The following is a 56563-nucleotide window of genomic DNA, read 5'->3' as shown; positions in this document are numbered from 1 at the left end:
TAAAAGCATTGCTATAAATGATGGCTATGTTGTACTTTCTAAGCGTAGTTTAAGGCTATATGAATCAAGAGTACTAAACTAGTTGATTACGGCTTTAATATTTAAAGGCCCTACGCACTTTTTTGTGTTGATCTGCGTCAAAGTAAGAATAACGGAATACCGCTACTATTTCCTTACTCACTGATGGAGTTTATTTGTGTCAGGCATTTATAAATGGTTTAAATTAGTACTAATAGCTGCGCTGCTTTCACAGCATGGCTTTGCTATGACGAACCCAATTATATGTGATGGTCACGACACATCAGAATCTCATATATCCTCAAATGATTCCTTATCAAACGTAGAACATACTAATTTAAATAATCACACACTTCATTCAGAAAAAGAACCAAGATGCACAGCACTGCGAAGGAAATGATCAATCGATATGCGCGTGCTGCATAGGTGCTTACTGTGCAACTTCTTTAACCCAATTTTTTGCTCCTGCGCAATCCGTTTTTTCGAAAAATAGCATTTTGGCTTTTTATAAACATACACAATAGCACTGATATTTGTGGCGTCACCGTCCGAGCGTGTGGGAAAATTTCAAACGATGCGAATGAAATAGTCCTAAGTGTGATTGGCCAAAATGAGTCAATGATGACGACTATTATAGCAGCTGAAACAACACGACAGATGTGCGTTTTCCATCTGGCTCCAGGTGTTTTTCACAGTGAGCAGGTTATCATTCTTTATCCAATAATTGAGGAACTGAAAAATGAGTTTCCCAATTTGGTAGTGAGGCTCTAGGCTTGGTTTTTTCCGAAGGTATTAATCAACTTATTCCGAACTGTTAGATCAATCGTTGATACACACAAGTAAAGCCTATACCAGCAACTGTATTAAGATTAATGATGAAATGTCCAGTTTTATGAAGAAGGTGTTGGAAAGTGCAAACATGACAAATGAGGGGAAGTGGCCGATACATCAGCTTCAGAAAGTGACCACCTGTTTAGAGTCCAGGACGAAGTTTGATTGATTATTTGTGGAATGATACAACAAATACGGTTAAGTTGTCATCTGAGCTAACCGTTAGTTTAGCTCCGTTCATGTGAAGCAATGAACGAGCGATAGTCAATCCTAAACCAACGCCTTGACCATGATTTTTTCGTGAAGGGTCTGCTCTAAAAAAGCGATCAAAAAGTCTCTGAAGATGGTCATCAGAGATTTTCGGGCCTGGATTTGAAACGGTAATTTTTGTATGTTCATCGTTGGTAGATACTGCTACCTTAACAATCGCGTTTTCGAAGGAATATCGAATTGCGTTTGACAATAGATTACTCATAGCTTGTCGAAACATGAACCTATCGCAATCAATTGTGGCATCGGCCCCTCGGATGCGAATTTGAATTTGTCTTTCTTCTGCCAGTAGTTCAAAATACTCAACTAATTCTTGAAGCTCTGCCCGGCAATTTAGTCGCTCTAACTGTGGCTTGACGAGTCCATGTTCCGTTTTGGCTAGAAGTAACATGTCACTGACCATCTTGGTCATACGTTCGTATTCTTCCAAATTAGAATATAAAATTTCAACATATTCACTTTCAGTGCGCGGTTGATTCAGAATAACCTGCGTTTGAGTTGTCAGATTTGTGACCGGTGTTCTCAATTCATGCGCAATGTCCGCAGAAAAATATGAAAGTTGCTCAAAGCCAGCTTCGAGTCGTTCAATCATAGCATTAAACGACCCCACTAATCCTGCGAGCTCGACCGGTACCTCTAAAGGATTTAGTCGGATATCGAGCTTGTCAGCAGTAATAGAACCTATTTTTCTACTCAGTTTTCGTAGCGGCGAGTGGCCTCGATACACAGCAAAACGTGCCACTATTATCGTGATCAAACCAGACACGAAAATAATGCCCCATAACGTCTTTTCAAAGTCTTCCATGTAATTCATGTGAAATTCCATGTTGGAGGCTACCACAACACGGTATGTAGACTTATTCTGACCAGTGCTGACGGTCACGAGAGCTTCAGTTGCTCGCAACATATGGGATCCATCAAAAAAAAGTGTCAACATATCAGGCGTTATGAGATCGTTGTCAAACAATTGACCGGGGTATTTGTGCAAGTCAACGCCTTTACTCGAAAATACGGATTCTCCATCTTCATTTTGCACAAGGTAATAGACTCCATGATGACCAGACACTGCTTCAACGAGGATACTCGAAGGTGCCACCTTTTCAGTGTATGCTTCGCTAAGCTTTCGTTTTACAGCATGGAATACCTCATTTAATTCATCAGCATCCTGTTCAGCAAAATGCGTTGCAATTGATTGTTGAACGATTAAGCTGATTATTGTAAGGCACACAAATACGGTAATGCCAACAAGTATAGTGACTCTAAACGCAAGAGAGTTTGGCCGTTTTAGTTTATTCGTTACTATCATCTACACTCATTTTATAGCCCATCCCCCTGACAGTTTGAATTAGCTTTACAGGAAAGTCATCATCAATTTTTGCACGCAATCTTCGGATAGCGACATCAATGACATTCGTGTCACTGTCAAAATTCATGTCCCATACCTGAGAGGCGATCAAAGAACGGGGCAATACTTCACCTTGACGTCTGACCATTAGTTCAAGCAATGTAAACTCTTTAGTCGTCAGATTGATTACTTTGCCACCGCGCTTCGCAACGCGAGAAGGGATATCAAGCTCCAAATCTGCAATGTGTAACGTGTTGTTAGGGACAGAAGTCCCTCTCCTGATCAAGGTGCGCACTCTTGCGAGGAGTTCCGCGAAAGCAAACGGTTTAACCAAATAATCGTCTGCGCCTAACTCAAGTCCTTTGACTCTGTCATTAACGTGATCGCGAGCGGTTAAAAAAAGAACGGGTGTAAATTTACCAGTCTCTCTCAATGAAGACAGGATTTTCCAACCTTCTATGTCGGGCAGCATTACATCGAGTACGATTAATTCATAATCACCAATCATCGATTTGTGGTGACCATCCAGGCCAGTCCTTACTAATTCTACAACAAAGCCGGATTCAATTAGCCCTTGTTTGATGTAATCGCCCGTTTTTACTTCGTCTTCGACTACAAGTATTTTCATGGTATGTGATTAACCTGCTGCATAGCTTTAATTCAATGGAGTAAGCCTGTTGAATACACCGCAATCGTAAAATGCTGTTAGTATACTAATAATAAAACGTATGCCAGCAACCAACAGAGTATTCAATATACTAATGAGCGCACCACATCGTAGCTCGAAGTCGCAAATATTCAACTAAAAATACACTTTCGCTATCAATATCGCTCATGATTACAAAATTGTAATGTCAAGGTAATCTGTCTGTCAGGGCCATTTGATATTCTCATTGCCGTAGCTAATCCGTGAAAACGCGTTTCATTAAAGGAGTCAGGTTTAAGTGAAACTTTCATTCGTCAAATACCTCGTTGTTATCGCTTTGTTGAGCGTGCAAGTAAGCGGGTCTTTCGCGAGTGTAGCTACGCCATGTGCAAGCGATATGGTGCATGAAATAGATAACAGAATCGGTCATCACATGGCCCACTCAACACATGATGTATCAGAGAATTGTTGCAATCAAGATTGCTGTTGTCCCATGGCTGCCTTTCAGCTCGGCATGTTGGCTGGGGCGAATCTCGAAACATCAAAACTGTTGAACACCCCAGTCCTAACCAGACAAGCAAGGCTGCATAAAGTCTTTATCGCTATACATTTACGCCCCCCAAAATACTCTCTCGTGTAATCAGGTTAGTCGATGTAAAGACTAACAGTTACTGCACGTGATGTTTCCATCGTGAAGCGTGCGAAATTCAATATATGTGAGAGTTGTTTATGAAAAAAAATATACCGTTTTGGGCTCTGGTTTCTGTAGTCCTCTTTTTAACGGCGTGCAGTGATGTCCTGCAAGCAAATAATGATGCAAAGTCTGCAACACAGGCCCCGAAAATTACATTGGATGTCTACAAAAGTAGAACATGTAGATGTTGTCAAAAATGGGTACGACATATTGAAGAACATGGTTTTGAAACAGATGTGACAAATGTCGCGCTAATGTCCAGAGTTAAAGATAAACATGGCATCGAACCCCAGTATCGCTCCTGCCATACTGCTCTTTCTCAGGACGGGTTTGTATTTGAGGGGCACATACCCGCAAAATACATCCAACAATTTTTAGAAAACCCTCCTGAAGGGGTTTTAGGGTTGAGCGTTCCAGCCATGCCAATTGGATCGCCGGGCATGGAAGTTGACGAACGATTCCAACCTTACCTTGTATTGCAACTCAATGTAGATGGTTCAGTTACGACCTTTGCTGAAGTCAACACCTATGAGGAGCAATTCTAATGAACCGGTTTTGTCTTTTTGTTTCTATTTGGGGAGCGTTCTCGTTCTCGATGGTCTCTCCCGCTATCGCGAATGAAAAATTAACGCTCAAACGTGCAGTAGAAATAGCGGTAGAAAATGATCCATGGCTCGTTAGCAGTGCACATCGTGAACGTGCCACATTGTCCAGTAGTGTCGTCGCCTCGAGCCTACCAGACCCCGTTGTCAACATCGGTTTAGCAAATGTACCCACTGATGGTTTTGCGTTTGATCAAGAGCCCATGACTCAGCTAAAAGTAGGTGTGTCACAGATGTTTCCTCGTGGTGATTCGTTAGCCATAAGGTCTCGTCAATTGCGGGAGCAAGCAGCAGAGCATCCCCTGATGAGAGCCGACCGAGTGGCCAAAGCACGCGTTCAAGTATCAAACTTATGGTTAGAAATATATCGGGCGCAGCAAAGTGTAAAGCTAATTGATGAAGATAAAGCGTTATTTGAACAGCTCAGCGATATCGCAAAGGCAAATTATTCAACTGCCTTTGGACGCGTAAATCAGCAAGATATCGTTCGTGCAAAGTTGGAATTAACAAGGTTGGAAGACCGACTTACTAAACTACGAGCATTAGAAGAAAGAGCCACAGGGAAGCTTCTAGAGTGGCTAGTTAGAGATCAAAATTATCCAAGTCAATCGGGATTTGATGCCTTTTCTCGATTAACGTTGCCGCATGCCCTACCTGAGATCAAAAACATGGGGCAGAATATGAGAACAATACTTGAGCGCAGAGATCAACAATCGCTTGCAATGGTTCTCAATCAACACCCTTTGATCCTCTCGATAGAGCAAAGAATTCGCGCCAGCCAAACCGGTATTGACCTTGCCAAAGAAAAATACAAGCCACAATGGGGGGTTAACGCTAGTTACGCCTACAGAGACGACACGCCCGACGGTACAAGTCGAGCAGATTTTTTATCGATGGGTGTAAGTTTCGATGTACCTCTTTTTACAGAAAACCGCCAAGACCAAGAGGTTTCGGCTGCCGTAAGCCTATCTGAAGCCATTAAAACCGACAAGCGCTTAGTCCTCAGAGAAATGATGTCATACATCCAGTCTTTATATGCGGAAAATGAGCGATTAATGGAGCGACAAGCGCTGTACGAACTCGAATTGTTAGAGCAAATGCAAGAGCAAGCTGAGGCATCGCTCAATGCTTATACCAACGACGAAGGAGACTTTGCTGAGGTAGTGCGTGCTCGTATTGCGGATCTTAATGCCAGAATTGACGCACTGGATATCAGTGTGGATTTGGTCAAAACAAAAATTCAACTCAACTATTACTTTGATACCAACGCAGGTATTCCTTTGTCTCAAATCGGAGAACAACAATGAGCACAATTAAAGCACTCGTCATAGGCGGGGTAGCAGGCGGTATTATGACTGCGTTGGCATTCACGTTTCTGATACCATCTTCATCATCCACCGCGAATAATGAGCAAAACGAAGAGAAGCAACCGTTGTATTGGGTAGCGCCGATGGACCCAAATTACCGCAGAGACGAACCAGGAAAGTCTCCGATGGGCATGGATCTCATTCCTGTCTACGAAGAAAGTTCAAGTGGTGATGCGGGCTCAGGAACAATTACTATAGCGCCAAATGTGGAGAACAACCTTGGTGTTCGAACTGCGAAAGTGCAGCGCCGCGCGCTGCATGTCCCTATTAGAACTGTCGGGTACGTTCAATACAACGAAGAAACATTAATCCATGTGCATCCTCGCGTTGAAGGCTGGATAGAAACACTGCATGTAAAAGCATCAGGAGAATATGTTAAAAAAGGGGAACCACTTTACTCTCTATACTCGCCTGAGTTAGTGAATGCACAAGAAGAATTGCTGCTTGCTATGCGCAGAAACAACAAAGATCTGATCGTAGCTGCTCGTTCTCGCTTAAATGCATTGCAAGTGCCTGAAGACGTCGTGGAGACGTTAACAAAAACAAAAAATGTTCAGCAAACCGTTACCTTTTCCGCACCCCAAACCGGATTCGTAGATAATTTAAACATTCGAGAAGGTTTTTTTATAAAACCTGGCGTTACAGTCATGTCGATTGGTGCATTGGATGAGGTTTGGGTTGATGCAGAGGTATTTGAGCGACAAACCGCCCAAATAGTGGAAGGGCTGCCTGTTACTATGAAATTAGATTTCCTCCCCGGAAAGACGTGGAAAGGCGTTGTAGACTACGTCTACCCAACCCTTGAACAGAGTACCCGCACACTGCGTGTGCGTCTTCGCTTTGCTAATCAAGATTATACGTTAAAGCCGAACATGTTCGCTCAAGTGACTATCCACTCTGATATGGATTCGACCAACTTGATCGTGCCAACCGAAGCGGTTATTCGAACAGGCAATCAAAATCGCGTTGTATTGGCATTGGGAGATGGAAAATTTAAATCAGTTGCAATCAAAATTGGGCGAGTGGTTGACGAGTTTACAGAAGTACTTGAAGGACTGATCGATGGTGACAGCATTGTCACCTCCGCTCAATTTATGCTTGATTCAGAGAGCAGTATTAGCTCTGACTTTAAGCGAATGGAACCCCCTGAAGAAAGTCCAACATCGGTCTTCACAGAGGTGATGATCACAGACGTGATGCCTTCTCACAACATGATAACTGCAAAACATGGTCCAATTCCAGAATGGGATTGGCCGCCGATGACCATGGATTTTGTGGTAGCGGAGCATATCAATTTAGCAACGGTCAAAGGTGGTTCATCGGCACATATCGAGATCAGTAAGCAAACTGATGGTCAATATGTGGTGACAACCGTGCACATTATCGATTCAGCACAAAGTACACAGGCGACTATGTCTGAAAGCGTTTGGACTGAAGTCAAGATTAATTCTGTAATGGATGGGCATCGAATGATAAATGTCGATCATCCCGCTATAAAAGAGTGGGATTGGCCCGCGATGACGATGGATTTTAACGTGGCAGATAACATTACCTTGTCTGATTTGGCCTCTGGAACGCTTGCGCATATTGAAATTTCAAAATCCTCAAGTGGCGAATATCTTGTTTCTACCATTCATGTTGTTGAAGAGGCAAGTAGTGAAACAAGTACCGCTGTCGACGCTGTGTGGACTCAAGCAACGGTCAATGCAGTGATGAGTGCTAGCAACCAGTTAAGCCTTGAACATGACCCTATTGAGGCGTGGGATTGGCCTGCAATGACAATGGATTTTAACGTCGCTAATGAGGTTGATTTATCTGACATTACCGCTGGTATGCGACTGCACATCGAAATTACCAAAACCCAAGACGGTGCGTACGTTATTACCACAGTACATATACAAGCATCTGATAAAGGAACGATGGATAACAGCCAACATGAAGGAGCGCACGAATGATAGAAGCAGTCATACGTTGGTCGGTCTCAAACCGCTTCTTTGTTTTACTCGCAACCATCATCATAGTCGGTGGCGGTTTAGTTACAATGAAAAATACGCCAGTAGATGCGATCCCAGATTTATCCGATGTCCAAGTGATAATCAAAACGAGTTATCCTGGTCAAGCGCCACAAGTTGTAGAAGATCAGGTAACGTACCCGCTAACGACCGCCATGCTTTCCGTACCGGGTGCACAAACGGTTCGAGGTTATTCGTTTTTCGGTGACTCCTACGTTTATATCATTTTTGATGATGATACCGACTTATATTGGGCAAGAAGCAGGGTGCTTGAATATTTATCGCAAGTTGCCCCCAATCTACCTGAAAACGCCAGGCCGCAATTAGGTCCAGATGCCACAGGCGTTGGTTGGGTTTATCTGTATGCATTGGTCGACAGAACCGGCCAACACGATATTTCTCAATTACGCAGTTTGCAAGACTGGTTCTTGAAATTTGAGCTCCAAACTGTGCCTGGCGTGTCCGAAGTCTCGGCGCTAGGGGGTATGGTGAAACAGTATCAAGTGAAAGTAGATCCTGAAAAACTCCGCGCTTACGGTATACCGCTTTCTCATATTCAGATGGCAATAAAGCGAGGGAATCAAGAAGTTGGGGCCTCTGTAGTGGAGCTTGCAGAAGCTGAGTACATGGTTCGTGCTACGGGGTATATTTCTGATAAGAAGGATATCGAAACTATTCCTCTTGGCGTCAATGACAATGGCACACCGCTTTTAATAAGGGATATTGCCACTGTAGATATCGGTCCACAAATGCGCCGCGGTATAGCAGAGCTAAACGGCGAAGGGGAAACAGTCGGCGGTATTGTCGTGATGCGTTTTGGCGAGAATGCTCAAAAAACGATAGATGGCGTCAAAGCAAAACTAGAGGACTTAAAAAAAGGACTACCTGATGGCGTTGAGGTGGTCACTGTTTATGACCGTTCCGCATTAATTGAAAGGGCCGTTGATAACCTAGCTTCAAAACTATTAGAAGAGTTTATCGTAGTCGCTTTGGTATGTGTCGCCTTTCTTTTTCATGTTCGGTCGTCACTCGTCGCTATCATCAGTATTCCTGTTGGGATCATTACCGCGCTAATCGTTATGTATATGCAAGGTATCAATGCCAATATCATGTCGTTGGGCGGCATTGCTATTGCCATTGGCGCCATGAGTGATGGTGCGATCGTTATGATTGAAAATATGCACAAACACATGGAAAAGACGCCTCTTACCAAGGAAAATCGCTGGCAGGTTGTTATCGATTCTGCGGTCGAAGTTGGACCTGCGTTATTTTTCAGTTTGTTGATCATTACGGTTAGTTTTGTACCTGTTTTTACGCTTGAGGCCCAGGAAGGGAGGATGTTTTCCCCTCTTGCTTATACGAAAACATATGCAATGGCTGCATCAGCGGCACTTGCGATTACACTGGTCCCAGTCTTAATGGGGTATTTTGTACGTGGAAAGGTTTTGCCTGAACACAAAAACCCAGTCAACAAGTTTTTAACGTTTTTATACATACCGACGCTCAAGACAGTTTTGCGCTTTCCAAAGTCAACGATGGTCGCAGCATTGATTGTCTTGGCTATCGGGCTTTGGCCAATTGATAAAATTGGTAGTGAATTTATTCCCCCGCTTGACGAAGGCGATTTGATGTATATGCCAACCACCTATGCCGGCATATCAATCGGGAAGGCACGAGAGCTTCTTCAACAGACCAACAAATTAATAAAAACCGTGCCAGAAGTAGAAACGGTATTTGGCAAAGTAGGGCGGGCGGATACGGCGACGGACCCCGCGCCACTGACCATGATTGAGACATTCATTCAATTGAAACCCAAAGAACAATGGCGAGAAGGGATGACCACGCAGGACCTTATTAAAGAGTTTGATGCAGTGGTCAATTTACCGGGCTTAACCAACGCATGGGTGATGCCAATAAAAACCCGAATTGACATGCTTGCCACAGGAATTAAAACCCCTGTTGGGATTAAAATTGGTGGTCCCGATCTAATGGAAATTCAAAAAATCGGCCAACAAATTGAGTCAATATTAACTGACGTCGATGGCACGGCTTCAGTGTATTCTGAACGCGTCGCTGGCGGTCGCTACTTGAAAGTCGACATTGATCGCGAAAAAGCCGCCCGATATGGGCTCAATATCGCTGATGTTCAGCAAATTGTCTCTAGTGCAATTGGCGGTGTTAACGTAACACAGAGTGTAGAAGGGCTGGAGCGCTATCCAGTAAATATTCGTTATCCGCAGTCATACCGAAGCTCTCCAGAGTCGCTTTCTTTGTTACCTGTAGTGACACCACAAGGAAAACGTATAGCCTTAGCTGATGTTGCTGACGTCTACATCGAAGACGGACCACCGGGTATCAAGAGTGAAAACGCGCGGCTCAATGGATGGGTGTATGTTGATATCGATGGTGTAGACATAGGCACGTATGTGGCTACCGCGCAGCAAGTTGTTGCTGAACAACTCGTTTTACCCGCCGGCTATTCAATTAATTGGTCTGGCCAATACGAGTATATGTTAAGGGCAAAGGAGAAGCTCACTTACGTTGTGCCTTTGACGCTCGCTATAATCGTTATTCTATTGTACCTCAACTTCCGAAACTTCATTGAAGTGGCGATTATTATGGGGACGTTGCCATTGTCGATGGTTGGCAGCATATGGCTTATGTACATCGAAGGCTTTAATTTCTCCGTGGCCGTAGGCGTAGGTTTCATTGCCTTGGCCGGTGTCGCTGTAGAAATAGGAGTCATTATGCTTGTATATCTCAATCATGAATATCAGGCACTGATGGATAGATGCAAAGAAGGGGGTACCTTACCGAGCGCCGAGATGTTGACCGAGGCAGTACTGCACGGTGCAGGATTGCGTGTTCGTCCCGTCATGATGACAACGGCCACTATCATCTTTGGATTGCTGCCGGTTTTATATGGCTCTGGTACGGGGTCCGAAGTCATGAGTCGGATTGCCGCGCCGATGGTGGGAGGAATGGTTAGTGCGATTATTCTGACACTACTCATACTGCCTGCCATTTATTTAATATGGCGCAAACAACAGCTTAAATACTTGGCTGTCGTTGCGTAATGAAAGGACCTGTTCGCCGTTCACATCGTTGGCTTATGCTGCTAGTCGGCGGGCAGGTGTTGTTTTGGTCGTTAAGCGGCCTTTACATGGTCTGGTTTGATATCTACTACATTCAGGGTGAACATTTTTTTACCTGGGCCCAGCGCGATGATGAAAGACGTCACAGGCTTGCTGATCGACAATACCATTGACCCAAATGCCATCAATATTGAAGCATTTGTGTCATCTATAACCCATCAAGTCTAAGGAGACTTCAAATGAAACTAATCTTTTCAATGCTCATGGTAGCCTTAAGTTTTTCTACTTTTGCTCACACAACACTTAAGACATCTACACCTAAGGATAATGCGATGTTGATGTCATCTCCACCTGAACTATCATTGGTTTTTACCAAGCCTGTAAGGTTGGCTAGAGTAACGTTGCAATCAAAAAGTGGGGAAACCATTCCGTTTGAGTTTAAGCCAAGTACGGAACTCGCTAGTGCCTTTAGTTACGAATTACCCGGATTACCAGTAGATACATACACTGTCAATTGGATGTTGCTAGGTCAGGACGGTCACAAAATGGAAGGGGCTTTTAGTTTTATGGTGCATGCTTCAATGATGAAACATAACGATAAAAAGCACGACAGCACGCACGGCAACCATTAGAGGACGCTATGGACATTTGGCAGTTGGGGTTGTTGATTTCAAAGTTTGGTGTTTATCTCGGCGTATCAGCGCTGCTTGGTGGTGGTTGGATTTTGTGCATTACCAATACTGATACTGACACCAAATTTACTCTACCCGCAAGCTTACAAACAACGGTAACAAGGCACATGCGTTTGTTTGCGGTCATTGGCATCATTTTTAGTGCTTTTGACTTTTTGTTTCAGGTTGGGCAGCTCGCTCAATCTGGATACGCTGGTATGTTTGACCCCGTTATGCGAGAGATGGTCGCGCATTCAACGCTCGGAGATGTTGCAAAAAGTCGACTAGTGCTGTTCGCAAGTGCGCTACTATATTTAACCTATTTAGGTCATTCAATTAGAAAAAATGCTTTTATTTCAAATCACTCTCTTGGAATTTTCATTGTTATTGCGTTGGCAGGATTTGGGTATACATTTACATTAACTGGGCATACTCAACAGTTACAACCTAGTTTCAAGTTTATCCTGGCTGCTCATGCCGTTATTGCGCTCGCGTGGGTGGGTTCACTCTGGCCTCTTTCAAGGACGTGCGTAGCGCTTTCTAACCCCAATTTGCACCTCGTCATGACAAAATTTGGGAAATCGGCTGTATACCCCATTGGGGGGTTAATTATTGCTGGTTTACTACTGGCTTGGCAACTTGTGCGTTCTGTTAGCAGTTTGCTTGACACAAACTACGGCTTTGTATTGCTTGTTAAGCTGTTGTTTGTTGGTGCCATCTTTCTGATCGCGTTGTTACACAAACTGCGATTGGCTCCTCAGCTTTTAACCGGCATAACCAGTCCTCGAACGCTTCAAAAATCAATCCAAATCGAACTTTGTATAGGGATATCTATTTTAATGGTGACGGTGGTGTTAAGTACCGCCGTAGGCCCCAATTATTGAAGAAACACAAAATGAAAAAAATCTACTTGTTGTCAATCATACTCTTTCCTTTGCTATTAACTAACAGTGTTAATGCTCATGATAAATCGCATAACGACACCAGCAATAGTCCTATGTTCTCAGGGCTAGACTCCGACGCAGGAATAATAGCAAAACAATTCCACAAAGCACTCTCCGACGCTAATGCAGAGACAGTCATGAGCTTACTTGCCGATAATGTCCTTATTTTGGAAGGTGGCAGAATTGAGCGCAGTGCCGACGAATATCGTGCACATCATTTGCAAGCAGACATGCAATTTTCATCTGCCGTAACCACGAAGACGATTGAGCATCATGTTCGTGTGCATGGTAATACAGCTGTCTCCATTTCAAGAAGTCACACTTCTGGAAACTATAAAGGTCGAGATATTGATAGGACAGGCAATGAAACGCTCTTTTTAACGCTGATCAATGGACAGTGGAAAATCAGTCATATTCATTGGTCTCACTAACTCCCCACCAAACTAAAATAAAAAGGTCACAATAATGAAACTTTTCTATGCAAGCTGCGTTGTTATTTTTTTGGCCACATCACCATACATTTATGCGTCTGAGCAAACGAACGACGAAACAGAGATACTAGAAATGATCCAAGATATTGAAAAGGGGTGGGAGTCTGGTAACGGTATGCCGTTCTATCAACACTATCTTGGCCAGGTAGGTGCGCGTTACATTGAGTCAGGCGGTCAGAATAAAGGTTTAGAGGATTTGGTCAAAAATCATGTAGAGCCGGAAAAAGAGGTATTGAAACGATTGACCATTGATATTCTAGATATCGAAACAAACGTTGAAGGAGACTTCGCTTGGGCAATTACGACAGTAAATGTTTCAGGAGAAGTGCGCAAAACCGGCGCAGTTTTTGATAAAAAAGGATTTCAAACCTATTTGTTTCGCCGAACTGATGAAGGATGGAAGGTCATTCATTCGCATTCATCCACCCGTGATAACAAGCCACATAAGCACCATTAACAACGTTGAATTCCGTGCAAAATCGCAATATCACATTGGATGCAATACGAACGTTAGCCATTGTATTGATGGTTGTATTCCATTTTGCTTACGATCTTCGTTTTTTTGGTTGGGTTGATTGGAATGTCCCCAATGGAAAAGGGTGGAGGGAGTTTCGGTATGTAATATTGACGCTCTTCTTTGTGAGTGTAGGCGCGTCGCTCGTGCTCGGGAATTTTCGAAAATTTAATCTAAAAATGTTTTTACTGCGGCTGTTTTCCATAGCGTTCTGGGCCGCGGTAATATCGCTTTTTACGTATTATTTTTTTAATGCAAACTGGATATTCTTTGGCGTATTGCATTTTATTGTAGTAGCAAGTGTTTTGTGTGTTCCGTTGATTCGAAAACCCATATTGTCGCTGTTGTTGGGTTTTGTTGCGGTCACGTTGTTTAACAGTGGCCTCGTATCCAGTAAATGGCCATTTAATCTGATCAGTTTGTCACTACCTCATTCTCCAAACGATTACGTTGCGATTTTTCCATGGATAGGTGTGGTATTGTTTGGTATTGCGATAGGGCACGTTTTGAAAAGCGGATTTGATCCTGTTGCAAAATGGAATATTCCGAATAAGTTGACTCTTCTCGGACGGCATAGTTTAGTGGTTTACATATTGCATCAACCTATCTTTTTTGCGCTGTTTGGTACTATCTATTGGTTGAGCTCATCGGTGTAACTATACACCTTCTTTTACTTTGCCATTAATCACCTTCAGTAACTAATATCCGCTATGCTGCTGCAGACATAAGATTACGATGAGATGTGCACATTTTTTTTGGGGGGGGGAGAGTCAAGGCAGCAGAGCAATGCTTAATACACGCATATGCGCTTGCGCGCAAATGCATGTGTCGATATAATCTTGTTATCAACGCTAATGTGTTTACAGCAACGCAAGACTAATTCGGAGAAGATTGTGCTTTTAGTGCCAACAAACCCAGACTACCGTTAATACTCGAACAGTTTTGGCCGTTCTTCTTTGAAGTTGGTGTATTTTGACCACAAAGAGCTACATTCATTTGAATCTATTACGTCAGTTATTTGTCTTACAGTAGCCATATCGTTTTCTACTAGCAATGCAGACACTTGTGATAACATTTCGTCTTTAGCGGGTTTTTCTTCAGATATTTCGTGAAGTTTCAAACATCCCCTGATAAAAACCAAGCTGTCTACCATGCAGATTACGCGAAAAATGAAACGCGGTAACCGCTCTGGTGTTTTGTATTCGCTTCGTTCTTCGTTTAACCAAAAGAGTACATTCTGCTCAAAAGCAACAAGGTTTTCATTGATCCGTTGTGTTGCATCGACATTCAATATACCAAACCGCGACATTTCAGCCTCATAAAACGCAAGATCTAGTAATGCTTCGTAATACAGCATTTTAGCATCTTCTAGCTTGTTTTTGACTTTTTCAAACCGTGAAATTGCGTGCTCTTGAATTGAAATCACTTCTCTTAATATGCTTGGATCACACCGAACCGTTGCTGTTTCATCAATTGAAATAAGCGTTAAGTCGTTAAAAAACCGATCGTAACCATCTTCCACTAAGAACCGGCGAAGATATATGGAGACCGCTAGATTTTTAAATATCAGCCCATTTTGTGTTTCTGTTTCTCCCATTAGATTTTCAAATGCTGTTTCTGCATGTTGAACCTTGTCTAAATTTAATTGCTCAAGACGCCTTACTTCTTCCTTATGATCTTGAGTGAGGCGAACAATATCGTTTTCGTGCCTCTCAGTCAGTGAATTAATTTGCCGCTGCGTGTTCATTTGTAGTTCGATCAGTTCACGATCCGTTGCTTCTCTCAAGGCAACTAAGTCGCTCTCAGCTTCATCTTTAACTGCCTTCGTTCGCGAACTTTGAACATGGTTCATCCAAGCAATTGCCGCTGAAATCATGGCGACCAACAGCGAAATAAGTGCCAGCGCCATTGTTGCAAGGTTTCGACTGGTTTCATTTGTGAAATCTCTAGACGCGAGTAGTGTTTCAGATTTAGTTGATTTGTGCAGTTGATTTAAATGAGGTTGCAATTGCATTCGAATGTCTTGCATGTTGAGAACCTGCAACGACTGCTTTACCTGCTCTAACTCTTGAGCACTCAACTCACGTAACTCTGCGTCAGAAGCCTCTGAAATTTTCTAATACGCGTCATCAATTTGTACTTTAAGACCAGTTAATCCTCTGTAAAAATCGCCATGCTCACGATCATTTGGATGTGCGAGCGATGATGACATCACAAGAAACAAACATATCCATCTTTTCATAAATTATTTCCTTGTTACAAGTAACCACAATGCCAATTCAATATGGGTAGAACATACGTTCACAATATCGAAATCGTCACAGCAATGACTAAAAAACTTTTAGTCAGGGCGCAGAAGAGAGCTCATAAACAGACCAGTAGGATCGTATTGTTGTTTTAATAATTTCAAACGAGCTGTGTGTTGGCCGTAGTAAAGAGCAAGTGGCGACCCATTCCCCATGTCATAATTTTGGTAAGAATGACCATTAAAAAACGGTAATAGCAAATCGAAAGATTTATTCACCCAATCGATAACTTCAGTATCGTCACATTCAGCTTGAGTGATCCCTGTGATACTACAGACGAAAGAAGCGTTGCGGTGAATAAATGCCGAATCGTCAGCGTTTACATCCTGAATAGCGCCACAAAGCGGGTCTAGCATAAATCCACCTGAATTTACCGGACAAGCTCGGTAACACGATAAAAGTGTTTCAATGAATTCGTCTGATAGCTCGCCTTCAATTATGCCATTTCGCCAATACAAACTCAGATCACTATCGTAGTCATTGGATTGGCATTCAACGTATTGCGACCGCCTACTTAACAATGTGGCACCGTCTTGCCATTTGGCTACAGAATCCAAACCGTGCACCCAGTCCTCACTAAACCCCATTATCGAAATTCGTGCTTTATCGTGCATCGATCGCGAGAGATATGCATATAGAAAAACCGATCTGTTATCACTGAGCACTGTTTTGCTATATTGCCTAAGAATAGATCGTGCGTGACATAATGGCCACTCGAGTATTCGGCCATCAATATTTTGGGGGGCATCATTTAATTTAAACGTGACATCGGTCACAACGCCAAATTGACCATGGCCACACCCTTTTAATGCCCAAAACAAATCCGGATGTTGGGATTCGGTCACTTGTCTTACTTTACCGTCAGCAGTTATCAATCCAAACGCGAGCACATTGTCGCAACTCAAACCAAGCTTTCTGGACAAAAAACCGATCCCCCCTCCCAATGTTGCGCCGACAACACCAACATCGGGACAGGTACCCAAAGGAACTACTTTGTTGTGTTGCGCTAGAAAATGGTCCAATTCACTATTTTTGACGCCTGCGCCGACGTTTACTGAGCTCTTATCAACATTCAGTACAGTTGTTTTAAACATCGACATATCAATTACAATTGCATTGTTAAGGACCGACATGCCACTTACACCATGCCCTTGACCCTTAATTGTAATAGATAAGCGCAACTGCTTTGCACATCTGACAATGTGTATAATATCGGTCTTTGTTTTAGGTTGAATAATTACTAACGGAAAACGCGAAACACCTTGATTGAATACTTTCCTGTTTTCTTCATATTCTGCACTACCCGGTGACCAGAATGCGCCGTCAACAAGACTTGCCAGTTCTACCAAACTTGTTTCAGTAGCCCGCGTGATTGAATCTGTTTTTGTCTTTTTTGCAGGTGAAACTTCAACAATACTCTCAAGTAGATTCCAACTTCGACTACCAAAAGTGTTTGGCGTGATATCGCTCAGCAATTGTCGCAGATATTGTGCAACTAATCGGGGAGGTAAAAGCTTGTTTGCTGAATACATACTGCGCATTAACTCCGATGCAGGCAACGCGTGATTTGAAGCTTGCCTTATCGTTTCCTGCATTTTGGTGTCGACGTTTCCAGGAGCCACAGTTGTAAAAACAGCAATATCGTTATCGACTTCAAGTTGAAAACACTGGCACAGCATATTTAATGATGCTTTGCTCACACAATAAGCTGAGGCGCCAGCAACGGGTTGTACTGGCAAATCACTGGTTAAAAACATCACGCGGCTATGACTAAATTTTTTTAAGCATATCTGCGTTAAAAGGCGAGGTACTTCGACATTTATCCATTGGGTTGCCTCCCACTCATCAGGGGCGACGTTGCTAATATCTCCAAATGGCATGACAACACCTGCGCAATGGATCAGGTAGCTAAAGTGAGTATGCTGATTGACAACGTTTTGAAGGCTTTTAATACAATCCCTATTAGTGAAATCGATACACTCGATTCTGACCCTATCCCCATAAGACCTTTTAAGCTGTTGTAAAGTTTCTGGATTTCTACAAAGTGCTACGATCTGGATAAAAGGGTAGGAGAGTAGAAGCTCTTTTGTAAGCGCAAGTCCTATACCAGAGCTAGCGCCTGATATTAGTGCTGTCTGTTGATACAACATCTTAAAAGCCTATTTCGTAGAAGAGTGAAAGCTCACTTATATGTTTGATAGCTTCAGCATAAGTAAAGTCCTTGAATGGATAAATAAAGTTAATGATTTGATTACAGAAATGTAATCAAACCGTAATCGATTCGTTGTGATGCTTTGATCTGAATCAACTACAGTTGAAATGAAATCACTACGATTAAATACATAAACATTTTATTAAGGTGCCTACGACGAACAAGGACAACTAGATATCACAGCCAATGGGTTTGATATCAACTTTATTAGTACTCACGCCATCATCAGAGGCGAGTATATTAAAACTGAAACGGACTCATTTGTTGAGCGAGATCATGAGCAAACTATTGACTCATTTTCACGCAATGGATGGTTTTTACAAGGTACTTTCTTCGTTGGGCATGCTTTTCAATCCCTAGGTAGTACTGAATTGGTCCTTGAATATGCTGAAACCAATAAAATTGAAGAAGCGGAGCGCTGGATGGTAGGTGTCAACTATTGGTTGGACCCTCGTTCAGTTATTAAGGTGGGCTATGAAGATACAGACGTAGTTGAAGGCCCTGATGATACACGGTTTGCTGTGCAATTCAGCTATGGATTCTAGGGGATATCATGAACAAGAAATTAATTATATGTGCACTAATCACATTTATTTCGTTACCGAACTTGGCAGACGATGAAACCACACTTTCTGGCGCAGAGTTAATTAATAACAACTGTGCGCGTTGTCATAACAGTAGGCCTGTGCGTGAGTTTTCTATCAGTGAGTGGAGAGTGATCATGCCACACATGCGCGAAAAAGCGCATTTAACCGGCAGCGAAGTATAAGCCATTCTTGAATTCATGGAAATAGCTTCTAGTCCTGCTCAACCGGTAGAGGTGACTCTGGCTAAATCATTAACAGTCAATCCACGTGACGTACTCACTCGATATGGTTGTCAGGGGTGTCATCAAGTGCAAGGCGCAGGCGGAACACTCGGTCCATCGCTGGATAATGTTATTAGCGAAAACGGCAGGGCATTCTTTTTGCGCAAAGTTAAGGAGCCTCAATTTAATAACTCGTCGTCCGCAATGCCGCAAATGCCGATTACAGATGATGAGCTTGAAGCTTTAGCTGAGTTTTTATCGTCCATATAGCCTATTGACCTGAGTCTAAGACATTAGATTAAGGTGACAAGACGTAAACTTTAAACCTAAAACGCTCAACTGAGCATAATCAAAGGAAACAATCTTATGAAAAAGCTTACTTCACTATTACTGGCCAGTGCTTTAGTCGTTGCGCCAATAGCGACTTCTTTTGCATATCAACAGACTGACAAATCTGATATGCCGATGATGGATGGTCAGATGATGCAAAAGATGCAGACGCATATGGAAGAAATGCGCGCAGTATTGGATGCCGTTAAGAGTGAATCGGATCCGGAGAAGCGCGAAGCCATGTTGCATGAGCATGCCCAAAAGATGCAAGACATGATGGGCATGATGGAAGGAAGCGACTCGATGGGGATGAAAGCGGGAAAAGGAATGAAACACAAACACACTGATATGTCCACCGAAGACAAAATGAAAATGATGGAACAGCGTATGTCGATGATGGAAGACATGATGAGCCAAATGATGGGGCACACCGCTGAAAAGTCTAAACCAATACATAAACACAAATAGAGCTAATCACCACGTTACGAGGCAGGAGGTGACCTGCTGTCTCGCTTATTTCAATAATCACAGGAATTTTACATGAATAAATTAATTAAGTTTTTTTCAATTGTAGTCTTGTCAGTTGGACTCCTCGGAGGATGCGCAAGCCAGGTTTATCACGACTACATCATGAGTGGGCAAGTTGTTACAGTCGATGATAAGCAAGCAGTGGTATGTGTATCTGATACGGATGGTTTGAAGGAACATCAAGTTTTTAATGTCTATAGAACTGTCTACGACCCTACAGCAATCTCAGAAGGTGAAAACAGCTATTCACGAGAGTTCGTTGGGAAAATTCGTCTTGGAAAAACTAAGGATAAGCACTTCGCGGAAGCTATTGTGCTGGATGGCGAAATTACGCGTTATGACATGGTCGAGTTTGACCGTGGTTTTTGATTAATATTTTAATTAGGAGTATGCCGTTGTGAATAATAGAGTTTATCACCAACCCTACCGTATAGCGGTTATTGTGACGCTGGTATTAGTGAGTGTCTTATTCACAACCGCGTGCTCAGCAGTACCACAAAGTACTGAGCCAGACAAAAAAAACAATTCATCAGAAACTAAAGAAACTCAGCCTGAGTTAAACGTTGATGACTTCGCTAAAATCCAAACCGCTTTGCGCTCGTTAGACAATTCATTAGCGACCCAGCCAAAAAGCAATGAGAGTGTAAATCCGAGTGATACCAGTGTTTCACTCAATACATCATCAATGCCACTTTCAGCAACAAACACAATGAAAATGGGAAAGAGTAAGAATAAAGGCATGATGCCAATGCGCGGGAAATCGTGCATGGGAATGATGTGCAAAATGATGATGAAAAACAGCTCAATGATGGGTACACCACCTGAACAAAATAAAACACAGATATCTGGTTCTCCATTAAATGAAAGCTTACCCGGTGTCAGTGGAGCGCTGCATTTATACCACGTTGGAGAGCAAGCTTTTTTCTTAAACCACAAAGAGACACTCGAATTGACCGATGGTCAGTACCAAACGCTTCTCACGATCCGAACTGAATGGGAGTCTACTCAACAAAGCTTTACGCTGCAGCGAAGTGCGTTAGAAGCATCGTTGTGGGAATTGACCGCTCAGGGGCTACCTCAATACGACAATATCAAAGACACCATTGCTGAAATAGAAGCCACAAACAGCGCCTTGCGGTTGCAGTTTATTACATCGGTAGGGAAAGCGGTATCAGTATTAACGCCCTCTCAGATCGCTAAGATAAATAGCCTGTGGATGGCCGAACAAACAGGTGAGTTATGAGCATGTGGTGGCCACACACATCATTTTTTCTGCGTTACGCCGTCATTTTGAACGTTATGCTGTTATTCGCAACGACGAGCAGTTACGCACAGCAACAGCCAGAGGATAGTGAGCATGCGAGCCACCATCCTGAAGCTACCAATGATCCCACTGTCAACGCTAATACGGATGTTTTGCCGACTGCTACACAAGGTAAAGGACCGCTGGGCAATGCTGACGCCATGATGGGATCCGGTATGGCAAAAGGCATGGATAAAATGATGGAGAAAATGGGTGCACCCAAACCTAAAGATCTCTATCCCACGCTAATGCGCATGCATTCAGCTACACCCGAACAAAGAGAGACTGTTCTGATTAAAGCAACCGCAAGAATGCAACAAGGAAGTGAGCAACTTGCTACAGGTTTTGATTGGCTTGCCCGCGCAGCTGCCACTGATGACTATTCCCAAATGCAAATGGCTGTTGAAACAGTTAAAGAGGGTATAGCCCATTTTGACAGTGGTCTTGCTGCGAAACGTGCCATACAAGACGGGCAAGAACCACGAAGAGTGGCATTAACCTGGTTCAAGTCACAAATGAATTTGCTTCCCAGTGCGCCGGAAAAAGGTACTTCAACCCTATTTGGTATGACACCGTTTCACAGCGCAGTGATGCTCGTTTTACTCATATTTACAATTGTTATGGTGTATGTGTATGGATTTAAGATGCGCAGAGCTGCCGCGCTGCTCGAAGAGCTTAAGTCTACTGACACCGCAAGCACATCTGCGCCAACGACAAAAGTTTCCTCTGTTGTCGAATCTAATCCGGCTGCCCAGCAGCATGCTTCGGCACCTGCGCAAAGTAGCGAGCCAGCATTGTCATCCACTGCCTCATCGCGCAAGGGCACGTTTAGTGGCGGTATGGTAGTAACCGCGATTTTTAATGAAACCCATGATGTTAAAACGTTACGTCTAGCCAGCCCAGATGGACAAACCATTCCATTTGATTTCGAACCAGGTCAATTTGTCACGTTCACACTGAACATCGATGGTTTTGAAAAGCCAGTTAAGCGCTCATACACCATTGCATCATCGCCCACTGAACAGTATTACTTTGAAGTTACGATAAAGCGAGAGGAGTTCGGTGTGGTTTCTCGTTATATGCATGACGCGGTTGAGGTAGGAAATACGCTTTCAATTAAAGCCCCCGGCGGTAAATTTTATTTCAATGGTCATGGTTCAAACAGCGTGGTGTTGATTTCTGGGGGAGTGGGGATCACACCGATGATGAGCGCTGTCCGCTACTTGACGACGACGTGCTGGGACGGTGATATTTATTTTCTGTTTTGTACGCGAACGTCCAACGACTTTATTTTTGAACAGGAATTAAAATATCTGCAAGCACGTCATCCTCGGTTAAAAGTACTGGTCAGTACGACTCAAGCAGAGGGTACATCCTGGATGGGGCCCCAAGGCCGCTTTTCATCCGCAATGATAAACGAATTTGTGCCAGATATTGCCTCAAAAACTGCGCATATTTGTGGGCCTCCTGCAATGATGGATGCTACGAAAAAAATGCTAGCCGAATTGGGTATGCCTAACACGCATATTAAAACCGAAGCGTTTGGGGCTGCTAAACCAGAGCCCGCTCCCGTTAAACCTCAATTAGCCACTAACACCAACGCAGGCGACAACAGACAAGTACGGTTTAGTCTTTCAGACGTCGAAGCCCACGCGGGTCCGGATGAGACCGTATTAGACGTCGCTGATGGACTCGATGTAGATATAGAGAATTCATGCAGAGCGGGTTCGTGCGGGAGTTGTAAGGTGAAACTGCTACGTGGTGACGTCGATATGGAGGTTGATGATGGGCTGGAGCCTGAAGATAAGCTCAGTGGGTATATTCTGGCGTGCCAAGCTATCCCTAAATCTGATGTGGAGGTTGAGGCTTAATGAATTCTCAAGAGCGCACAATTGTAAGCAGCTTGGTTGTCCTAATGATCCTGCTATGGCTCGGTTTTTTATGGCATAGAGACCCAGCATTCCCAGGCAGTTTTATTGGATTTGGCGTGGGTTTAAGCGCTTCGGTATTAATGCTTATCCCATTGGTATACATGACCATTAAGCGTAACAAATCACTTAAGAAAGTCGTGACGAAGCACATCGCTATGCCAACGCTCCTGCGTATACATATCTATGCTGGTGTGCTGGGGCCTATTCTAGCGCTGATCCATAGTGCCCATCGTTTTGATAGTGCTACCGGAGTTTCGCTTGTTATCTTTATGATGGTCGTTGTGATCAGTGGGTTTGTGGGTCGATATGTACTCGGTCTTATTTCATCGAATGTGAAAGAGAAAAAGCGCCAAGTAAATGAACTCCACGTTGCGCTTTCTAACGCAAAACAGGCGTTGAAAGACGCAGTCTGTGATGACAGATATTCGACGTTTGCCCAAACATCCGCACGACATATTCCTTACATCACGTTAAATGTGCCTACTTCAGCACAAAGTAAATTGTTCAAACAAGAAAGCCAGGTTCTTTCTATCATTGATACAATTTCCGATGTTGAGTACAGCATTCTCATTCATGACACCGCGAAGGTGTGGTTTGCTCGTTGGTTAAAATTTCACATCGTGATTTCAATGACACTTTATGTAGTCCTGTTTTTTCACATTTTCAGTGAAGTTTACTTTGGACTGCGCTGGTTATGATGAAATGGATAATAATCGTTCTTGGCTTAGTTGCTGCTGGCTTTGGCGTCAGTCATTTCATTCATATGCCTGAAGATAGCGCACAAATTCCATGGGAAAAAATGGTTGAACCCGGTTCACTCAATAAAGCACATGCCTTTCTCGCGGATGACTGTTTGAGTTGTCACACACCGGTGAAGGGCGTTGAGCGTGACAAATGTGTGGCGTGTCATGCAAATGATACGCATATCGTTGCGCGTCAACCCACTGCATTTCATACCGACATCAAAGAATGTGCAAGTTGCCATGTAGAGCACAAAGGTGAATCGGCCAACATTTCGCTCATGAGCCATATAGCGTTAGTCGACATTGGTTTCAATATGCTCCCCAACCCAAATGTCCCGTTTGACGAGGGCGCTGCCACCATGGCGTTTTTGGAGAACATACTAGCGAATAAACAAACTCCTGAGCCCTTGTTTGTGCACCCTGAGGTCAGTGATAAAGAAGCCTTATTAAATTGTACGCAATGTCACAGCAACGATGATCGCCATTTAGGTCTATTTGGAGAGGATTGCGTGCAGTGTCACAGCACAGACAAATGGTCATTGCCAAAGTTTATTCACCCGTCGAGTCAATCACGTGATTGCAATCAATGTCATGAAGCGCCGCCCAGTCACTATATGCAGCATTTTAAAATGATTTCCGCCAAAGTGGCAGGCGAGCCTAAAGCTAAAGTTGAGGAATGCTATGCCTGCCATCAATCTACGTCCTGGAACGATATTAAGCGTGCCGGGTGGTATAAACACCATTAAGGGGTACAAACTGTGATCACAAATTCCATTGCGCTCGCAACCTCGGTGCTGATCGCAATAGTATTGTGTCTGCCTCGCTTACGACAATCTTTCCAATGGCGAGCAACAGTCACACCGTTGGCTTCCATTATTGGTAGTGGCTTTTTGATCATTGCACCACTGCTGCATTCGGTAATGGGGAAATGGGCACTGCTTGGAATAGTGTTGTTGTCCATTCTGGCATATGCGCTGGGGTCGGTTATTCGCTTCAATATACGCCACGCAGAACCTGAGCTAGCTAGCAATCAACAAAGCAGTATTATGACGCTTGAAAAAGCAAGTCAATGGGCGCTTGGTGCGGCATATGCCATTTCCGTGGCGTTTTATATTAGTTTGTTTGCAGCGTTTGTTTTTGATCGTTTATCTATCTCTGATACGACGTACATCAAACTGTTTACCAGTGGGTTGCTTGTCATCATTATGGTGGTCGCTTGGCTTCGAGGTGCTAGGGGGCTAGAGACCATTGAGCTATTCGCCGTGACAATAAAGTTGGCTATTATAGTAGGTGTGCTCGCAGCGCTGGCAACCTACGACATACAAGTACAAAGTGCTTGGTTTCAACATGAAGCGATACAGGCATTGAGCCATTTTGAAACTGTTAGCATGCTCGCAGGGATGCTCATGGTAACGCAAGGGTTCGAGACAACCCGTTTTATGGGGAATAACTATACGCCAGAACAGCGCATTAAAGCGAGTCGTTATGCTCAGTGGATCGCTATTTTTCTCTATGTTGTTTTTATCGGTCTAACGTGTCCTATTTTCCTGGATTTTCCGATCACGGAATTAAACGAAACAACGATTAGCTACACCCTAGGGCAAGCAATATGGGTATTGCCGATTTTATTACTGGTTGCCGCCACGGCAAGTCAGTTAAGTGCAGCATTAGCCGATACTATCGGTGGCGGAGGCCTCTTAAAAGAGCTTTTCCATTTACCTATCTCCCCCCAATTTTACTACGTTTTAGTTATCGCCATCGCAGGTATATTAGTTTGGTCATCTAACGTATTTGAAATTATTAATCTCGCTTCAAAAGGGTTTGCACTTTATTACCTGATCCAAACAATAATCGTGATCAAACTCGTGATGCGTCAAAGCACAGGTCAACGCATTAGGTCAACAAAATTACTTGGTCTATCGGTGATCGTTCTCTGTTTATTCTTTGTGATTGGCTGGTCAATTCCAGCACCTCATAGCTAATAAGGAAAATACCGATGCTATCACTAGAAACTACACCAACAATTGACCAAATTAAAAATGCGGCTAAGCGCTACGCTATCATTGGTGTTGGAAATCTACTGCAGCGAGATGATGGCGTCGGTGTGCACGCGGTTCGTGCTCTGCAACCCCTGCTAAAGTCTTATTCAAATGTATCTTGCATTGACGCTGGGACACTGAGCTATGAACTTTTGGAGTGGGTCGCGAGTTCCGATCATACGATAGTCATCGACGCGGCCTACATGCGCTGTTCGCCTGGTACGGTGAGAGTGTTTGAGGACGAGGCAATTGCGGATCAGTTTAAGCAAGCGACGACCCATTCCGTTCACCAGATCACGGTGCGTGTGTCCTGCTTGCTCGCGAGGACTATGGTTTGCAAGGTCAGCTAAAGTCTGATTGTGGAAGCGTTGTTCCTCTTATTGATCCAATCAAGCATTTGGAAGGTGTTCGTTTTGTGCGTGACCCAACTCGTGGAGGGTTGTCAGTATTACTCCATGACGTTGCTAATGAAACAGGCTTCGATATCGAGTTAATTGAAAATAATATTCCGGTGCGACCTGAAGTGGCAAGCGTGTGTGAAATATTAGGCTTTGATCCGTTTGTTTTAGCGTGTGAGGGACGCATTGTTGCTGTTGTTGCCCCTGACATAAGCGGTAAGGTGCTAGAACACTGGCGGAGCATTCGAAACGGGGAGCAGGCCGAACACATTGGTGTAATAGTAAAAAACACCGAATCAAAAGGGCGCGTGACCATTGTTACGCCAATGGGAGGAAGACGTTTCATGAATGAACTCGAAGATGAGCCGCTTCCAAGGATCTGCTGAAAGAATAGGTGTTGACCTGTGAGCAACACATAGGTTTACCCTAGTAACGTGAGAGTAGAACATAGGATTAAAGGCGTGCTTAACCGCATATCTATGTTGATAAAAGAGGAGCGTTAAAATGCGCGTTAAACAAATTGCAGATGCACTAGAGATTAGCGCGGACAGCGTACGGTATTACACGCGCATTGGTTTTTTGGTGCCAAGTAAATCGCACAATGGTTACAAGTATTACAGGCCCGCTGATGTGACACGACTACGGTTTATTTTAAGCGCGCGTTCATTAGGTTTCTCTATCAATGATATTAAGGAAATTCTGTTCACGTCATCACAAACCAACGCGCCATGCCCGACGGTTCGGCGCCTTATTGAACAAAGGTTGAAAGAAACTGAACAGCGGTATCAGGACATGCATGAGCTAAGACTGCGCATGCGAAAAGCAATCTCAGAATGGGAAAATACACCGGATCAGCATCCAACGGCCGATACGATTTGCCATTTGATTGAAGGTTTCACATCACTTAAATCATAACATTATTTAGAGAGGGAGTGGCTCATGAATTCAAAAACGGACGATGCGAAAATTCATTCGTGTTGTGGCGGTGACAAAAAAGTATCAACCGCTAGTAAGGCGGTCGAGAGTGAAACACATACTGAGCAAGTCTCTGCGTCTTCGGGTGAGCTACAACTCAATATCCAAGGTGCAAGTTGCGCCAGTTGTGTGACTAAAATTGAAGCGGCCTTAAAACAGGTCTCGGGTGTCACCAATGCTGAGATGAATTTTGCTGAACGCTCGGTGTTGGTGATGGGCAGTTCATCCTCCCACGCATTGATTAAGGCGGTAGAGCAAGCTGGGTATAACGCAACATTAGCGAATACGGATTCAGATGAGGCTGCCATTGAAGAAAAGGAACAGGCGGACTGGGCATATTATAAAAAACTAATGCGAGACATGGTCATTGCATTATCTCTGGGTGTGCCACTGATGCTTTATGGCTTGGTGACGGGGGAAATGAGCGTCAACACGACCACTGAGCGGATCGTGTGGTTGATTGTAGGGATCATGACATTGGGTGTTATGGTGTTTTCTGGTCGGCATTTTTATGTAGGTGCTTGGAACTCCTTTAAAAATCACGCCGCGAACATGGATACTTTGATTGCATTGGGGACAGGAACAGCCTGGTTGTACTCTATGGTCGTTGTGTTTTTCCCCGGATATGTGCCTGAAATGGCGCGGCATGTCTATTTTGAAGCAACAGCCATGATAATTGGTCTCATTAATTTAGGCTTAGCGCTTGAGATAAAAGCACGCGGTAAAACGTCCGAGGCAATTAAACGACTGATTGGTTTACAAGCCAAAACAGCTCGCGTCATTCGTGATGGGCATGATATAGATATTCCGATTGAAGATGTTCTGCTAAATGATCTTATCCGGGTTCGCCCTGGGGAGCGCATCTCTGTTGATGGCTTAGTTGTCGAGGGCCAGACAAGTATTGATGAATCAATGCTAACGGGTGAACCCATGCCCATAGAAAAACGAAAAGACGATGAGGTCGTTGCCGGCACGATAAACAAATCAGGCTCTATCGTCTTTCGAGCAGAGCGCGTGGGAAAAGATACCGCGCTTGCTCAAATTATTAACATGGTAAAACGCGCACAAAATTCTAAACCGCCTATTGGTCGATTAGCTGATATGATTTCCGCCTATTTTGTACCGGTCGTCATGATCATTGCCGTGATCAGTGCGCTGGCCTGGCTGAATTATGGCCCATCTCCTGAAGTAGCTTTTGCAATCGTTTCTGCGACCACAGTACTGATTATTGCCTGCCCTTGCGCCTTGGGTTTGGCCACACCGATGTCGGTGATGGTCGGTGTGGGAAAGGCGGCTGAAGCGGGGGTTCTTATCCGAAACGGCGAAGCGCTGCAATCTGCATCAAAAATAACCACTATGGTTCTAGATAAAACAGGCACTATTACTGAGGGGGCCCCTAAAGTAACAGATGTCGTTATAGTTTCAGATCATAGTCACAACGATGTGCTTTCTTTGGCGGCTAGCCTTGAGTCTGGTTCTGAGCATCCACTTGCCATGGCGATCGTTGAATCTGCAAAGGAGCAAGGTGTGCAGATCCATTCCGTTACTGATTTTCAGTCCATTGCGGGGAAGGGGGTTGAAGCCATGCTAAATTCTCAACGCCTGCTATTTGGAAATGAAAAATTGATGATAGACCAAGGGATCGAGCTTCATCATTACATCGACAAAGCGCAGAGGTTAGCAGCGGATGCAAAGACCCCTATGTATTTTGCTATTGATTCTACATTAGTTGCCGTAATTGCCGTCGCTGACCCAATAAAATCTGACTCAATAGATGCGATAAAGCGGCTACAGCATAACGGGATACGAGTTGTGATGTTAACCGGGGATAATCGACTGACCGCAAAAGCCGTCGCCCGAAAAGCGGGGATTGCAGATTACGTTGCCGAAGTGATGCCGGAAGATAAGGCAAACAAAATACTTGAGCTTCAACGTGAAGGCGAAATTGTGGGTATGACCGGTGATGGCATAAATGACGCACCGGCCCTTGCTCATGCCAACGTCGGCTTTGCGATTGGGACTGGGACTGATGTAGCGATAGAAAGTGCGGATATAACGTTGATGCGCGGCTCCCTACATGGGTTAGCGGATGCAATTGCCGTGAGCAAAGCAACACTGCGTAACATCAAGCAAAACCTCTTTGGCGCATTTATTTATAATGTCGCCGGAATACCATTTGCGGCAGGCGTCTTTTATCCATTCTTAGGGATACTGCTTAACCCAGTCATTGCTGGTGCAGCGATGGCATTCTCATCACTAACGGTGGTGACCAATGCTAACCGATTACGTCTATTTAAAGCGAAAGAGCACTAGGAGTACACAATGATGATATGGATTAATTTAGCAGGGCTTATCCTGATTGGGCTTATTGTTTGGTGGTTTTGGCTTTACAAAGCACAATCAACCCAGATAAAAGACGGCAGTATCAAAGTCCTTGTAAAAGACGGCGTGTATCAGCCTGCCAATATCACGGTGCCGGCGCATCAGTCCGTTAAGCTTATGTTCGTCAGAGAAGATGCAACGCCCTGTGCAGAAACGTTATTGATCCCGGAGTTGGATATCAATGAAACATTAGCGCTTAACAAGCGAGTGACGGTCACTATTCCTGCTTCCAGTGCCGGCGTTTACCCATTTCATTGTCAGATGCAAATGTATCGTGGCACGTTGGTGATCAAGTGATTAAACGCTTTTTATTAACGTAAAAGATACCAAAGCGAGGTGTATTATGAGTAAACAAAAAGTCCCCTTTTGGCGCACCCCCAGTGGTTGGTCTGCCATAGGCCTTATTACCGCCGCGAGCTACTTCTTGCTGGTTGAGCATGGTGAGCATGTGTTTCCGTATTTACCTTACTTGATCTTGTTGTTGTGCCTTGTCATGCACATTTTTATGCACGGCAGTCATGGCAAAGGACATGAAACACATGAGCACACCGAAAAAACATTTAAAGAACAAACCGAGGACAATGAGCAATATCGAAAAGGCTATATCGAAGGGTTAGAGCAGGCCCGTAAAGGAAAACATAAAACGGAGAATAATAATGCACGGTGATTCTGATTATGGGCTCTGGGCACTAGTCATTATAAACTCAGCCATTTTTATCTTTTTTGCGTTTAGTTTTATCAAGCCGAAGTCGAAAACAGATTGGCGAAGCCTAGGTGTATTTTCCGCTTTTATCGTGGCCTTATTTACCGAAATGTATGGTTTCCCCCTGACAATATATTTTTTGTCAGGGTGGTTAGCGGAAAGTTATCCAGGGGTAGACTTTTTAGCGCATGAAAATGGTCACTTGTGGCATACTTTGCTAGGGCTATCCGGCGATGCTCACTGGGATATTTTACACATCTTAAGTAATGTCATCATCATTTTAGGTTTCTTTTTACTATCCGCTTCTTGGAGTGTCCTACACCACGCGCAAAAATCGCATAGTTTAGCCACTACTGGATGGTACGCTCGCTGCCGGCATCCTCAATATGTTGCATTTATACTGATCATGTTTGGCTTTTTGTTGCAATGGCCAACACTGCCAACCTTACTTATGTTTCCAATTCTTATTGTCGTTTATGCTCGACTCGCCACGCGAGAAGAGCAGCAAGCTGAATCCGAGTTTGGTGATAGCTACAGACACTATAAACAAACGACGCCAGGTTGGTTTCCCCGTATGGGTATTTCAAACGTTTCAAGCACTAATTAAGGATTACAAAATGAACAAAGTACTACTGTCATTACTGTTTGTTGGAGGGCTGTTACCCGCGACATTTGCTGCTGCTCAAACGTCGATGAGTGCGGATGATATGCTTCGAAGTAATGAGCTTGTCATGGATGCACTAATGCAACGCATACAACGGATCAACGACGTCTCTGATAGGCAAACTCTCATCGTTGAGCATATGAAAATGATGGAAATTTATTTAACGAATATTGAGAAGAGACTCCAAAGTGAAACAGACCTGCAACACAAAGCACATCTGGAAGAAACGTACACAAATGGCCTTCAACGAAGTCTCGTTCTTATCGACAGCGGTTTAGCAGGGGGCGACTTTGTAGTCATGGGAAATTCGGTAGACGAACTTTTGTTTTATCTTGAACAAAGAATGTCAATTTTACAATCGTTAATGAAGCAGCAGCTCGGTGCCAATAGTGTTTTAAATAATTAAAGAAATGACGAACATAAACAAGTTAACAATCGATTTATAGGAGGAAAAGATGAGCGATCTAGATCACAGAGTCGGTGTATCAGAGGCGAATTTAGTCGTACGGCATTTAAAGTTGGTTGGTATTACCGAAGATAACATAGAAGCAATTATTGCTGGCATTGATGGGACCTTTGGAATCGATGCAGTTTCATTTGAGGACGCCAAAAGTACCCTGCATATAGGCTACGATGCAACCCACTGCAATTTAGATGGCATTGAGACAATCATTCGTGACAACGGGGCAGACATTTCGGACGACTTTTGGACAAAAATGAAAGAAGGCTATTACCAATTCGTTGACGAAAACATTCGTGAAAATGCAAAACACAAACCCTGGAGTTGCCACCGTGTTCCTCCTGGGCAAACCCATAAAAAGTAATTGGTTCAATAGCAACGATCAGACTTACGTTACGCCTGATCGTACAGCCATAACAAACAAAAACAGGACAACACAGTGGTACATAGTAAAAACGAAGCGGACAGAATTAAGTTACTTAACTTGGGAATAATTGAAAGAAACCCAGCTGAGCATGAAATCCATCAAGCGGTACAAGAATTCACAGGTTCCGTTATGCCTAACGCAAAATATTCACTGGAAAAAGCATTAAAAGCGTTTTCTTCAAGCAAAGACGAATAGAAGCGTGGCAAGTTTTAGCCGCTGGAAGGGGCAATTTTTCTATTACCGGCACATGGGTAAATAAAGTGTTAGTGAGTACTTCAATAGGGGCTTTGGTAGCTGTTTTAATAATAGGATTGGCGAAGTTAAATAAATTCGATAAAGACCGAAGTTTTTATCCAACGCTCACTGTTGTGATCGCGAGTTACTATCCATTGTTTGGAGTGTTAGAAAGTCGATTTATATGGCATGAGTTGTGTGATTCATAGACATCATTTCACTTTTCTCAATTGCAGGTCGCGTTGATAATTTGATAGCTGAATGCGCTCGTCCTCAGTTATATAATCCTCGTGAACCTCTTCTCAAAGTGGGGCTTGTTCAAGTCTTTCACAGACAATATCCATTGGCGTTTTTCCCTTTAACTAACCATGTGCCCGTTGCCAGTTGTAGTAATGCTGCCATTCGGGCAATGTTTCGTTTTTTAGTTCGTCTAGATTCAAGTTTACTGTTGAATAAAACTCTTCTTTGTCGGTTCTTTGCGACCTTTCAACCTTACCATTCAGGTGAGGAGAACCAGGCTTGTTAGGACGAAATTTGATGCCATAATCCATCAGCTTTCGCTGAACTTTCTCTGCGAAGAATTCTGTACCACGGTCGGTTTGTATTCGCTGTATTGGAAATGGCATTTCCTCGATTACCTTATCGATAAAAATAAGGGTGTTTGCTGCCGACCTCCGGTTAAACACATCCAGTACGCGATATCTAGAGCAGTCATCAATAGCAGTATATTGGTAAATTCCAGGAGCGATTTTGCATGTATCCATCTGCACTCGATCACCTGGAATAGGTCTTTGGTAACGGATGAAGTCTTTTTTCTTCCGTTGAAATACTATTGGTTTAACGTCATGTCTGGTCAGCACCTTATGTATGGAAGCAAGCGATAATTGAACACTATGCTCGCGAAGAAGTTCATTTTGGATTCTCCGCGCACCAAGCTTCCTGTCTTTTCTCAGGCTTAGAATCCATTCCTCTATCTGATGGTTTATTTTAGTATTTGGCGAGGTATGAGGGCGTTTAGAAACGTCCTGAAGACCGTCTAGACCATTTTCTTTGTATCGTTTTAACCATTTACGAAGAGTGGGTCTGGATATACCACACCTGCGGCAAACCAGACCTGCATTTTTAGTTTCTTCGTAAAGCTCAATCCACTTGAGTCGCTGTCTAATTTCTTTGTTCTTAGAGTCGTATTATGTTGAAACGATCTCTATGAATCACACACATAAACGTCCTTGTTGTCTTAAATATTCTGACTACTGTTTTCGAAGACCGTAATTAAAGATTCATCCAAATAGGGACCGATCTCGCTAAAATCGTAAATGCTATTTATGTTCTTATTGCTAATGATCCTTTTGCATTTTAATTTAGTTAAAAATGAATCACTACTAGCAACGGTGAGAATATCTTGTTCAAGATCTCCAGCTAGTTTTTCAACCAATTTAGATTCTAACCTTCGCGAAATACTCTCAAAAGAAGGCAAATTTTCTTCGTTAGTGTTATCGACCCAATCTTTGATCCTCGTTAGATGATTCTCTATTACCTCGAAAGTTTTTTCAATTTTTATGTTTTTCTGCAATCGGTAAGCAAGTATTGGGTCATGTTTTGAAAGCTCTAAAATAGCGCTGTCAAACTGAGAGGAGAAATCTACTCGCAGTTCTTCCTTCATATCAATGATTAACGAATTAAATGCTTTCTCAAGGGCAATTCGTAGCTCTGCTTCGAATGCTGATTTATCTTTAGGCGAGAATGCTTGGTCATTCAATTTCTCTAAATACAGCTTCAAGTAACCGTCAATCGCGCGATCTGTATTAATTACTGAATTGATAAATACATTGCGTAACTCAAGGAGTAAATAAATTATTGTTCGATTACTTTCTTTTTTTTCTCTCTGAATTTTCCATATATATGTTGCTAAGGCTACTAAAATAGTTGCACTAGCGGTAATAAAGGATCCCAAAATCTTAAGTTCTATCATGTAACTCTCGTGCGATAAACTCATCAACTAAAGATGCTAACAAATGCAAAATTAGTTTTTGTTTATGAAGTAGATTAATAAGTATCAGCAATTTTGTAATACTGTGAAGATAGCGTTTTGCGCAGACTCTCTAAATTCACGACCAATTCTTGGTGTGTATGAAGGGTGGGGGGCTGATATTACAGTTGTTTTAAAATCGCCTTTTTGCAGGCTACCTACTGAAAACTTGAACGTTACTTTACCTCTCACTTCGTGATGCTGTATGTCTGTTAAGTTTGAAGAGTGTAGTAGCCAATTCTTTGATGATGGGCTATTAGAGCTCTTGGGAACAAGAACAACCTTTGGCTTGAAGTACTCTATTATCTGATTGTTCAGCTCGTAAGAAAACTGAATAGCTCTCTCTAAAAGCGCTTTATCGTATTTAGCCAACTGAGAAGTGAAGCTTTTAAAATCCTTACTTCCCCACAGCACTATGTTAGCCATGAGCGTTTTGTGTTCGCCAAACCGCTTATTGAATATTTCTGAGTAGAATTGCCACTTGTTGTTTGGCTTGTTAATAGGATCCCACAACGGGGCATTCACACCATCGCTATTTCTGTACGCTTCGCTGAAGTTGTCGTTCATGGCTTGTTGCACAAACCCCTCGTAGTGAGAAGGGGAGGAAGGAGTCAAAATAGCGTCGAGAGATTCAGGAACATTAGGATTTGAGCCTAACCAAATCACATCGACTGATTCGGTATTGAGCTTACTTAATACTTTTTCTGTCTCGATTTCTCCAAAGATAGAGCCTCTAAACGGTATCGAATAAGAGCCTGTACCTCTCTTGAGCGCTTTATTTTCTTGGTTTTCTACAAAATCAGAAATACTATTGTTTATTACTCCAAATATATTCAACGTCATGTCCCTATGATTTGCTAGCGTATTCTTGAGTGAGCGACTTTTTAAATTTTAGGTATGCTTTTTATGAACTAAAGATGCGGTAATGCTTATCTTGCTTCCAAGTGCATTGACTCGGTATAAGGTTAAATTTATCACATATCAAAGTTTGAAGCTCCCTGCTTTTTATCACGTTTCTGTCTGCATAAATGTTAAAGAATGTTGAGTCTCCAGAGTAGATTACTCTACCCCTGCTGATTTCTTGATATTCAACAGCAATGAGCTCAGGAAAACACGGAAGGTATATTCTATGCTCTTCCCACTCTACTAAATGGCTAAAGTCACTGTCATAGAGTGAAAGGCTATCAGGCTCTGCACTATTCAAAGGCATTGCTTTAGCAAGTACAGTCGACTTGTAGACCCAAAAAATACCAATATGAGGCAGCTTAGTTTTCATCTTGTATATCTCCAACATGTTGACGTCACCCAACTGTCTTGACAGAGATTTACAACCCTTTAATTATTTTAAATTTGCTGCTGACGTGAGCGCTATTCGCTTGCATGACATATCGTAATCAAAAGCGGAAAGCTAACTTCTTATCTTTACTCGAATAGGTAACGTTAATGTGCATTAACATGAACTATTTAACATGAAAGTAACTCTGCTACGGTTCTAGATCAGAAAGAGAATTATCACAATTATTATAGTGCCCCTTCATAGATTTCAGTCATCTGTGGAGCCTCTTCAGATTTTTAGGAAACCTCCCCTAAAGAAGCTTGCTATGCCAGGAATGAGTGGTTGTTAACAAACAAAGTATACTTCAGAATTCATACTCGAAGCGGTATTACTCTGCTAGAAACCTGATATTATTGGTCGTCAGATTGCTTTAGATATTAGTATTTTTCTTAGTCTACCTAACTGCTGAAAACATCATGCTGCGCAATCTAAAGATAAAACACATAAGAGCAGTGATCCCCGTTGTGACGCGGGGATAGCAGATTAAAACATGAACTTGCCAAGGTCAAAAAATGACCGGTATTTTTACGCGAAGCGACAACGTTTTTAGCCAAAAAGTTACAGTAAGGTATCTAGCGATATCGAGTTTCCGATATGCCTTTCTACTAGTCTATTGTACCGTTTATTCGAAAATGGAGCCTTAGATGATTTGGTGAACTCAAAGAAGCGATGCGAACCAACTTCATGCTCATAAGCATAGCATCACGGTTATGGCATGAGCCAGATAATATTTACTTTGTTGTTCATTGATGCGCTCACTGTAAGGAGATCAGATAGCAATTGGAAAAGCTACCTCTTGGGTCAACGGTGATTTTATCTTTCAGTATTGGACTTGCTTTTACACTTGTTGTAGGGGGTATTACAGGTTTTGGTACGAGCGAGACGCAATAATTGTGACAGGCTTATTGAAAATGCATTTTGTATTCTCCTATTCCTTCGGTGTACTTATTTTACATTGCCGGATTATGTATGAGCAGGCTTCGCAGTAGATTTCTGTTTTTCTGACAAGATTTAGCAACTTAATTGAAATACATGGCTTTTTAATACAGAGTTCCTCTTGTGAATCAGAAAGCTGACCATTTAGGCATTGACTACAATCATATTTTAAGAGAACATAGATTGCCAATAGAGGAATCTTGTGTTGAAAACGAATTACCGCATTAGCAAAAATCTAAAAGTGGTCTTAGCCGCTTTTTTGTTGTGCGCACAATTTTTGTTGATTGTGACTGACGCGTTTTCTATTGAACAAGACCACTTGTTTAGCAATGAATTATGTACTGAAAATACATTAATCGAACTGTCCGATGCTTACGATTTAGATGCGGGAAGTGATTGTGACCATTGTTGTTCTTGTCATGGTCATTTTACACACATAGCTTTTTACTTTGATATTGAAAGCTCGTTTCTAAAAAAGTTTCCCAATTTAGTCTCAGTTTATAGTGAAGCTACACCTAATCGTTTCATTAACCAAATAGAGCGTCCTCCAAGAATTTAATCCCTGTCGTTTTTCGTTTTTTCAACTGACTAGGATTATATATCATGAAAATTTCACAGTTTCCTGTGCGCAAACTTACGCGCGCCGGGATATTGACTAGTGCATTGATGCTATCTCAAGCCAATGCATTGGCAGAACAAGTAACTTTAGATGATGCAGTTCAACTTACTCTCAACCGTCATCCAAGCTTGTTGAAATTCAGACCTCTTACTAGAGCTCTTGAGGGAGATCGCCAACAAGCTTTGCTTTCTCCAGCTTACACCGTAGGTGCTAATCTAGAAAATGTGATGGGCACAAGTTCTACTTCGGGAGTTCAAGCAGCAGAAGCAACCATCTCTCTATCTTCAGTGTATGAACTTGGTGGAAAGAAGAGTGCAAGAACACTGGTTGTGGATGCCAGAGCTGCCCTTTTAGATTCAGAGCAGTATTCAATGTCTCTCTCACTACTTGGTGGGCTCACTCAGCAGTATATTCGCGTTCTGGCACAACAGGAGCGTCTGCAAATAGCTGAGCGAAGTGTGAGCTTAGCTGAAGATGCTCTTACTGTGATCACTAATAGAATAAAAAGTGGTGCAACGAATGATGCTGAATTGTTCAGAGCTAAATCGGCTTTAAATCAAGCGAAATTAGAACTTGCGACAGCAAAGGTGAATAAAGAAATAGCCCTGCAATCTCTCACACTATTCTGGCAGGGCAATTATGAAGATATCACGCTTACTGGTTCTTTAAATTCACCCGCTAAAAATTATTCCTACGAAACACTTTTTAACCAATTCTTATCATCATCGAATGCGGATTTACTAATTAAGTCACTTGACCTGAAGGACGCTGAAATTCAGTTGGCTAAGTCTGATAATACCGCAGACCTATCTTGGTCTGTTGGTGTTAGAAGGAATCAGGGAGCTCAAGATACATCGTTAGTTTTTGGTGCCTCAATTCCACTATTTGCTGAGAAGAGGAATTCGGGTGCAGTCAAATCTGCAATTGCTAGTAAGGAGGCGGAGTTATTAGAGCGAGACACCAAGTATCTCGATGTAAAAGCGATTCTATTTAAAGCAACGAAAAGCATAAATTTTAGTTCACAGGCAGCATTGCACCTGGAAAAAGAAGTAATGCCAGATTTGAAAAGAGCATTGGAGCTGACCAAGGAGGGCTATCAAAAGGGAATTTACACTTATCAAGAATGGTTTGCTTCACGTGATGCACTTCTCCAATCTCAACGGAGTCTCATCAACTATCGCGAAGCCACCCTGCTCAATGAAGCACTTATCGAACAATGGACAGGGCAATCTCTGAAATCATTCACTTTCAATCTCCAGGATTAATTATGCTAAAGCAAATTTTATTTTTATTTCTTATCGGCACTGTGACATCTATCGCGACCGCAAGTGAAGATGTCACCAATTCAAATGACAACCAAAATATATTCCAGAAAGGTAACATCAAAATAGAAGTAAGTATCGATGAAAGCCCCGAGGGCTCTGTAATTATTGCCTCGACTTTTGAAGATGGGAAGCCATTTATCCCTGATTCCTTTTCTATAGAGCTACAGAAGTTAGGTTCAAGCTCAGAAAAATTTGAGTTTCAAACTTCAGAGGGGGTTTTGCGGTCAATAAAAGCTCTGTCTGAACCTCATTCTTTTAGGGCTACTATTTATCTGACTGACAAAAGACGAAAGTATTCCTGGGAGTGGGAAAACTTCGAGGGAAGAACACAGATCTCAAGAGCATTAACTGAAAAGTTTCAATTAGCAACCTCCGAAGTTCAGAGTGGGACCATTGAAAGACATATCGAATTGTTGGGTACTCTTGTAATTCCACCCAAGAACAAGGCTGAAGTTAATGCGCGGTTCTCGGGAGTTGTAGAAACTCTCGCTTCGGATGTTGGTGACAGCGTGAAGGCTGGCGATGTAATTGCAAAAATTCAATCAAATGACAGCTTACAAACCTACATCGTGAAAGCGCCAATTTCGGGTACGGTAGTAAGTCGAAATGTTAATGTTGGGCAGTTGGTTACCAGTGAAACGCTTTATAAAATAGTCGACGCTGAAACGCTTTGGGCAGAATTGAAAGTATTTCCATCCAAGCGGGATACAATAAAGCAGGGCTCTTATATCCACATAAAAAAAGGTTCCCGACAGCAAGATGCAAAGGTCAAATTTCTCATTCCGTCAGGTTCACTTGAACCTTATCAGATCGCAATTGTTGAAATCACTAATACCGAAGGAGAATTCTCCCCCGGCGATATGGTTACAGGTGTAGTTGATGCTCAGAAAGTCGATGTTTCGCTTCGCGTTGAGAATGAAGCTATCCAATCAATGGATGGTAACTCAGTTGTATTTTTAAACGATGGTAACACGTTTCAAGCTGTCCCTGTCGAGCTGGGTATAAAAGATGACAACTTCACTGAAGTAAAGCGTGGCTTAATCGCTGGTCAAATTTACGTATCAAAAAATAGCTTTCTGATAAAAGCGGATCTTGAAAAATCCGGTGCCTCTCACGCTCACTAATCCTGGAGACGATAAATGATTGATAATATTATTCGTCTTTCAGTAGAAAGACGCTTTTTGTTTCTTGTTCTTGCACTAATCTTAATTGGGATCGGCGTTTGGAGCTACCAGCGATTACCTATTGATGCTGTACCAGATATTACAAATGTACAGGTTCAGATTAACACCAAAGCTCCGGGGTACTCACCATTAGAAGCTGAACAACGAATAACATTTCCTGTCGAAACAGCACTATATGGCTTGCCTAACTTATCCTATACACGTTCTATATCGAGGTATGGTCTTTCACAGATTACAGTTATTTTCGAAGAAGGAACGGATATCTTTTTTGCCCGAAATTTAATCGACGAAAGACTTGCTAACCTTAAAAGTGTTTTACCTGATGGCCTTGAGCCAGAAATGGGGCCAATCGCAACAGGGCTTGGCGAAATTTTCGTATATACACTGGAAGGGAAAGATGGAGCAACGTTACCCGATGGCTCGCCGGTCACACCTATGGCTTTAAGAGAGGTACAAGATTGGATCATTCGACCACAGTTAGCCCAGGTTCCGGGAGTAGTAGAAGTAAACACTATTGGAGGTTATGACAAGCAATATCACGTCAATCCCGACCCTGTAAAAATGCTGGAGATGGGAGTCTCGCTTAAAGACATTTCTGAAGCACTATATTTAAACAATGATAATGCTGGAGCAGGCTATATTGAGAAAAATGGCGAGCAACTTCTTGTTCGCTCTCCAGGTCAATTGACAGGGATAAAGGATATCGAAAATGTCGTAGTAGGAAAAAAAGGATCTGTTCCTGTTCTAATAAAAGATATTGGAACTGTAGGCTTGGGTAAGCAGCTGAGGACCGGTGCCGCTACAAGAAATGGTAAAGAGACAGTGATGGGAACGGTCATGATGTTGCTGGGAGAAAACTCAAGGGAAGTTGCAGCTTTAACTGCCAGTAAATTAACTGAAATTCAAAGATCGTTACCAAGCTGGGTAGTTACTGAACCCGCCTATGATCGAACTACACTGGTCGACAAAGCGATAAACACTGTGCAGAAGAACCTGCTGGAAGGAGCATTACTCGTAATTGTCATATTATTTTTACTACTAGGCAATATTCGAGCGGCTCTTATTACGGCTGCGATCATACCTATTGCTATGATGATGACAATCACTGGAATGGTCCAGAGAGGTGTTTCGGCAAATCTGATGAGTTTGGGGGCTTTAGATTTTGGTCTGATTGTCGATGGCGCTGTCATCATTGTTGAAAACTGTATTAGGCGCTTATCTGAAGCGCAACAGCATCACGGCAGACTTCTTCAACTCAAGGAACGTCTAGAAGAAGTGAAAATAGCAACGATTGAAGTAATCAGGCCCAGCTTATTTGGAGTCGGGATCATAACCGCTGTTTATCTGCCTATTTTTACTTTAACAGGCGTAGAGGGAAAGATGTTTCATCCCATGGCAATAACTGTTGTTATCGCTCTTATTGCGGCAATGATTTTGTCACTGACGGTAGTGCCTGCAGCGATCGCAATTTTCATGGGGGGAAAAATCAGTGAAAAGGAGAGTTTTTTAATACGTTGGGTGAAACTGGCTTACGAACCAGCACTTAGGGCTATTCTTAAATTTAAAGCTGCTGCTCTTGGGGCTGCACTAGCGTTTGTTGTCTTCTGCGGATGGTTGGCAACAACACTTGGGTCTGAATTTATTCCTCAACTGGATGAAGGTGATGTCGCTTTACAGGCTTTACGCATAACGGGTACCGGTCTAAACCAATCAATTCAAATGCAAGAATTACTTGAAGGTGCGCTGTTAGAAATTCCAGAGGTAGCGGTAGTCTTTGCGAAAATAGGTACACCAGAAGTCGCTACAGACCCAATGCCTCCTAATGTAGCCGATAGTTTTGTAATACTTAAACCTCGCTCAGAATGGCCTGATCCAGCTAAATCTAAATCGGATCTAGTGGCTGAAATTGAATCAGTCGCCTCAAAGCTTCCCGGTAATAACTATGAATTTACCCAACCAATTCAAATGAGATTTAATGAATTGATTTCCGGCGTAAGGGCTGATGTTGCAGTCAAGGTTTTCGGTGATGACTTAGAGCAATTGTTGGATTCTGCAAATAAGGTTGCTGAGATCGCTGAGTCGATACAAGGTGCCTCAGACACCCGAGTTGAGCAAGTTGCCGGCCTTCCTATGTTGTCCATATTACCAAAACGAGATGCTCTCGCAAGGTACGGTCTTAACGTAGCAGACATTCAAGCACTCGTTTCAACCAGCATAGGGGGTAAGGAATCAGGCATAATCTATGAAGGCGATCGTCGGTTTAAAATTGTAATCAGATTATCTGAAGAGTTGCGTACAAATATTGACAAATTAGAGAGCTTACCTGTTCGTGTCGGCAATAGTTTTGTACCGCTTGAAGAGGTAGCCACTCTCGAGTTAAAGCCGGCGCCTGCACAGATCAGCCGAGAGAATGGAAAGCGCAGAGTTGTCGTAACGACTAACGTACGAGGAACCGACCTAGGAGGATTTGTCGTTGATTTACAAAAAAGACTTAAATCCGATTTAAAAATGAAGGAAGGATATTGGTTAGAGTTTGGTGGTACCTTTGAACAACTGGAATCCGCCAGCAAACGGCTGACTTTAGTCGTTCCGGTTACGCTTGCGTTGATAGTTGGCATACTCATTATGGCGTTTGGGTCTGTTAAAGACGCATTGATAATTTTCACTGGTGTACCACTAGCCTTGACTGGAGGAGTACTGGCACTCTGGATTAGAGATATGCCTCTTTCAATTTCTGCGGGAGTAGGCTTTATCGCTTTGTCCGGGGTCGCGGTTTTGAATGGACTAGTGATGGTCGCATTCATCAGACAACTCTGGCAGGAAAATGGTGATATTTATACTTCAGTAATTCGAGGGGCCATAATCCGGCTTCGACCTGTTTTGATGACTGCGTTAGTGGCCAGCTTAGGCTTTGTTCCCATGGCACTTAATACAGGAACAGGTGCTGAAGTACAAAGACCGCTCGCCACTGTAGTCATTGGGGGAATTATATCGTCAACTTTACTGACACTGTTTATATTACCTGCGCTTTATCAGCTCGCACATAACAAACGCAACTCTTAATCAAATTTTACGCCCGGTATGTTCCGGGCGCACCGGAGCCTCTATGACTCATAATCATTCAAATAGCTCAAACAAAATTGGGTGGGCTTTTCTATTAAATTTCAGCTTCACAATTATTGAATTTATTGGCGGCTGGCTAACGAACAGCACTGCTATAATGGCAGATGCTGTTCATGATCTCGGCGATTCAGTTTCTATTGGAAGCGCCTGGTGTCTCAATAGGTTAGGAGAGAGAGAGGCCGATGAAAATTTCACATATGGGTACAAGCGACTCAGCCTGTTAGGGGCATTTATTAACGGAGCCGTACTTATCCTTGGCTCAATCTGGGTATTATCAGAAGCCATTCCTCGAGTATTAGACCCGGTCGTTCCAAATACAGAAGGCATGATATTACTTGCGATTCTAGGTGTCGCTGTAAACGGCTTTGCTGTGTATAAACTCCAGGGAGGAAATACCCTAAACGAGAGAGTGTTGAACTGGCATTTATTGGAGGACGTTTTAGGCTGGGTTGCTGTATTAATTATTGCCATAGTAATGCAATTTGTCGACTGGCCAATTTTAGACCCCCTACTTTCGATTGGCTTTACGCTTTTTATATTGTTTAATGTAATTCGAAACTTATTAGCAACCTTAAAATTATTTTTGCAAGGTGTTCCAGAGAAAAACTTATACAAACAAGTGTTAGATGAACTCCGGAGTGTTGATAGAGTTGAATATATCCATGACTTAAAAATTTGGTCACTTGACGGAGAACACAATGTTATTACTATACGCGTTGGCAGTGCCTTAAAGACAGTTGAAGAATACAAGTTATTGAAGCTTGATATTTATGATAGCTTGGCCATGTTTGACTTCAGTTACAGCACAGTTGAAATAGAGTTTACTGACGAGCATTCTGCAGTTAATGAGGAGGTGAGATGAAATTCCATTACTCATTAACAATGATAGTCGACAGTAATTCAAGTTTTAATACTAAGCTAAAATTTTATTTGTGACACATTGTCTACAATCATGACTATAGATTTTCATGGAACTTTTTAGTTTGTTCCCCTCATGATTAAATTTTTTGTTAAACTGTAAGGAGAGTGTGATAGATAATAATGCGTAACTAAAGTGGTAAGAGGCAAGATTGAACACGTACCTTCGACATCAACGTTTCTTTCGTGCTCTTACGAGATGTTGAAAATAAAATATAGAGACATTAATGAAATTTATAAGTAACTATAAGATGAGCTTCTTATTTTTTATTAGTGGTATTTTGTGTTTAATCGCTTATAACATAAAAGGCTCGAGTATAGATGAAAATGGTTTTTTGGTTGAATCGTTTGGCTTCATTCCTATATTTTGGCTGTTTGAGCTGATGGCATCGCTGACTTTTGCTTTCACTTTCATTAAACTTAAAAAAATCAGCGAAAGTAAAAGCACGCGAAGAACTTTTTCTAACTGACAATTTTGCTTTGCGATTTGCTATGCAACTCCTGGCTAGTAATTGAAAACTGAACCTAAAGGTTGTTGGGTATTGCCTTTTAGTTATATCAGACTTTAACTTCTTATATTAAAGCTCGCTAATTATTGGCTTTCTATTCTTTTATACACATTGATGAATTTGCATAGTTGGACCCATGTCAGTGCGGTACCTCATCGGTGAGTCAACAGTCTCAAATCAAAAATATCTACACAATGTAGCTAACCACAACAGTGATGAAATTGCGATCGTCACTAAAACAGCCGCTGAGCCTAAATCTTTAGCTAAGCCTGACAGTGGGTGAATCTCTTTTCCAATACGGTCAATAGTTACTTCAATTGCAGTATTTATAATTTCAGCGAACAAAACGAAGAGTATGGAGGAAAGTAAAATCGCCTTTTCCATATAAGGAATTGACCAAAATGCAAGCACTCCCGCCGCTAAGATAAGTAAGATAAGTTCTTGCCGGAACGCTGACTCGTTTTTAACAAGCCATGATATAGCTCGAACTGAGTTTTTCATTGCTAATACAATACGCAACATGCCCTTTGGTTTGGCTTTAGGGTCGAAATGCATTTTTGATGTGGTTTCGTCTATGACTCGCATTTTCGTAAAATATCCTGAGTGGGTTGGTAGGTGCTGCTTTGCACATTAGTAAGACCAAGTAATGTGTCAAAAAGGTTGTCATGCGAATAAGGATGACTGGACAACGACCTTACGCAATCACTGTATTCAGGTTGGCTAAACTTGGAGGCCCAATAAACCATTGGTACATGAGTTTGCTCAACAGGCGCTAAATTATAAGGGAAACCGTGTAAATAAAGCCCTTTTTCTCCCAATGACTCACCATGATCCGATAGATAAAGCATCGACGAATTAGGAATAGTGGAAAGCTGTTCAATAATCTGGCCTAGCACGTAGTCTGTGTATGCAATAGTATTATCGTACGTATTTGTCAGCTCTGCCTCTTCACAATTTTGAATATCACTTCTGGGACAGTCAGGCACGAACTTAGCAAATTTCTCTGGGTATCTCCGGTAATAGGTAGGCCCGTGTGAGCCAATCATATGTAAGACTATAACTCTATGTTCTTTAGATGGTCTTGAAAGAGCTTCTCTTAAAAGGTCAATAAGTACCTCATCATAACAATAATCTCCATCGCACAACTTGGGAACTCTTGACGGGTTGAAGTCTATAGTCTCTACCCTCTTGCATACGCCTTTACAGCTACTGTTGTTGTCAATCCAAGTCACGTCAACTCCTGCACGATGAATGATGTCTAAAACATTGTCCTGACTGTCTGCAATACGCGAATCATAATTTTCTCGTGAGAGTCTTGAGAACATACATGGCACGGAGACTGCGGTAGCAGTACCGCAAGATGTCACCTTGCTAAAACTGATTGCACCTGCGTTCTGGATATTAGGCGAAGTACGCCTCGAATAGCTGTTGCTTGAAAACTTGTCCGCTCTGGCTGTTTCGCCAACCACTAACACTGTAATAGATGGGTGTATATTAGCGTTACCTTTTAAGTAGGGACGCTTGTCTAATACTTTGTAGGGTAAAGGCGGATAGAAGTAAGTGTCCCGAAGGTACTTGTACCCTGAATCATAAAAGGCGTAGGGAATAATATACTTCGTTAGATCTTTGTTATTTCTGCCGACAGCTGCATAGCTCTTAAAAAGGAACGTGGCTATAATTGCAATACCCAATAAAGCTAATAAGTTCAGCACTAGAAGGTGCTTGATTCGAGCCTTGAGCTTTCCACTTATTTCCAGATTAAAAATCGCAAATACAGGGATTAATCCCAGTATAGAGAAGAATAAAAAAAGTGTTGAATTTAGATAAGAAAAGGCTTCACCAGAATTTGTTTCCATTACATTCTGTATCATGCTCTTATCGAAAATGACACCATAGGCCAAGGTGCCGTAAAGTAGAATAGAACTTACAACGAAAGTAATTGCAACTGTGGTGCGCGGCAAAAATAGGGCACCAAAAAGACTTAGAAAAATAATATTAAAAAAGGTTAGCAAGAGCGGTACAGAGAGAAAAAACACCCACTCATTCAATGTTACAGGGGCTACAACTTCATAAACAGCGGACAAAAATGGTATGTTAAATATTGCTGCGATAAGCAATGAAGAAAGTAAAATGAACTGAGCTGATGTAGGATTGAAATTTAGTGTTCTTGGAAATTTCACAATAAGGTTCTCGTGTACTTCTTAGCACATAAGTTACCTGTCTAAACTTAAATAACGCTTAAGAAAAACTGTAGGATGAAAATTCTCGCATTATTTTTTAATTGTATGAAAACATGTACCTCACGTAACGGGCCTATCTGGGATATAACTAAAGATCTCAGTCGCAGTTTTCGTAAGCGGACACTTTTCGGTTAATGCCTCGTGCGATAATAGTACCCAGTGGACGCGATGTGCATACCCTACAGACGTTGCCATTTCTTTTTTAAAACAACCATTGCGTACATGTTTTTCATCGACGAGGATATGTCTTCCCTTTTCAGTCTTATCCAACCACTGGTAGGCGGCAGACAATTGCTGATCAACAGGGGTATGATACCCAAAATGAGTGATGGGATAAGGCGAGAAGAGAATGAACTGTTCAGAAAAATCAACAAGTGCAATAGTTGCATCATGTTTACCAATTTCTTTTTCAATATTTGCAAATACGCTTTTAGGGGTTTTTACATCTTCAAGTAAAGTGTAACCCCAAGTAGCGTACATGCCCCAAAGAGTGCACAAGAAATAGGGCCAGACTTTCCAGTGCTTCCCTCTAGTAGTGATCACCGTAACCAGACACGTCAGTCCCCCCGTTACTAAAAAAAACATCCACGGAGAAAGCCCGAACTTTTCTTCTAGCTTTAGGGCGAATGATGCTTTTACTATGCCGGAAAAACCAAACCCCAATAAGCCTACTGATAGTAAAAATACAACGCCCCACAAAAGCCAGGAAAATACTTTCTTATTAACAACTGAATCAAAGTAAGGCGCAGAGATCAGTGCCAGCATCGGCAATGCGGGTAAGATGTACACCCCCCGTTTACCAGGACTTACACTGAAGAAAAGCAGAACAAGTACAATCCAAACCAATGGTAAGTATATGCGGGCATCACCTTTTTTGATTGCGCGATACCAACATGGGATAAGCCATGGGAGAGCGATGCTAATTGGCAACCAGAATAATGGAATAACCTCTACGAGGTAATACCAGAACGGCTTTATGTGATGCCAGGAATCAGCATATCGAGTGACCGTTTGCCTGAAAAGAATATTATCTCTATATAGAGCAAGTGATGTGTCGTGGCTATTTTCGACCAATATCAACATAGGTATAAACCATAGTGATATAGCCAGTAACATCACCACTGCACCCATTATCCACGGTAATACGGAGTTTTTAGTTTGCTTCTTAGCTATGTCCCGCTGAGGCCAAAAGTGTCGATGTATCAAGTATGGTATCAGCATCAGGACTGGTAAAAATCCGACCCCTTTTGTGATGACGCCAATTCCCATGAAGAAAAAGGCGAGGTAATACCAACGCCATCGCCTTTCAACTAAGAAAAAGCGCAGAAGACCATAGCATCCGATTGTTATCCAGCAGCAGACCATTGCGTCTATCTGTGCAGACTTGGCTTGAAGCAAAAATTGAAAACTCAATAAAAGAAGTGACGTTGCGATCAGCGCCTCTTTTGTACTCCACAGTCGTTTTGAGATGTCATACACCAAAAAAAGTGTGAGTAGGCTGCATAAAGCAGATGGGAGCAGAAAGGCAATCTTAATTGACCCGAATAGCGCAAAGAAAAAAGCGATAGACCACATAAACACAGGTGGTTTATCAGGATAAAACTCTCCCGCTCTGGCTGGAAAGAACCACTGACCTGTTTCAACCATTTCTTTTGCAACTTGTGCAAAACGAGGTTCGTCAGCAGGCCAGGGATCTCTTAACCCAAGCCCGATAAATATCAACACGCTAGCCAGTACAAAAAGCCAGAAAGTATAATTTGGGTGCTTGTTCTTATGTTTAATGGCTAGGCTCGTCTGATTCATTGCTACATTTGCTGCTTTTTGTGAGAGAACGAAGAGTTTTATCGTCATTATGTTGACGATGATAAACCTTAAAAAGATATGCGCTTAGCAAGCTGGAAATCCCAAATAATAGGGCGCTTATGATTATTTTAAGTTCAGAGTTGACTAATACACCCTTACCCATTAATGCAAAAACCGCCATTTGAGGGATGTAGCCAATAGTAGACCCAAAAATAAAAGAGCGTCGTGGAATCTTTGAAACGCCAGCAAAAATGTTTGTGAGTAGATTATTCCCTATTGGCAACAGTCTAATGATAACGGACTTAAGAAAGGGAGAGCGAAGTAGAAAGTGGTCTAACTTGCGCACTCGCATTTCAAAGTGTTGAATAATAATCGGTCTAGCGAAATACCGGGACACTGCCATAACTGTTGCACAGCTGAGCGTAGCTGCTAATGTTGAATAGATGACACCTTCAGCAAATCCAAAGGCATACCCCCCCATAAATGCGACTAACTGGCGTGGAAGTCCGATAGTAAGTAAAAATACTGAGACGGCTAAAAATTTGGCTATCCCTGTCACTCCATTATCACGGGTATGATTGTCTATCCACTCCTGATTAAATGCGTCAAATGAGGGGGAGAGCGAAATCAAATGACTAAAAAACAGAATGGCAAGTACCAGAATGAAGAAACGAAGGAGACTGGAATTCAATTAGATACTCTCTTCATTTTCTAAGATGACATCATTAAGTTTATTACGTTTCTGAAGCCAATAAACTCCTGCCATATCAATTAGTCCAACCCCAAGCCGCCCTAACATATTATATTTTGATTTTCCGAATTGCCTGTCTCTGTGATTCACTTCAACAACTTTAATGATCCCACCTTGTCGTCGGATCAGTGCTGGCAGAAAACGATGCATATGATCAAAATAGGGTAAATCGAGGAATGTTTGTTTTGGAAAGACCTTTAACCCACATCCGGTGTCAGGTGTATCATCATTAAGAAGTTTACTTCTTACAGAATTTGCTAGTTTTGACTGAAATCTTTTCCAAGCTGTATCCTTTCTGTTTTTACGGTGACCAGCAATGCAAAAGTGACTCCCTAACGGAAATTGAGAGGCCATAGTCAGGAGGTTTGGTATATCAGAGGGATCATTCTGCCCATCCGCATCAAGTGTTACTACAAGTTCTCCATCAGCATGGCTCACCCCTGTCCAAATAGCTGTACTTTGTCCCACCGAGTGCTTATGCCGTAGTACGTTAACTTTGTCAAAGCCACTCGCTTTCAGGTAAAGCAAATTCTCAAATGTCTTATCCGTACTTCCATCATCAACATAGATGACTTCGAAGTTTGCTACACCTGTTAACGCTCTATAAATTTCCTCAATTAAGGGTTTTAAATTTTCTTCTTCGTTTTTTGCTGGTATTACAACTGAAATTCGCACGTAGCCCTCTGTCAAAGCCCCAAGATCAAGCAAATTCTATTTTCGACAGGAAAACTCTAACAAACGAAACTTAAGATACGCTTATGAAGAGTCATTTAATTGAGGTAATAATGTTCTAATCGCTCAGGAAGGAAGAAAGAGGCTGGTTAAGGAGGGAACGCTATAGGAGTGTGTTTCGACCAGCTATCGTAGTACTTTCGCCACGGCCTTGGCTTGCACTTACAATCACCTTGTCATGTTATTGCAAATATTTTGTCCTGAGGAACGCTTGCGGCCAAATAAGCCACAAAGTCAGTGCTTGAATCGGCATAAGCAGCGAAAAGTTTCCAGCCAGACTCCTTGTAAGGCTTTAGAATATTTAGTTTAAACGTTTTAAAAGCTTTTTCGCTAAGCCATCGAATTAGCTACCTGAATATCTCTATCTGGGAGATGGTAACGGGATAAAAAAGTGGAATGTTGAACTGGAAGTATACATTTCGCGCAGTCAGATAGATAATTTTGAAGCCTTTATCAGCGTATGCTTGAACACGTTCAGACGCATTTTCTCTTTCAGAAAAAATGCAGGCGTTACAGGGGATCAATGTTCCATCGATGTCAAAAATGACAGCTTTGTCACTTTTACCATTGGGGGGAGAAATTTCTGTAGAGGTTATTGAGCACCCACAAAGTAGCAGCGCTGATATAAAATAAGCCTTCATCGTTAGTCACAAGACTGTTATTAATATGAACAAAATATCGAGATAAACTTAAGAGCTATTGAAGTAAATCAATCGATTTATGCTAAAAGAACCACGTATACGTAGGTTAACTATAAGCACCTTTTCAATAGCTTCTTCAGCAAATCCTAAGGTTGAGAAGGTATACTCAAATAACTTTAAAATTGACATTCAAATTATGAGAATACTTCTGATAGAAGACTCTTTATCATTGAGAAACAGTTTGAGCTTAGGCTTGGAAAAATTGGGCTATTCAGTCGATACTGCTGGCACTGGCTCTGAGGGATTGAGTATGGCGTTGCTTGGTAGCTACGAAATAATCATCCTTGATATGATGCTACCTGAGTTGGACGGTATGACTATTCTTAAAACGTTACGAAAAAGACATTTAGAAACAAAGGTTATCATCTTATCTGCGCGATCTGAGTCTGAAGACAAGGTAGCGGGGCTATTGGCAGGTGCTGACGACTACCTTTCTAAGCCGTTCTCGTTTGACGAATTGACTGCTAGACTACTTAGCTTGATGAGGAGAGGTGCGGTAAATTGTCTCAATGACCAAGTTACTATCAACAGTTTGACACTCAATATCCAGTTTAAAACGCTTTCATACAATAATGGCATTATCAACCTGACCCCGAATGAGTACAAAATTGTTGAATGTATTTTTCTCAATAGACACAAGATAGTTACCTCAGAAATGCTGAGTGAATTTATTTCTGGAAGCTATGACCATATCTCAAAAAATGCTATTGAAGCTCACCTTTCCTCAGCAAGGAAAAAAGTAAGAGAAAGCGGCGCGTCTCTACCCATTAAAAGTAAACGTGGTTTTGGTTACAGAGTTGTAGAAGCTAATGAAATCAATACGTAAAACATTAACACGAAGACTTTCTATTATTATTTCACTGTTAGTCATTGCCGTTTTACTTGCAGCAGATATTGGCGTCGATTCCTGGATCGAACAAGAATTCAACCAGGCTATGAAGGCAAAAGTAGGTATGCTTCAGAGCTTGGTAAATGAAGATGTCGAGGGTGTGGAGTTCGAATTTGCAGGTGAGTATTTGCCTGAGTTTGAAGGGACATCTTCCCCCGAGTATTTTCAACTTTGGTACAAAGACTCAACGTTTGAAAAATCAGATACTCTGGCGCTTTATACCATCAATGAATTGCCTTACAGCAGCATTGGCCTGGATGAATATTCTTTCCAGGATATTACTCTGCCCGATGGCCGTACGGGTCGGGTAATTTACACTCGATATATACCTCAGATTGATTCTGAAGACAGAGCTGGATTTTATCGCGTCATGGATAAGGGTAACGATACTCGCCCGTCAATGGTTATCGCGTACGCAACATCTACAGAATTGTTAAATTTCACGTTGTGGTTTATCGATGGTGCTTTTCTATTTGCATTAATTATCGTGCCGCTAGTTGTTCGATTTACAGTGCGTAACACTGTGGCTTATGCTCTGGCACCCTTGGATGCTTTAAATGCCAAGATAAAAGGACTACGATTTACCACTAGGCAAAAACACGAAGCTTTTCAAAATAATGTCGAGGAATTGGAACCCATTACCCAAAGTTTGAATCACTTTATTGAAGATAATTATTCGCTTTACCTGCGTGAGAAGAGGTTGACTTCGGATATCGCACACGAGCTAAAAACACCAGTCTCTGAATTAATAAATATGACTGAAGTAGCAATTAAGTTTCCAGGAGAAATAAGATTAGAAAAAGATTTTAAGCCACGTGTTTTGCAAATAGGCACAAGAATGAAAAATATTATTTCTGGCCTTATGTTAATCCAAAAATATAGTTTTAAGACCCTAGAGCTAACTGATGAGATAGATATCCACAAATTAGTAACTCAACTTATTCAGATAAAAGAAGCAAGAAATGTTAAGGTAGAGATTAGCTCCAATTTTCAGTTAAGCGTCAAGAGCAATCGCGTTGCAGTAGAATCGATAATAAGTAATCTGATAGATAACGCTATAGAACACGGAAAAACTGATACAGAAATACTTGTGAACTTAGGTGTAAATAGTTCTAGTAATGTTTACCTCAGAGTGACAAATAAGGTGGGGACAGAGGTTAATGAGGATGATCTAAAGCATATGTTTGAACCGCTTTGGCAAAAAGATGCTTCTAGAACATCTGAAGATAACTTTGGGCTAGGTCTTTCTATAGTAGATGCATTGTGCGACGCTGTATGTGCAGAAGTTTCTGTAACCAAAACTGCCGAAGAAGACATATCGTTTTTGTTGACTTTTAAAAATGAAACTATTGGTCCGTAATCTTTGGCAGGCTTAAGTTACTGTAACCTTAGCCTTAATATCACTCCTGAAAAGAGAGACTGCGACTTAGCAAGAGAATAAAAATAGGGTAATGAAACGTAACCTAGCTTTCGAATTTGGTATGTAGTAGAGATCAAAAAAGTTTTCGGCCACCTGTTCCTTGTCACGGATAATTGCTGCTGGAACAAGTCAATGCTTCCATTCAACTCATTGGGCGTACAACGATAAAATGACTTTACGATTTTTTTGCAGAGTTCTATCAAGAAACTGTTGAAAAACACTTGCTGACAATAGGTTATCCTAATATAGATTAACGTTACCTGTCTCAATGAATGTCCCGAGATCGATGAAATAATTAGAAACAGCATAAAAATGTTATTCAATTGATACTAGGGAAGATCCGAATAAGTTCCTAACGTGAGATCATGACTGCATGTTAAGTTACATTTTCTACTGCTCGTGAGCCAACAGTTAATTATTGCCAGTAGTCAGCTAAAGCAAGCGCTGATAGCCCTATAAAGAGGTTTTCCTATCACGGATAGACAACTTATTACCGTGCTCACAATTGATAGAAGTGATTGAACTTTTTTATCCTAAAGCTGATATTAATCGCCTTATTCATATGCAGAAAAATAAGTGAAACAGAGAGTATCTATAACCGCGGGGCGAAAGTCACTTATCGACCAGCGCTTGAGTGGCGCTTGAGTGGCGCTTAAGTTGAAATCGCTGAAGTGAGTTTGTGCCTCAACGATTTAAACAGAATATCTGATTTCTCTTTCAAGTTACCGGTGAATTTATATTTATCGGGTGTGTTTATTTATATAGCTCCTCAAGCCTCCTCAATTTTCTAGTATTTCTGGTTAGCCCCCGTTATAACGTTAATGGAACTGGACAAAAGGAAAGTATTGTGGCGGCTACTTAAAGCGTTCAAGTTCTACCGCAGTATCTGAATTATAGAGTTAGAGACGCGCCCAAAAATTTGCATGGTTGTAGGCAATCTCCCTCATCATGACTATTTCCTAAATTCTGCCGATGAACGGGCTATTCTAATTACAAATCAGCCTCAACTGTTTACCAATTCGCGAAAATCCATTATTCTCCATATTGGTTATGTTTAATGCTTAAGAAATGTTTAAATTCATATCAAAACTAATATTAGTGTTTACAGTGCTATCTGCCCTCGTCGGGCAAGCGATGGCTGTAGATACTATGAGTTTTGAAATGGATATTGATAACAAACATTACAATAGTAATTCTGAATCGAATTGCTCTACGAACATGAGCCATGGTATGAGAGTAGATTCTATAAGTTCCGAAAACGCTAGTATTAAAGATTGTTGCAACACTTCGGAATGCACATGCCCACCAGGTGGTTGTACTCATGCTCCCGTCCTTATAGCTTCCATGATGACTGTTCAACACCCAGTGGTGCCGGACGCTTCATTTGGCTTGTTCTTCCAACAGCCAGTTTCAGTAACATCCTCACTTTTTCGCCCACCGATATTTGCCTAACACGGGGTCAGTGCGTCCAAATTTAACGCACAATTTGTTTCAGTTCCTGTTTATTATCTAGGTGCTAGCGTACCTATATGTGCCAGCTTTGTCTGGAGGCAAAAATGTTAAAAAAAATCATCTATCAAGCTGCGGTATTACTGCTAATTCTACCTAGCATTGCCATGGCAAATATCCACCATGGCGCAAACGACGTCTTCGAATTATTAGTTTATAAATCACCATCGTGTGGATGTTGCAAAAAGTGGATAACCCATTTAGAAAACCAAGGATTTCAACTACGTACAAAGGACTTTCATAACTTGAGCGACATCAAGAACGAATACGGAATTTCGCCAAATCTTCGCTCTTGCCATACCGCTGTTACAGAAAACGGCTTTGTATTTGAAGGCCATGTCCCTTCTAAGTTTATAAAACGATTCTTGTTAGAAGAACATCCAAAGGCTATCGGGTTATCTGTTCCAGCTATGCCAGTAGGTTCACCCGGAATGGAAGTAGCAGAGCAGTTTATGCCTTATACCGTTTTCATTATATATCAAGATGGGAGCTACGAACCTTACGCGAAAGTAGAAAGCTACGACAGTCAATTCGATTGAAGTCAAAGTTAAACAAATAAATGCGCACTTTTGACAATCAAAGCAATTTTAATTTTTAAAAACCGAATATTAACCAAAGATAGAGGTAATCATGAAAGCACTTGTTAAATCATTTGCAATATTTAGTGTACTGCTAAGCAGCGTGGCATTAGCACATGAGGCTATAGAAATTAAATCTAGCACACCAAGCAAAAATGCAATGCTGATGGAGGCCCCAATGGAACTATCAGTCAGCTTTACCAAGGGAGTTAGATTAATAAAAGTAGTTTTAAAAGATAGTGAAGGTGCAAAAGTTGATTTTGGCTTTGAACCTCCGAAAGAGGTTGCAACGGATTATTCTTGGACCTTACCTAAATTACGTCCAGGTTCATACAATGTTGAGTTCATCATGCTTGGCTCCGATGGGCACAAGATGAAAGATAGTTTTGGATTTATGGTGCACTAAAAAGGGGATTCAGCTGTGGAAATGTATATCTGGAACACTGTAATTGTAGTGTCAAAGCTAATGTTTTATTTAGGTTTCGCGGCCACAGCTGGATATACATTTTTCTGGCGAGATATTAACGATAATAGCACAAATTATACAACGCCATCTTATAGCGCTGTATGGGTAAAGGTTTGTGTCTTTGTTGCGTTTATTTCTAATGCAGTGTGGTTTATCGCGAACACTGGAGCGATGGTAGAAGAGGGAATTCAAGGCGCACTTGACCCCTTTATGCTTAAGATAATGTTGAGTTCTCCTATCGGTGAAGTCACCTTGTATCGTGCGGGGGGGTTAGCCGTAGCTTTAATAACTATCTACTTATTGAAATTTAAACCTCTTAAACCTTTCCTAAGGTTAAAGTCTTGCTTACTTGTGCTGTGTCTATTCACTCTCTCGTACACATTTACTTTAACCGGCCACGTTTCTGAATTAGGAAGTATTGCTCGAATACTACTTATGGTTCACGTATTTGTTATGGCTTGGTGGTTTGGTGCATTGATTCCGTTAAAGCTCTCCTGCCATTACCAGAGCTACGAAAAGCTTTATAAATTAATGGATAGGTTTGGTACGCAGGCGGCCGTATTGGTTACCTTATTATTATCTGCAGGCATTTGGCTAGCTATTCAATTGGTAGGTAGTTTTGAAGGGTTATTTAGCTCCATATATGGGCAAACTCTTCTTGTTAAAATGTTCCTTGTAACTAGCATTCTAGCTATTGCTATACGGCACAAACTGAAATTAGTCCCAAAACTTAAAAGTGGCTCGGGAAGCGAAGCACTCTCAAAATCCATTTCATTAGAGTTAACAATAGCAGTTGCTATTTTAATCATTACTTCTGGGCTTACGAGTATTGTAGGTCCCGAAAGATAAAACTTAGAAGAGAAATTCAAATGAAAATTAAATTATTAGTCTTACTATTTATCATGCCCGTAATCATGAGTTTTGCTGCTAGTGCCCATGAAAAAGAACATCATGAGAAAGGTATGTTTAGTGGGTTAGATACGCCTGCAGCTAAAATAGTTATTGCATTCCATCACGCGCTTAATACGGGAGACAAAATCACTGCGAAGAGCCTACTGGCGGATGATGTGACTATTTATGAAGGAGGCGGAGTTGAGAGGAGCGCAGATGAATATGCTCAACATCATATGAATTCAGATATGGAATATCTATCGTCAGTGACAAATAAAGCGTTGGAGCATCAAGTCAAAGTTCTGGGCAACACAGCAATCTCCGCATCGCGGTTTCTGGTCAATGGGATGTTTAAGGGGGAAGAGAGAGACTACCAAAGTATGGAAACAATTGTCTTAATCAACACCGAAGGAGAGTGGAAAATCAAACATATTCATTGGTCAAATTGATTCGATTAACTACCCGAGAGAGCTCGTATGAAAAAATTTTTAATCATAATCATTTCGTCTTTGTTATCTTTTTTTCACTTTCGCTCATGATAACAATGCAACTGATAAAGATCTGACGTGCTCCAATAGATTCACACAGCCAGTTAAGGGATAATTATCTCAACTGGAGTGTATATGAAAACGCGAAAAAGCTATTCAAAAGAATTCAAACT

General features: G+C 42.0%; 54 protein-coding genes and 2 pseudogenes. 42 read left to right on the top strand and 14 right to left on the bottom strand.

Going from position 1 to position 56563, the window contains the following annotated elements; translation table 11 throughout:
* Positions 1–1018 precede the first annotated feature (1018 nt).
* Positions 1019–2425: a heavy metal sensor histidine kinase gene (locus MHN09_RS13325; RefSeq protein ID WP_156079160.1), complete on the bottom strand. Its 1407-nt coding sequence runs from the start codon at positions 2423–2425 to the stop codon at positions 1019–1021.
* A complete protein-coding gene (locus MHN09_RS13320) occupies positions 2409–3092 on the bottom strand; it encodes a heavy metal response regulator transcription factor (RefSeq protein ID WP_020742690.1) in 684 nt (227 codons plus the stop codon). Before MHN09_RS13320 ends, MHN09_RS13325 begins: the two co-directional genes overlap by 17 nt.
* Before the next feature lie 747 nt (positions 3093–3839).
* On the opposite strand from MHN09_RS13320, the gene MHN09_RS13315 reads away from it, so the two are divergent.
* The 9 genes from MHN09_RS13315 (at position 3840) to MHN09_RS13275 (ending at position 14156) form a co-directional block, all read left to right on the top strand.
* Positions 3840–4349, top strand: a complete 510-nt coding sequence (locus MHN09_RS13315; RefSeq protein WP_049587499.1) for a DUF411 domain-containing protein — start codon at positions 3840–3842, stop codon at positions 4347–4349.
* Positions 4349–5713, top strand: coding sequence for a TolC family protein (locus MHN09_RS13310; RefSeq protein WP_014996986.1), 1365 nt, complete (start codon positions 4349–4351; stop codon positions 5711–5713). Before MHN09_RS13315 ends, MHN09_RS13310 begins: the two co-directional genes overlap by 1 nt.
* Positions 5710–7728, top strand: a complete 2019-nt coding sequence (locus MHN09_RS13305; protein ID WP_239241042.1) for an efflux RND transporter periplasmic adaptor subunit — start codon at positions 5710–5712, stop codon at positions 7726–7728. Before MHN09_RS13310 ends, MHN09_RS13305 begins: the two co-directional genes overlap by 4 nt.
* The gene (locus MHN09_RS13300; RefSeq protein ID WP_239241041.1) at positions 7725–10862 is read left to right on the top strand and encodes an efflux RND transporter permease subunit; all 3138 of its coding nucleotides are present in this window, start codon (positions 7725–7727) and stop codon (positions 10860–10862) included. Before MHN09_RS13305 ends, MHN09_RS13300 begins: the two co-directional genes overlap by 4 nt.
* A gap of 257 nt (positions 10863–11119) precedes the next feature.
* A complete protein-coding gene (locus tag MHN09_RS13295) occupies positions 11120–11512 on the top strand; it encodes a copper resistance CopC family protein (RefSeq protein ID WP_012516837.1) in 393 nt (130 codons plus the stop codon).
* 8 nt (positions 11513–11520) lie between these two features.
* The gene (locus tag MHN09_RS13290; RefSeq protein ID WP_015066006.1) at positions 11521–12435 is read left to right on the top strand and encodes a CopD family protein; all 915 of its coding nucleotides are present in this window, start codon (positions 11521–11523) and stop codon (positions 12433–12435) included.
* 11 nt (positions 12436–12446) lie between these two features.
* The gene (locus MHN09_RS13285) at positions 12447–12926 is read left to right on the top strand and encodes a nuclear transport factor 2 family protein (RefSeq protein WP_020742693.1); all 480 of its coding nucleotides are present in this window, start codon (positions 12447–12449) and stop codon (positions 12924–12926) included.
* 34 nt (positions 12927–12960) lie between these two features.
* Positions 12961–13443: a nuclear transport factor 2 family protein gene (locus MHN09_RS13280; protein WP_069945558.1), complete on the top strand. Its 483-nt coding sequence runs from the start codon at positions 12961–12963 to the stop codon at positions 13441–13443.
* A 14-nt stretch (positions 13444–13457) separates the two neighbouring features.
* Complete coding sequence (locus MHN09_RS13275) at positions 13458–14156, top strand: heparan-alpha-glucosaminide N-acetyltransferase (RefSeq protein ID WP_020744863.1); 699 nt, start codon at positions 13458–13460, stop codon at positions 14154–14156.
* A 269-nt stretch (positions 14157–14425) separates the two neighbouring features.
* Here MHN09_RS13275 and MHN09_RS13270 read toward each other — a convergent pair whose 3' ends face one another.
* The 3 genes from MHN09_RS13270 to MHN09_RS13265 form a co-directional block, all read right to left on the bottom strand.
* Positions 14426–15529 carry a hypothetical protein gene (locus MHN09_RS13270; protein WP_020744630.1) on the bottom strand — a complete coding sequence of 368 codons (1104 nt, stop codon included), beginning with the start codon at positions 15527–15529 and terminating at the stop codon, positions 14426–14428.
* Between the two features lie 87 nt (positions 15530–15616).
* Positions 15617–15742, bottom strand: a complete 126-nt coding sequence (locus MHN09_RS21450) for a hypothetical protein (protein ID WP_264180995.1) — start codon at positions 15740–15742, stop codon at positions 15617–15619.
* 99 nt (positions 15743–15841) lie between these two features.
* Complete coding sequence (locus MHN09_RS13265; RefSeq protein WP_168463058.1) at positions 15842–17956, bottom strand: SDR family NAD(P)-dependent oxidoreductase; 2115 nt, start codon at positions 17954–17956, stop codon at positions 15842–15844.
* A gap of 433 nt (positions 17957–18389) precedes the next feature.
* On the opposite strand from MHN09_RS13265, the gene MHN09_RS13260 reads away from it, so the two are divergent.
* The 20 genes from MHN09_RS13260 to MHN09_RS13165 all read left to right on the top strand — a co-directional run bounded on the left by MHN09_RS13260 (position 18390) and on the right by MHN09_RS13165 (position 31904).
* The gene (locus MHN09_RS13260; RefSeq protein WP_012516845.1) at positions 18390–18563 is read left to right on the top strand and encodes a hypothetical protein; all 174 of its coding nucleotides are present in this window, start codon (positions 18390–18392) and stop codon (positions 18561–18563) included.
* A gap of 8 nt (positions 18564–18571) precedes the next feature.
* A complete protein-coding gene (locus MHN09_RS13255) occupies positions 18572–18787 on the top strand; it encodes a hypothetical protein (RefSeq protein ID WP_012516846.1) in 216 nt (71 codons plus the stop codon).
* Between the two features lie 15 nt (positions 18788–18802).
* On the top strand, positions 18803–19096 hold the full coding sequence (locus tag MHN09_RS13250; RefSeq protein ID WP_239241040.1) for a cytochrome c: 294 nt from the start codon (positions 18803–18805) through the stop codon (positions 19094–19096).
* Between the two features lie 96 nt (positions 19097–19192).
* Positions 19193–19624 carry a hypothetical protein gene (locus MHN09_RS13245; RefSeq protein WP_012516848.1) on the top strand — a complete coding sequence of 144 codons (432 nt, stop codon included), beginning with the start codon at positions 19193–19195 and terminating at the stop codon, positions 19622–19624.
* Between the two features lie 72 nt (positions 19625–19696).
* On the top strand, positions 19697–20053 hold the full coding sequence (locus MHN09_RS13240) for a hypothetical protein (RefSeq protein WP_012516849.1): 357 nt from the start codon (positions 19697–19699) through the stop codon (positions 20051–20053).
* A gap of 28 nt (positions 20054–20081) precedes the next feature.
* Positions 20082–20927, top strand: coding sequence for a hypothetical protein (locus MHN09_RS13235; protein ID WP_020742694.1), 846 nt, complete (start codon positions 20082–20084; stop codon positions 20925–20927).
* Positions 20924–22858, top strand: coding sequence for a 2Fe-2S iron-sulfur cluster-binding protein (locus tag MHN09_RS13230; RefSeq protein WP_239241039.1), 1935 nt, complete (start codon positions 20924–20926; stop codon positions 22856–22858). Before MHN09_RS13235 ends, MHN09_RS13230 begins: the two co-directional genes overlap by 4 nt.
* The gene (locus MHN09_RS13225; protein ID WP_014996999.1) at positions 22858–23616 is read left to right on the top strand and encodes a hypothetical protein; all 759 of its coding nucleotides are present in this window, start codon (positions 22858–22860) and stop codon (positions 23614–23616) included. Before MHN09_RS13230 ends, MHN09_RS13225 begins: the two co-directional genes overlap by 1 nt.
* A complete protein-coding gene (locus MHN09_RS13220) occupies positions 23613–24407 on the top strand; it encodes a cytochrome c3 family protein (protein WP_014997000.1) in 795 nt (264 codons plus the stop codon). Before MHN09_RS13225 ends, MHN09_RS13220 begins: the two co-directional genes overlap by 4 nt.
* A 12-nt stretch (positions 24408–24419) precedes the next feature.
* Positions 24420–25643 (top strand): hypothetical protein, encoded by a 1224-nt coding sequence (locus MHN09_RS13215; protein ID WP_156079167.1) that lies wholly within the window; start codon positions 24420–24422, stop codon positions 25641–25643.
* A gap of 14 nt (positions 25644–25657) precedes the next feature.
* Positions 25658–26050, top strand: coding sequence for a hydrogenase maturation protease (locus MHN09_RS13210; RefSeq protein WP_014997002.1), 393 nt, complete (start codon positions 25658–25660; stop codon positions 26048–26050).
* Positions 26035–26484 (top strand): AIR synthase-related protein, encoded by a 450-nt coding sequence (locus tag MHN09_RS13205; protein ID WP_014997003.1) that lies wholly within the window; start codon positions 26035–26037, stop codon positions 26482–26484. The genes MHN09_RS13210 and MHN09_RS13205 overlap by 16 nt, the downstream gene beginning before the upstream one ends.
* Before the next feature lie 118 nt (positions 26485–26602).
* Positions 26603–27013: a MerR family transcriptional regulator gene (locus MHN09_RS13200; RefSeq protein WP_012516866.1), complete on the top strand. Its 411-nt coding sequence runs from the start codon at positions 26603–26605 to the stop codon at positions 27011–27013.
* A gap of 24 nt (positions 27014–27037) precedes the next feature.
* Positions 27038–29386 (top strand): heavy metal translocating P-type ATPase, encoded by a 2349-nt coding sequence (locus MHN09_RS13195; RefSeq protein WP_239241038.1) that lies wholly within the window; start codon positions 27038–27040, stop codon positions 29384–29386.
* A 9-nt stretch (positions 29387–29395) separates the two neighbouring features.
* Positions 29396–29752, top strand: a complete 357-nt coding sequence (locus MHN09_RS13190; protein WP_015066022.1) for a cupredoxin domain-containing protein — start codon at positions 29396–29398, stop codon at positions 29750–29752.
* A gap of 46 nt (positions 29753–29798) precedes the next feature.
* Positions 29799–30122, top strand: a complete 324-nt coding sequence (locus MHN09_RS13185) for a DUF2933 domain-containing protein (protein WP_014997005.1) — start codon at positions 29799–29801, stop codon at positions 30120–30122.
* On the top strand, positions 30112–30765 hold the full coding sequence (locus MHN09_RS13180; protein WP_014997006.1) for an isoprenylcysteine carboxylmethyltransferase family protein: 654 nt from the start codon (positions 30112–30114) through the stop codon (positions 30763–30765). The genes MHN09_RS13185 and MHN09_RS13180 overlap by 11 nt, the downstream gene beginning before the upstream one ends.
* Before the next feature lie 10 nt (positions 30766–30775).
* On the top strand, positions 30776–31228 hold the full coding sequence (locus tag MHN09_RS13175; protein WP_239241037.1) for a hypothetical protein: 453 nt from the start codon (positions 30776–30778) through the stop codon (positions 31226–31228).
* A 49-nt stretch (positions 31229–31277) separates the two neighbouring features.
* Positions 31278–31646 (top strand): hypothetical protein, encoded by a 369-nt coding sequence (locus MHN09_RS13170; RefSeq protein ID WP_012516876.1) that lies wholly within the window; start codon positions 31278–31280, stop codon positions 31644–31646.
* 75 nt (positions 31647–31721) lie between these two features.
* Positions 31722–31904, top strand: coding sequence for a hypothetical protein (locus tag MHN09_RS13165; RefSeq protein ID WP_012516877.1), 183 nt, complete (start codon positions 31722–31724; stop codon positions 31902–31904).
* A gap of 251 nt (positions 31905–32155) precedes the next feature.
* Here MHN09_RS13165 and MHN09_RS13160 read toward each other — a convergent pair.
* The 4 genes and pseudogenes from MHN09_RS13160 to MHN09_RS13145 all read right to left on the bottom strand — a co-directional run bounded on the left by MHN09_RS13160 (position 32156) and on the right by MHN09_RS13145 (position 35248).
* Positions 32156–33109, bottom strand: a pseudogene (locus tag MHN09_RS13160) (IS481 family transposase).
* A 71-nt stretch (positions 33110–33180) separates the two neighbouring features.
* Complete coding sequence (locus MHN09_RS13155; RefSeq protein WP_069945462.1) at positions 33181–33915, bottom strand: hypothetical protein; 735 nt, start codon at positions 33913–33915, stop codon at positions 33181–33183.
* An 84-nt stretch (positions 33916–33999) separates the two neighbouring features.
* Positions 34000–34815 carry a hypothetical protein gene (locus MHN09_RS13150; protein WP_015066024.1) on the bottom strand — a complete coding sequence of 272 codons (816 nt, stop codon included), beginning with the start codon at positions 34813–34815 and terminating at the stop codon, positions 34000–34002.
* 61 nt (positions 34816–34876) lie between these two features.
* A complete protein-coding gene (locus MHN09_RS13145; RefSeq protein ID WP_232363010.1) occupies positions 34877–35248 on the bottom strand; it encodes a hypothetical protein in 372 nt (123 codons plus the stop codon).
* A 1201-nt stretch (positions 35249–36449) separates the two neighbouring features.
* On the opposite strand from MHN09_RS13145, the gene MHN09_RS13140 reads away from it, so the two are divergent.
* The 6 genes from MHN09_RS13140 (at position 36450) to MHN09_RS13115 (ending at position 43883) form a co-directional block, all read left to right on the top strand.
* Positions 36450–36803 (top strand): hypothetical protein, encoded by a 354-nt coding sequence (locus MHN09_RS13140; RefSeq protein ID WP_015066026.1) that lies wholly within the window; start codon positions 36450–36452, stop codon positions 36801–36803.
* 44 nt (positions 36804–36847) lie between these two features.
* Positions 36848–38128 (top strand): TolC family protein, encoded by a 1281-nt coding sequence (locus tag MHN09_RS13135; RefSeq protein WP_015066027.1) that lies wholly within the window; start codon positions 36848–36850, stop codon positions 38126–38128.
* A gap of 2 nt (positions 38129–38130) precedes the next feature.
* Positions 38131–39312: an efflux RND transporter periplasmic adaptor subunit gene (locus tag MHN09_RS13130; RefSeq protein ID WP_012516885.1), complete on the top strand. Its 1182-nt coding sequence runs from the start codon at positions 38131–38133 to the stop codon at positions 39310–39312.
* A gap of 15 nt (positions 39313–39327) precedes the next feature.
* The gene (locus MHN09_RS13125) at positions 39328–42435 is read left to right on the top strand and encodes a CusA/CzcA family heavy metal efflux RND transporter (protein WP_012516886.1); all 3108 of its coding nucleotides are present in this window, start codon (positions 39328–39330) and stop codon (positions 42433–42435) included.
* A gap of 43 nt (positions 42436–42478) precedes the next feature.
* A complete protein-coding gene (locus MHN09_RS13120) occupies positions 42479–43357 on the top strand; it encodes a cation diffusion facilitator family transporter (RefSeq protein WP_012516887.1) in 879 nt (292 codons plus the stop codon).
* A gap of 283 nt (positions 43358–43640) precedes the next feature.
* Complete coding sequence (locus MHN09_RS13115; RefSeq protein ID WP_014978032.1) at positions 43641–43883, top strand: DUF3955 domain-containing protein; 243 nt, start codon at positions 43641–43643, stop codon at positions 43881–43883.
* Positions 43884–44099: 216 nt separating this feature from the next.
* On the opposite strand, the gene MHN09_RS13110 is transcribed toward MHN09_RS13115, so the two are convergent.
* The 5 genes from MHN09_RS13110 to MHN09_RS13090 form a co-directional block, all read right to left on the bottom strand.
* Positions 44100–44507 (bottom strand): diacylglycerol kinase, encoded by a 408-nt coding sequence (locus tag MHN09_RS13110; protein WP_015066029.1) that lies wholly within the window; start codon positions 44505–44507, stop codon positions 44100–44102.
* Positions 44495–46102, bottom strand: a complete 1608-nt coding sequence (locus MHN09_RS13105) for a phosphoethanolamine--lipid A transferase (protein WP_187447810.1) — start codon at positions 46100–46102, stop codon at positions 44495–44497. The genes MHN09_RS13110 and MHN09_RS13105 overlap by 13 nt, the downstream gene beginning before the upstream one ends.
* A 120-nt stretch (positions 46103–46222) precedes the next feature.
* On the bottom strand, positions 46223–47965 hold the full coding sequence (locus MHN09_RS13100; RefSeq protein WP_061094010.1) for a glycosyltransferase family 39 protein: 1743 nt from the start codon (positions 47963–47965) through the stop codon (positions 46223–46225).
* Positions 47940–48656 (bottom strand): VTT domain-containing protein, encoded by a 717-nt coding sequence (locus MHN09_RS13095; protein WP_012516895.1) that lies wholly within the window; start codon positions 48654–48656, stop codon positions 47940–47942. Before MHN09_RS13095 ends, MHN09_RS13100 begins: the two co-directional genes overlap by 26 nt.
* A complete protein-coding gene (locus MHN09_RS13090; protein ID WP_061094012.1) occupies positions 48657–49391 on the bottom strand; it encodes a glycosyltransferase family 2 protein in 735 nt (244 codons plus the stop codon).
* Between the two features lie 894 nt (positions 49392–50285).
* Here MHN09_RS13090 and MHN09_RS13085 point away from each other — a divergent pair.
* The 7 genes and pseudogenes from MHN09_RS13085 to MHN09_RS13055 all read left to right on the top strand — a co-directional run bounded on the left by MHN09_RS13085 (position 50286) and on the right by MHN09_RS13055 (position 56351).
* Complete coding sequence (locus MHN09_RS13085; RefSeq protein WP_168534320.1) at positions 50286–50975, top strand: response regulator transcription factor; 690 nt, start codon at positions 50286–50288, stop codon at positions 50973–50975.
* Positions 50959–52398 carry a HAMP domain-containing sensor histidine kinase gene (locus MHN09_RS13080; RefSeq protein ID WP_069945568.1) on the top strand — a complete coding sequence of 480 codons (1440 nt, stop codon included), beginning with the start codon at positions 50959–50961 and terminating at the stop codon, positions 52396–52398. The genes MHN09_RS13085 and MHN09_RS13080 overlap by 17 nt, the downstream gene beginning before the upstream one ends.
* 459 nt (positions 52399–52857) lie before the next feature.
* Positions 52858–52996, top strand: a pseudogene (locus tag MHN09_RS13075) (IS5/IS1182 family transposase); the annotation flags it as partial.
* A gap of 1018 nt (positions 52997–54014) precedes the next feature.
* Complete coding sequence (locus MHN09_RS13070) at positions 54015–54506, top strand: DUF411 domain-containing protein (protein WP_014978038.1); 492 nt, start codon at positions 54015–54017, stop codon at positions 54504–54506.
* A 91-nt stretch (positions 54507–54597) separates the two neighbouring features.
* Positions 54598–54951, top strand: coding sequence for a copper resistance CopC family protein (locus MHN09_RS13065; RefSeq protein WP_012516900.1), 354 nt, complete (start codon positions 54598–54600; stop codon positions 54949–54951).
* A 21-nt stretch (positions 54952–54972) separates the two neighbouring features.
* Positions 54973–55860 carry a CopD family protein gene (locus MHN09_RS13060; RefSeq protein ID WP_012516901.1) on the top strand — a complete coding sequence of 296 codons (888 nt, stop codon included), beginning with the start codon at positions 54973–54975 and terminating at the stop codon, positions 55858–55860.
* A gap of 20 nt (positions 55861–55880) precedes the next feature.
* On the top strand, positions 55881–56351 hold the full coding sequence (locus MHN09_RS13055; protein ID WP_012516902.1) for a nuclear transport factor 2 family protein: 471 nt from the start codon (positions 55881–55883) through the stop codon (positions 56349–56351).
* Positions 56352–56563 lie beyond the last annotated feature (212 nt).

The organism is Alteromonas sp. MmMcT2-5, from assembly GCF_022348315.1.
GTDB lineage: Bacteria > Pseudomonadota > Gammaproteobacteria > Enterobacterales > Alteromonadaceae > Alteromonas > Alteromonas macleodii.
This window is presented reverse-complemented; position numbering and strand designations above follow the sequence as displayed.

Bases quoted from the DNA above. Each gene is read 5' to 3' on its own strand.
- MHN09_RS13290 (WP_015066006.1), top strand. From the start codon at position 11,521: ATGGACATTTGGCAGTTGGGGTTGTTGATTTCAAAGTTTGGTGTTTAT.
- MHN09_RS13250 (WP_239241040.1), top strand. From the start codon at position 18,803: ATGGAAATAGCTTCTAGTCCTGCTCAACCGGTAGAGGTGACTCTGGCT.
- MHN09_RS13270 (WP_020744630.1), bottom strand. From the start codon at position 15,529: ATGCAAGACATTCGAATGCAATTGCAACCTCATTTAAATCAACTGCAC.
- MHN09_RS13220 (WP_014997000.1), top strand. From the start codon at position 23,613: ATGATGAAATGGATAATAATCGTTCTTGGCTTAGTTGCTGCTGGCTTT.
- MHN09_RS13280 (WP_069945558.1), top strand. From the start codon at position 12,961: ATGAAACTTTTCTATGCAAGCTGCGTTGTTATTTTTTTGGCCACATCA.
- MHN09_RS13070 (WP_014978038.1), top strand. From the start codon at position 54,015: ATGTTAAAAAAAATCATCTATCAAGCTGCGGTATTACTGCTAATTCTA.
- MHN09_RS13300 (WP_239241041.1), top strand. From the start codon at position 7,725: ATGATAGAAGCAGTCATACGTTGGTCGGTCTCAAACCGCTTCTTTGTT.
- MHN09_RS13245 (WP_012516848.1), top strand. From the start codon at position 19,193: ATGAAAAAGCTTACTTCACTATTACTGGCCAGTGCTTTAGTCGTTGCG.
- MHN09_RS13285 (WP_020742693.1), top strand. From the start codon at position 12,447: ATGAAAAAAATCTACTTGTTGTCAATCATACTCTTTCCTTTGCTATTA.
- MHN09_RS21450 (WP_264180995.1), bottom strand. From the start codon at position 15,742: ATGAAAAGATGGATATGTTTGTTTCTTGTGATGTCATCATCGCTCGCA.
- MHN09_RS13305 (WP_239241042.1), top strand. From the start codon at position 5,710: ATGAGCACAATTAAAGCACTCGTCATAGGCGGGGTAGCAGGCGGTATT.
- MHN09_RS13195 (WP_239241038.1), top strand. From the start codon at position 27,038: ATGAATTCAAAAACGGACGATGCGAAAATTCATTCGTGTTGTGGCGGT.
- MHN09_RS13180 (WP_014997006.1), top strand. From the start codon at position 30,112: ATGCACGGTGATTCTGATTATGGGCTCTGGGCACTAGTCATTATAAAC.
- MHN09_RS13145 (WP_232363010.1), bottom strand. From the start codon at position 35,248: ATGAAAACTAAGCTGCCTCATATTGGTATTTTTTGGGTCTACAAGTCG.
- MHN09_RS13240 (WP_012516849.1), top strand. From the start codon at position 19,697: ATGAATAAATTAATTAAGTTTTTTTCAATTGTAGTCTTGTCAGTTGGA.
- MHN09_RS13190 (WP_015066022.1), top strand. From the start codon at position 29,396: ATGATGATATGGATTAATTTAGCAGGGCTTATCCTGATTGGGCTTATT.
- MHN09_RS13135 (WP_015066027.1), top strand. From the start codon at position 36,848: ATGAAAATTTCACAGTTTCCTGTGCGCAAACTTACGCGCGCCGGGATA.
- MHN09_RS13210 (WP_014997002.1), top strand. From the start codon at position 25,658: ATGCTATCACTAGAAACTACACCAACAATTGACCAAATTAAAAATGCG.
- MHN09_RS13060 (WP_012516901.1), top strand. From the start codon at position 54,973: ATGTATATCTGGAACACTGTAATTGTAGTGTCAAAGCTAATGTTTTAT.
- MHN09_RS13185 (WP_014997005.1), top strand. From the start codon at position 29,799: ATGAGTAAACAAAAAGTCCCCTTTTGGCGCACCCCCAGTGGTTGGTCT.
- MHN09_RS13325 (WP_156079160.1), bottom strand. From the start codon at position 2,425: ATGATAGTAACGAATAAACTAAAACGGCCAAACTCTCTTGCGTTTAGA.
- MHN09_RS13315 (WP_049587499.1), top strand. From the start codon at position 3,840: ATGAAAAAAAATATACCGTTTTGGGCTCTGGTTTCTGTAGTCCTCTTT.
- MHN09_RS13295 (WP_012516837.1), top strand. From the start codon at position 11,120: ATGAAACTAATCTTTTCAATGCTCATGGTAGCCTTAAGTTTTTCTACT.
- MHN09_RS13150 (WP_015066024.1), bottom strand. From the start codon at position 34,815: ATGACGTTGAATATATTTGGAGTAATAAACAATAGTATTTCTGATTTT.
- MHN09_RS13125 (WP_012516886.1), top strand. From the start codon at position 39,328: ATGATTGATAATATTATTCGTCTTTCAGTAGAAAGACGCTTTTTGTTT.
- MHN09_RS13110 (WP_015066029.1), bottom strand. From the start codon at position 44,507: ATGCGAGTCATAGACGAAACCACATCAAAAATGCATTTCGACCCTAAA.
- MHN09_RS13175 (WP_239241037.1), top strand. From the start codon at position 30,776: ATGAACAAAGTACTACTGTCATTACTGTTTGTTGGAGGGCTGTTACCC.
- MHN09_RS13265 (WP_168463058.1), bottom strand. From the start codon at position 17,956: ATGTTGTATCAACAGACAGCACTAATATCAGGCGCTAGCTCTGGTATA.
- MHN09_RS13065 (WP_012516900.1), top strand. From the start codon at position 54,598: ATGAAAGCACTTGTTAAATCATTTGCAATATTTAGTGTACTGCTAAGC.
- MHN09_RS13100 (WP_061094010.1), bottom strand. From the start codon at position 47,965: ATGAATCAGACGAGCCTAGCCATTAAACATAAGAACAAGCACCCAAAT.
- MHN09_RS13130 (WP_012516885.1), top strand. From the start codon at position 38,131: ATGCTAAAGCAAATTTTATTTTTATTTCTTATCGGCACTGTGACATCT.
- MHN09_RS13310 (WP_014996986.1), top strand. From the start codon at position 4,349: ATGAACCGGTTTTGTCTTTTTGTTTCTATTTGGGGAGCGTTCTCGTTC.
- MHN09_RS13320 (WP_020742690.1), bottom strand. From the start codon at position 3,092: ATGAAAATACTTGTAGTCGAAGACGAAGTAAAAACGGGCGATTACATC.
- MHN09_RS13055 (WP_012516902.1), top strand. From the start codon at position 55,881: ATGAAAATTAAATTATTAGTCTTACTATTTATCATGCCCGTAATCATG.
- MHN09_RS13170 (WP_012516876.1), top strand. From the start codon at position 31,278: ATGAGCGATCTAGATCACAGAGTCGGTGTATCAGAGGCGAATTTAGTC.
- MHN09_RS13080 (WP_069945568.1), top strand. From the start codon at position 50,959: ATGAAATCAATACGTAAAACATTAACACGAAGACTTTCTATTATTATT.
- MHN09_RS13115 (WP_014978032.1), top strand. From the start codon at position 43,641: ATGAAATTTATAAGTAACTATAAGATGAGCTTCTTATTTTTTATTAGT.
- MHN09_RS13255 (WP_012516846.1), top strand. From the start codon at position 18,572: ATGAACAAGAAATTAATTATATGTGCACTAATCACATTTATTTCGTTA.
- MHN09_RS13200 (WP_012516866.1), top strand. From the start codon at position 26,603: ATGCGCGTTAAACAAATTGCAGATGCACTAGAGATTAGCGCGGACAGC.
- MHN09_RS13230 (WP_239241039.1), top strand. From the start codon at position 20,924: ATGAGCATGTGGTGGCCACACACATCATTTTTTCTGCGTTACGCCGTC.
- MHN09_RS13120 (WP_012516887.1), top strand. From the start codon at position 42,479: ATGACTCATAATCATTCAAATAGCTCAAACAAAATTGGGTGGGCTTTT.
- MHN09_RS13225 (WP_014996999.1), top strand. From the start codon at position 22,858: ATGAATTCTCAAGAGCGCACAATTGTAAGCAGCTTGGTTGTCCTAATG.
- MHN09_RS13155 (WP_069945462.1), bottom strand. From the start codon at position 33,915: ATGATAGAACTTAAGATTTTGGGATCCTTTATTACCGCTAGTGCAACT.
- MHN09_RS13085 (WP_168534320.1), top strand. From the start codon at position 50,286: ATGAGAATACTTCTGATAGAAGACTCTTTATCATTGAGAAACAGTTTG.